A 56,850-nucleotide genomic window follows, 5' to 3' on the forward strand; every position below is an offset into this window, starting at 1 on the left:
CGCGAAAGGATCATCCGGCGCGCCGCATGCCGCCGCGCCGCGTGTCGCGTACGCTCTCTTCGGCAAACAGCGAGGCCAGTTGCTCGGTCATGGCGCCGGCCAGTTCCTCCGCATCGACGATGGTGACGGCGCGGCGGTAGTAGCGCGTGACATCATGGCCGATGCCGATGGCGAGCAATTCCACCGGCGAGCGCGTCTCGATCAGCTCGATGACCGCGCGCAAATGCCGCTCAAGGTAATTGCCCGGATTGACCGACAGGGTCGAATCGTCGACCGGCGCGCCGTCCGAGATCATCATCAGGATCTTGCGCTGTTCGGGCCGGGCGATCAGCCGGTTGTGCGCCCACAACAACGCCTCGCCGTCGATATTTTCCTTGAGCAGGCCTTCGCGCATCATCAGGCCGAGATTGCGCCGTGCCCGCCGCCACGGATGGTCGGCGGATTTGTAGATGATGTGGCGCAGATCGTTTAGGCGGCCGGGGTTCGGCGGCTTGCCGTCCTTCAGCCATTTTTCACGCGCTTGCCCGCCTTTCCAGGCCCGGGTGGTGAAGCCGAGGATCTCGACCGAGACACCGCAGCGTTCCAGCGTGCGCGCCAATATGTCGGCGCAGGTGGCGGCGACCGTGATCGGCCGGCCGCGCATCGAACCCGAATTGTCGAGCACCAGCGTCACCACCGTGTCGCGGAATTTGGTGTCGCGTTCCTGCTTGAAGGACAGCGGCTGCATCGGGTCGATGACGACGCGCACCAGCCGCGCCGGGTCGAGGTAACCCTCTTCGAGGTCGAAATCCCAGGACCGGTTCTGCTGCGCCATCAGGCGGCGCTGCAGACGGTTGGCCAACCGCCCGACCACGCCCGACAGATTGGCAAGCTGCTTGTCGAGAAAGGCGCGCAGCCGGTCGAGCTCTTCCTCTTCGCAAAGCTCCTCGGCGCCGACCGTCTCGTCGAAAGCCGATGTGAAGACCTTGTAGTCGATTTCCTTCGGCAGATTGGTGAAGGGATTGTCGTTGCGGCGCGCCTCGCCGGGCGTCTCGGCATCGGCATCGTCATCGTCGGACAGGTCGTCGGCGGTGGCGTCGGACGCCTCCGTCTCGGACGACTGCTCGTCATCGGCCGAAGCCTCGGCATCCTCGGACTGCGACTGCTCGGAGCCGGAATCCTCTTCACCGCCCTCCTCGCTCTGCTCCTCGCCTTGCGGCTGGTTGTCGTCATTGTCCTCGGAGTCTTCCGTCTCCTGGTCGTCGCCGAGTTCCTCGGCCATTTCCATGGAGGCGAGCATCTCGCGCACGACGCGGGCAAAGGCCTGCTGGTCGTCGAGCTTGGCCGACAGCCCGTCGAGGTCGGCCTTGGCCTTCTCCTCGACCCAGGGACGCCAGAGTTCGACCAGCCGCTCGCCGCTCTTCGGGACCGGCCGGCCGGTCAGTTTCTCGCGCACCATCAAGGCGAGGGCTTCCTCGATCGGCGCGTCGGCCTTGTCCTTGACGTCGACGAGGTTGGCCTTGGCGTATTTGTCCTCCAGCATCGAGCCGATATTGTCGGCAACGCCTTGCATGGCGCGGCTGCCGATCGCCTCGACGCGGGCCTGCTCGACCGCGTCATAAATGGCGCGGGCCGCCTTGCCTTCCGGCGCCAGCTTGGTGTGGATGCGCGCATCGTGGCAGGCACGCTTCAGCGCCATGGAATCGCCGAGGCCGCGGGTGATCGCGATGTCGGTCTTCGACGCCTTTTTCGGCAGTTCGGGCAAACGCGCGCGGCTGCCGGCAAGTGCCGGCCTGTCCTTGGCGAAGCCGACTTCCATGTCCTTGTCGCCGGCAATGGCACGCATGCAGACGGTGACGGCGCGCTTGAAGCTGTCGGCTTCAGACCCCGTCTTCGACTTGTTGCGCGTGTTGTCGCCCGGACCCGCCATTATCTATCTCTATTTCGCTACTGGCTGCTGGCCAAGCTGAGTGCGTAGGAGGCCGACAATCTCTTCCACCGAGATTGTAAAATAGCCCCCTTTCCCACTGTCATATGCCTGTCTCCACAGACTGTATCCATGATCAAATCCATCAGGAATTGGACCGATTCCCTCAAATTCAACCACACTTTCTCTCAGTACATCGGCGGCTACAGGGAGGTGGGGAACCGTTTGTAGCTGCTTTCCATCATTGGGTATCGGCGCATCAGTGATTGAAATCGAAACGATTGGTTGGCTTTCACCCTCCAACTTATCGACCGCGCCTATGATCACCCGCGACGAAAGTGGTGTCGCTCCGTGATACGTCCAAGTCTGCCCGGGCTTGAATGGTTCGTCTTGAGCCATGGCTGCCTGACCGAGACCAAAGCAGAGGATTGAAAAACTCCACAGGAACGTCCTACCGGTTGTTCCCATGGACTGAGGTTACCCCAGCACCACGTTGGCGGCGCTTTCAGGCAGATCCTCGCCGAAGGCGCGCTGGTAGAACTCGGCCACCACCGAGCGTTCCAGCTCATCGCACTTGTTGAGGAAGGTCAGCCGGAACGCCATGCCGATATTGCCGAAGATCTCGGCGTTCTCGGCCCAGGTGATGACCGTACGCGGGCTCATCACGGTCGACAGATCGCCATTGATGAAGGCCGAGCGCGTCATGTCGGCGACGCGCACCATCTTGTTGACGATGTCCTTGCCCTTGCCATCGCGATAGTGCTTGGCCTTGGCCAGCACGATGTTCACTTCATTGTCGTGCGGCAGGTAGTTCAGCGTGGTGACGATCGACCAGCGGTCCATCTGCGCCTGGTTGATCTGCTGCGTGCCGTGATAGAGGCCGGTGGTGTCGCCGAGGCCGACCGTGTTGGCGGTCGAGAACAAGCGGAACGCCGGATGCGGGCGGATGACCCGGCTCTGGTCGAGCAGCGTCAGCCGGCCCGAGGATTCCAGCACGCGCTGGATGACGAACATCACGTCCGGGCGGCCGGCGTCATATTCGTCGAAGCAGAGCGCGACATTGTGCTGGTAGGCCCAGGGCAGGATGCCGTCGCGGAATTCGGTGACCTGCAGCCCGTCCTTGACGACGATCGCGTCCTTGCCGACGAGATCGATACGGCTGACATGGCTGTCGAGGTTGACGCGCACGCAGGGCCAGTTGAGGCGGGCCGCGACCTGTTCGATATGGGTCGATTTGCCGGTGCCGTGATAGCCCGAGACCATGACGCGGCGGTTGTAGGCAAAGCCGGCGAGGATCGCCAGCGTCGTCGCCTTGTCGAACAGATAATCCGGATCGACATCAGGCACATGTTCTGATGTCACCGAGTAGGCCGGCACCACCATCTTGGAGTCGAAGCCGAATTTCTCCTTAACCGACACCGTCGTGTCGGGCAGGTTGGCGATGTCGCGATCGACCTTGTTCATATCTCTCAACGTCTCCACGGGCGAAACGTCCCGTTTCGCCGGCAATCGATTTTGTTCGGGGGCGGTCTTAAAGCCTTTTCCAACCTTATGAAAGTTGGAAAACGACACAAACCATAGGGTCGCTCAGCACAGGCCCGCCTGTTTGAGCACGCGATAGGCCTGCAGCACATCGCGGAACCGGTCTTCCGAACCTCTGTCGCCACCATTCGCATCCGGATGGTGACGCTTCACCAGTTCCTTATAGCGCGCCTTGATATCCTTGCCAGTCGCCTTTGTATCAAGGCCAAGCGTTTCCAGCGCCTTGGCCTCAAGCGGCTTCGCCTTGCGCTCGCGCGCCTCGCGCGGATCCTTCGGTCCCTTGAACAGGTCGAACGGGTCGCGCATGCGGTTGTAGTAGCCGGCGCGGCCGGAGCGCATCTGCGCCATATCAGGCGATGAACGCGTCGAGGCGCCGTTGACGCCCATCTTCCAGGTCGGCCGGTGGCCGGTCATCGCTTCCTTCTGGAAGCGCGCCACCTCGGTATCCGGCACGCCGGAGAAGTAGTTGAAGCCCTTGTTGTACTCGCGCACATGATCGAAGCAGAAGCGGAAATACTCGCCCTCCTTCATCCGCCCGACCGGCGCGCGATGGGTGCCCGCCTCCTTGCAGCCGTCCCACTGGCAAATCGGCGAATGCGACTTCAGCTCCGCGTCCTTGTCAGGGCGGACGCGAATCTTCTCGAAATATTTGGGATACGGCTTCATCTCACCCATTTATGGGGCGTTCGCAGATGCGAAACAAGAATTGACATTTTCGCGATCATCGCCCTAACCGCTGAATCGCGGCTTAAAGCAGGCGAATGGCGGATTTAGTTGCGAAACAGCGGCCCCCAGGGCTGGTACGCCAGCCATATGTGGTGAAGGGAGACGGCAATGTCCATACAGGCGACCATGGAAGACAAGCTCAACCGGGCATTTTCGCCGGACCGGCTGGTCATCATCAACGAAAGTCATCTCCACGCCGGCCATCACCACCACGGCTCCGACCATCACGGCGCCTATGACGGCACCGGCGAGACGCATTTTCGCGTCCGCGTCGTCTCAGCCGCCTTTGCCGGCATGAGCCGCATCGACCGCCACCGCGCCGTCAACGAACTGCTGGCCGATCAACTAAAGGCCGGCGTGCACGCACTGGCGATCGAACCGGCGGCGCCGGGTGAGAAGACGCGCTGGTAGCTCAAACTGTATCGATAGCAGCGCTTCAGATCACCGCTTCGATCAGGAACGGGCCGCGCCGCGACAGGGCGCTGTCCAACAGCGCGTCGAACCGCTCGCAGGTGTCGGCGCGCGCCGCTTCCACCCCCATGCCCTTGGCCAGCGACACCCAGTCCAGCGCGGGATGGTCGAGGTCGAGCATGCGCCTGGCGTTCTCGCCGATCGCATTGACGCCGACATTCTTCATCTCGCCATGCAGGATCGCGTAGGTGCGGTTGGAAAAGACGATCGTCACCACGTCGAGATTTTCCCGCGCCTGCGTCCACAGCCCCTGCACCGTGTACATGCCGCTGCCATCGGCCTCCAGGTTGATCACCTTGCGGTCGGGACAGGCGATGGCCGCTCCCGTCGCCATCGGAATGCCGCCGCCGATCGATCCGCCGGTGCCCATCATATAGTCATGCGGCGCGGCGAAAGCCGACAGCGCGAAGAAACGCCTGGCCGAAGTGACCGCCTCGTCGCAGACGATCGCATTGTCCGGCAGCTTGCGCGCCACCGACAGCGCGATGGCGTCTTCCGTGAGCTGGCCGCGCGGCGCTGCCTCGTCGGGAAAGGTGGTCGCAAACACCGCCTGCTGCGACGGCTTGACGCCGAGCTCATCACGAAGCGCTCCGAGCGCCGCCTGCAGATCATCGCCATGGGCGGCCAACGTGAGCACCTGGCAGTCGTCGCGCACAAGCCGCCCCGGTTTTCCCGGATAGGCGAAGAAGGCGACCGGCTCGCTGCCGCCGACCAGCACCAGGACATCGACATCCCCCAGCAACGCCGTCGCAGCATCGATCGGATAGGGAATGCGGGTCGGCGCCACGCGCCCGCGTCCGCGCTGCATGCGCGCGATCAGGACCTCACTGAACAGGCGGACATCGCAGGCTGTCGAGATCTGGCCGGCGATCTCGAGCGCATCGGCCCGCGCCGCCCGCCCGCGAACGATCATGCCGACGCGCCCTGGCGCGGCACGGATCGCGGCGGCAGCCTCGCGCACGGCATCCATGTCGACCGCCGGCGGCGGAGAAAGCACGACCTTGCCCGGCGAAGCAGGGTTGGCGTCGCCCCAGGCGGCATCAGCCGGCAGGATCAGCGTGGTGACGCCCGGCGGCGTCAGCGAGGCGCGGAAGGCGGTTTCCGTGGCCGGCTGGACATCGGCGGGTCCTTCGATCCGGCGCACCCAGTTGGACATCGGCGCCGCAAGGCCTTCAATGTCACTGGTGAGCGGCGCGTCGAGGGCCAGGTGATAGGAAGCATGGTCGCCGACGATGTTGATCATTGGCGTCCTGGCACGGCGCGCATTGTGCATGTTGGCCAGCCCATTGGCCAGGCCCGGACCTGTGTGCAGCAAGGTCGCGGCTGGACGGTCGGTCATGCGCGCATAGCCGTCGGCCGCCCCCGTCACGACGCCCTCGAACAGGCCAAGCACGCAACGCATCTCCGGCTTGCGGTCGAGCGCGGCAACGAAATGCATCTCGGAGGTGCCGGGATTGGCGAAGCATACCGTCACATCATTGGCCAGCAGCACGTCGCACAGCACATCGGCACCATTCATGCAATTTTCTCCCCATTCGCGGTCAGCAGCAAATCCGGGACAGGCGCGTAGCGCCTTCCCTTACGGATTTGCGTCAAGCAGATGGAGCAATTGCACCCGCGGATGTCCGCGCGGCAATATCCCGCCGCTGCTTTTGGCATGATCCAGTCGCAGGAATGGACGAGCGGAACGTCGCCGGCGATCAACCGACCGCGGATTTCAGGAATGCCAGGGCGGCAGCGGTCAGCGCGTCACCATCCCTGCCGAAATCGCGGTCGATCGACATATGCGTATAGGCACTGCCGTCGAACAGTGTCACCTCGGTACCCGTGGCGCGCAGGCGCTCGGCGAAGGCCTTGGACTCCTCGCCACGGCCCTCGGCGCGCGAATAGGCGATGAAGGTCGGCGGGTGCTTGCGGCCGTCCACATAGCTGGCCGGCGACAGTGCCGCCCACTGCGAGCGATCGGAAAAGACCCGCGCATAGGCCCGTACCATGCCGCCATTTTTCTCGAGCGCCGCAAGGTCATAGGCCCTGGTGTCGTCGAGGAGCAGCCCGGCGACGCCGGGCAGCCCGCCGCGCATGCCGGTCAAGGCAATCAGATGGCAACCTGCCGAATGGCCCATGCCGACAATGCGCTTGGGATCGCCGCCATGCCCGGCGATGTTGGCCCTGACATAGGCATAGGCCTTTTCCACATCGGCGGCCTGGGTGGCGACATCGGCCTCAGGCAGCATGCGGTAGTCGATCGAAACGAAGCAGAAGCCGTTGGCGAGCAGGAATGCCGGCTTGGCGCCCACCTGGCTGCGTTTGCCGAACTCCCACGCGCCGCCATGGACGAAAAAGACGACAGGCAGTCCGTTCGCGCCGTCGGGCGCGTAGATGTCGAGCTTGGCCGGCCCGTAATCGAAGGTTTTGGGAGAGGGCGAGGATTGCCGCGCGAAAGTCGTGGCCGGCAGAAAAGCCGCCATCGAAACCAAAAGCAGGGTTCGCCGATCGATCATCATCTTCTCCTGACTGCCCGGCGCAAAATGCACCGGGACGACGCGAAGTTCCAATGAAGGATCGGTAACGTGGCCTGCCGCCAAGCTACGCGACCGGCCTGATCCTGATCCTGGCGATCCGGTTCTTGTCGCGCTTCATGACGATGAAGCGCTTGCCGTGGAAGGTGAAGGCCTGCTTCTCCTCTGGTATCGACTGTGTCTCATGGATGACGAGGCCAGCGATGGTGGTCGCCTCCTCGTCCGGCAGGTTCCAGTCGAGCGCCCGGTTCAGGTCGCGGATCGGCACCGTGCCGTCGACGACAACGGAGCCGTCCGCCTCCTGCTTGACGCCCTGTATGTCGACATCGTGCTCGTCGGCGATTTCGCCGACAATCTCCTCGATGATGTCTTCCAGCGTCACCAGCCCCTCAACCTCGCCATATTCGTCGACGACGATGGCAAAATGCGCCTTGCGGCGCAGGAAGGCGTTGAGCTGTTCCTGCAGGGTCGTGGTGTCGGGCACGAACCAGGGTTTCGAGGCGATCTTCATCACGTCGATCCTGGAAAAATCATTGCCGACTTCGTTCAGCGCACGCAGCAGGTCCTTGGCGTGCAGCACGCCGACGATATTGTCGAGCGAGCCCTTCCACAACGGCATGCGCGTGTGCGGGCTCTGCAGGATCTCGCGCACCACCGCTTCCGGCGCATTGTCGGCGTTGACCGATCGCATGTTGGTGCGGTGCACCATGATATCGGAGACTTCGAGCTCTTCGAGATCGAACAGGCCGCCGACGCGGTCGCGGTCCTCGCGCACCACCTGGCCGTCACGGCGGAAATCGTCGACCGCGCCGCGCAATTCGTCCTGGCTCGACCGCTGCGGCTCGATTCGCGACAGCTCATAGCCGAACATGGCGAGAAGACGCGTGCGCACGGCAACGACCAGCAGGATGACGATGGCAAGGACGGCGACGACGATCCAGCCCGTCTCGTTGTCCATCTCAGCCGGCTTTCCGGCTGGTGGGATGGTTTTCCCTCAGGAAGGACAGCACTTCCGAAGCGGGCACGTCCTTGGCGATGAAGGCCTGGCCGACGCCGCGCGTCAGGATGAAGGTCAGCGCGCCGCGCGATACCTTCTTGTCCTGGCCGATGAAGGAAAGCAGCGCCTCGGCATCGGGCAAGTCACCTGGAATATCGGACATCCGCCACGGCAGGCCGACGGCGCGCAGATGCGCCTCGACGCGCGCCGCGTCGTCGGGGCTCGCCAGATTGAGCCGCGAGGAGAACCGATGCGCCAGCGCCATGCCGATGGCGACCCCCTCGCCGTGGACGAGGCGGGCTCCGTCATACTGCGTGGCGGCTTCGAGCGCGTGACCGAACGTGTGCCCGAGATTGAGCAGCGCGCGGTCGCCGGTCTCGAACTCGTCGCGCGCGACGACATCGGCCTTAGCCCGGCAAGCCTCGGCTATCGCTTGTGCCCTCTGCGGCCCGCCGGCGAAAACTTGTCTCCAGTTCGCTTCCAGCCAGGCGAAGAATTCCGGCCGGTCGATCAGCCCGTATTTGGCGAGCTCGGCATAGCCGGCGCGGAATTCGCGGATCGGCAGCGTGTCGAGCACTTCGGTGTCGGCCAGCACCAGCTTGGGCTGCAGGAAGACGCCGACAAGGTTCTTGCCGCGCGGGCTGTTGATGCCGGTCTTGCCGCCGACGGAGGAATCGACCTGCGCCAGCAGCGAGGTCGGGATCTGCACGAAATTCATGCCGCGCCGCACGATGCCGGCGGCAAAACCGGTGAGATCGCCGATCACGCCGCCGCCAAGCGCGATGACGACGTCGCCGCGCTCCAGCCGGGCTGCCAGGACGCCATCGACCACCTCTTCGAGATGGGCAAAGCTCTTGGTTTTCTCGCCGGGTGGCATTGTGATGACGGTGGGCTGGATGCCGCCCTTCTCAAGCCCGGCCTTCAGCGTATCGAGATGCGCGGCGGCGACATTCTCGTCGGTCACGACAGCGGCGCGCGTGCCCGGCAGCCGGCGGGAAATCTCCTCACCGGCGCGCGACAGAAGGCCGGAACCGATCAATATGTCGTAGGCCCGGTCGCCAAGCCCGACTTCGACGGTGACGGGCTGATCCGCGCTCACGATTCGACCTCGCCCGTCGCTGCGATTTCATCGATGCCGAAATGCCGGCACAGTGCGTCCAGCACCTCGGCGGCGATGATCTCCTTGCGGTCGTCGCGGGTCGGCACGGTGACATCAGCGGTCGCATAGACCGGATAGCGCTCCCCCATCAGCCGCTCCAGCACGGCGCGGGGATCGGCGCTCTTCAGCAGCGGCCGGTTCTGCTTCTTGGAGACCCGTTCCATCAGAAGGTCGAGTTCGGCCTTCAGCCACACCGACACGCCATGGGCCGCGATGGCCTCGCGCGTCTGCGCGTTCATGAAGGCGCCACCGCCGGTCGACAGAACCTGCGGGCCATTTTCCAGCACGCGCAGGATGACACGCTGCTCCAGCGCCCTGAACTCGGTCTCGCCATAGCGCTCGAACAGCTCCGGCACCGTCATGCGCGAAACGCTTTCAATTTCCTGGTCGCTATCGATGAAGGGCAGCGAAAGCATGGTCGACACCTTGCGGCCGATCGCCGTCTTGCCGGCGCCCATCAGGCCGACAAAGACAATGGACCTGCCACCCAGCCGGCCAAGCAGCGCGGCGTGGGTCTCGCCTGGAGGATTTGCCTGGTGCGCGTTCATCAGCTGTTTCTTGGGCCCTCTTTGCCGGCGTATCGACATGAAAAGCCGGTTTGCGTCAAGCGTGCCGAGCGCCCGGAGCCCGATATGGGCGGATGGGCGCCTGCATCAGAAGTTGCTAACAGGCCTCCGCTTCTTCCTTGAATTGGCCGGATTGGCGTCCCATAAGGGCACAGGGTTTGGAAACGCAGAACAAGAAGACGAGCGAAAATTGATGCCGACACTGTTTCGCTTTGTCGTGACCCTCGCGATTCTGGCCGGCATTGCCTATGGTACGATGTTCGCACTGGTGATGTTCGTCGAGCCGAAAAAAGCGGAGATGAGCGTGCGCATCCCCCCGGACAAGCTGAATCCCAAGAAAAATTGACCCGAAGAAACTGATCGCTAGGATGAACAGCGCCGCCCGCATCGAGGCATTCCTGGAAATGATGAGCGCCGAGCGGGGCGCTGCCGAGAACACGCTTTCCTCCTACCGGCGCGACCTCGAAGACGCTTCGGGCCAGATCGATGGCGGGCTTGCCGGTGCGGCCGCCGCCGATATCCGCGCCTATCTCGACGACATCGCCGCGCGCGGCTTCGCGCCGACCTCGCAAGCGCGCAAACTGTCGGCGATCCGCCAATTCTTCAAATTCCTCTATGCCGAGGGTCTGCGCGGCGACGACCCGACCGGCACGCTGGACAGCCCGAAAAAAGGCCGCCCGCTGCCCAAGACGATGAGCGAGGCCGAGACCGGCCGGCTGATCGACCGCGCCGCGACCGAAGCCGGCGATGCCGGGCTGGGTTATAGCGACAGGCTGGCGGCGCTTCGCCTGCATGCGCTGGTCGAGGTGCTCTACGCCACAGGCTTGCGCGTTTCCGAGCTGGTCGGCCTGCCGGTTACGGTGGCGCGGCGCGACGACCGTTTCTTCATGGTGCGCGGCAAGGGCGACAAGGAGCGCATGGTGCCGCTGTCGGCCAAGGCGCGCGCGGCGATGCACGCCTGGCTTGCCGCCCGGGCCGGGGTGGCCGCCTTCGCCGACAGCCCGTTCCTGTTTCCCGCCGCATCGGACAGCGGCTACCTCTCGCGCCAGGTCTTTGCCCGCGACCTGAAAGGACTGGCCGCGCGGGCCGGCATCGCTTCGGCCAAGATTTCGCCGCACGTGCTGCGCCATGCTTTCGCCAGTCATCTCCTGCAGAATGGCGCCGATCTCAGGGCGGTGCAGCAGCTGCTCGGTCATGCCGACATATCGACGACACAGATTTACACCCATGTGCTGGAGGAGCGGCTGGTGCGGCTGGTCAACGATCATCATCCGCTTGCCGACTAGGCCTCATATCGCTATGTGAGGACGACATTTCACCGCCCGGAACCTTGGTTTCAAGGGTTCCGCGGTCCTTGCCTTCCGACGTATCGGTCCGCTCAAGCATGTACAATTACCTCGATTTCGAAAAGCCGGTGCAGGATCTTGAACTCAAGATCCTCGAGCTCAAGAAGCTTGCCGAGAACGGCGAGGCGGTCGATGTCGCCGATGAGATCGCCAGGCTCGAGAAGCGTTCCCACGACGCGCTGCGCGAACTCTACAAGGCGCTGACGCCGTGGCAGAAGGTGCAGGTGGCGCGCCATTCCGACAGGCCGCACTGCGTCGACTACATCAAGGGCCTGTTCAGCGATTTCACGCCGCTCGCCGGCGACCGCAATTTCGGCGAGGACCAGGCGATCGTCGGCGGCTTTGCCCGCTTTCGCGGCGAGCCTGTCGCGATCATCGGCCAGGAAAAGGGTTCCGACACGACAAGCCGCCTGAAGCACAATTTCGGCTCGGTGCGTCCCGAGGGCTATCGCAAGGCCGTGCGTTTGATGGAGCTTGCCGACCGTTTCAAGATCCCGCTTCTGACCTTGGTCGACACCGCTGGCGCCTATCCTGGCGTCAGTGCGGAGGAACGTGGCCAGGCCGAAGCCATCGCGCGCTCGACCTCGGCCTGCCTTGGCCTGAAAGTGCCGTCGATCTCGGTGGTCATCGGCGAAGGCGGTTCGGGCGGCGCCATAGCGATCGCCACCGCCAACCGCGTCTACATGCTCGAACATGCCATCTATTCGGTGATTTCGCCGGAGGGGGCGGCCTCGATCCTGTGGCGAGACACCACCCGCTTGAAGGATGCGGCGACAAATATGAAGATCACCGCGCAGGACCTTCTGCAAATGAAGGTTATCGACGCCATCATCCCCGAGCCGATGGGCGGCGCCCAGCGCGCGCCCGAAACGGTGATTGCCGCGACGGGCGACCTCATCGCCAAGACGATGAAGGAATTCGCCGGCGCCAACACCGATTTTCGCGAGCAGCGCCGCGAGAAATACCTGGCGATGGGCAGAAGTCTCTAGGGACCGGGTAACGATCGATGGACACTCTGCTTTAACGGCTGCTAATTAAGCTTGTCGTTTTACGGGGGATCCGAGATGAAAAAATACGAGAGACCTACGCTGGTCAAAGCGGCCCGCCTGCAAGCACTGACGGCTCAACAGGCGAGTTCCCAGCCGCCAGTGGACAATGGCAATAACGAAGGCGGCACCATTATCTAGTCCCCGGCAAATCCGGATCTGTCAAAACGTGTGATCGCCTTGGGATAGTCCCGGCCACCACACGGCAAAGTGGCCGGAAGGCACGATTCCGCCACAAAAATGCCGTCGCATTCGGTTCAATGAAATTGCCGCGAGGCGTTGGCCGAGGCTTGCGGTAAGGAATTTTCAAGGTTAACGGGCTTACGGTCCGTGGGTGTTCAGCATGCGGGCCGGCATTTGAAGCCATTGGCCCGAGGGAAAAGACATAGCCGTATCCATGTTTGCCAAGCTCGCCCGCACCGGAGTCCTCATCACCTCGATAGCCGTCGCCGGCTGCAATGATTCGTCGATGAAGGACTTTGCCCCGGAAGCCAACAAGCCGCTGCCGGACAAGATCCTGGCCGACATGAGGGCCAAGGGCATGGTGCGCACCTCCTCGGTGATGGCGCGCATCTTCAAGGAAGAGGGCAAGCTGGAGATCTGGAAGGCCAAGACCGACGGCCGCTACGGTCTCGTCGCTTCCTATGACATCTGCAAATGGTCGGGCAAGCTCGGGCCCAAATACACCGAGGGCGACCGCCAGGCGCCGGAAGGCTTCTACACGGTGCGTCCGTCGCAGATGAATCCCAGGTCGAACTATCACCTGTCCTTCAACATAGGCTTTCCCAACGCCTATGACCGTGCCAACGGTCGCACGGGTCAGAACCTGATGGTGCACGGCGCCTGCTCGTCGTCGGGCTGCTACTCGATGACCGACGCGCAGATCGAGCAGATCTATGCCTTCGGCCGCGACGCCTTCCAGGGCGGCCAGACCGAATTCCAGATCCAGGCCTTCCCGTTCCGCATGACCGCCGCCAACATGGCGCGTTATCGCAACGACCCGAACTATGAATTCTGGAAGATGCTGAAGGTCGGCTACGACAATTTCGAGATCACCAAGGTGCCGCCGAAGGTCGACGTCTGCGAAAAGCGCTACGTCTTCAACCAGGTCGCCGCCGACGGCCAGACATTCGATCCGACCGGACAGTGCCCGGCCACCACCCAGCCAGATTCGCTGAAGAGCGCCTACAACGCCTACCAGAGCACCTACGACGCTGCCTTCAACGGCGCGCTCAAGGCGAGCGTGCCGCCGCCCAAGCCGACCATTGCCGGCATCAAGGAAGCCAGCATCGTTTCGGATTGGTCGAAGCGCCGGGCGCGCGGCGAGCGCGTGCCGATCGATCCGCCGTCGCTCAACAACGACGGCACGGTGACCGAGACGGCGCGCATGGGCCGCATCGATTCGCCCGCCGGCCGCAAGATGGCGGCACTCGACGCCGAAAAGGCAGCCAAGCAGAAGGCCGAGGAGCAGCGGCTGGCCGCCATAGAGGCCGCCAAGCAGGCCAAGGAAGCCGCAAAGGCGCAGGCGTTGGCCGAAAAGGAAGCGGCCAAGGCGCAAGCCGTTGCGGCAAAGGAAGCGGCCAAGGCCGCCAAGGAGGCTCCCGTCGCCACCGCCACCATCGCGGCACCCGCGGATGTCGCGCCGGTCGCCGAAACGCAGGCCGCAAGCGCTGATGAAAGCCGGGTGACAAAGCTGAAGAACAAGCTGCTCGGCATGTTCGGCGGCTGAGCTTGGCCGGGGATACCGCTATCTACGACCTGAAAGGGCTGAACTGCCCTTTGCCGGTACTGAAGGCAAAGAAGCGCTTGGCCGGGATGCAGCCGGGCAGCCGGCTCTGGCTCGAGACCACCGACCCGCTCGCCGTCATCGATATTCCCGCCTTTTGCTCGGACGCCGGCCACCAGCTGATTGAAACAGCGGCGATGTCAGGCGGCCATCGATTCCTGGTCGAGCGCGGCGAGACCGTCTGAATTTCGGCGTGGAACGCTATCTTCCGGCGATCGCCAGCGGATTGTTTTCCAGCGCCGCCCGGTCGGGCGTGTCGATCGACGGCCGGTTGGTGAAGGCGGCGAACAGCCGGCGCACATAGTCTTCCGGCATATCGAGCGTGATCAGCACCAGCCGTGTGCCGCGCTGGCCGTCGGGCCAGGCCGGCAGCCGCGCGGGCGGATGCAGGATCTTCTGCACGCCGTGGATGACCAGCGGGCGTGACGGATCTTCCCTGAGTTCGATCACGCCCTTCATGCGCAGCAGCTTTTCGCCATGCGTCGAACGCAACAGGTCGAGGAACATTTCTATCGCCGAAAACGGCACCGGACCGTCATGGACGAGCGAATAGGAGCGCACGCGGGAATCATGGCGATGGCCATGGCCATGGCCATGATCGTGATCGTCGTGAGCATGCTCATGCGCCGCTTCCTCGCCGAGCCAGCGCCGCACGTCGGCGGATTTGGTGGCGGGATTGTAGAGGCCGCAATCAAACAGCGCCGCCACACCTGTTGCTGAATTGCCGGCATCAAGCAGCTCGGCACCCGGATTGATTTGCCGCAGGCGCGTCCGCAGCGTGTCGAGATCGCCGGCATCGGTCGCCAGGTCGACCTTGCTGAGCACGATGCGGTCGGCGACGGCGACCTGCTTGACCGCCTCGACGTGGGCATCGAGCGTGGCATTGCCGTTGACCGCATCGACCAGCGTGATGACGCCGTCGAGCCGAAAAGCCTGGACGAGCGCCGGATGCGCCATGATCGACTGCAGCACCGGCGCCGGGTCGGCAAGCCCCGTGGTCTCGACGATGACGCGGGCAAGCCGGGCGATGCGGCCGGTCTGCAGCCGGTCGACGAGGTCGGCCAGCGTGTCGACCAGTTCGCCACGCACGGTGCAGCACAGGCAGCCGTCCGAAAGCTGGATGATGCCGTCGGAAGCCTGCTCGACCAGCAGATGGTCGATCGCCACCTCGCCATACTCGTTGATGATGACCGCCGTGTCGGCCAGCGCCGGGTCCTTCAGGAGCCGGTTGAGCAGCGTCGTCTTGCCCGCTCCAAGGAAGCCGGTTAGCACCGAGACAGGAATCGGGAATCCGCTCATCAGGTTAGTTCGCGACCTTGGCCGGCTGATCGCCTTGCGCGGCGGAACCGGCAACGGCCGGACCGGCGCCGGTCGGCGCCGGCCGATCCGGCCGCCAGCTCGGGATCGGCACGTCGGCATATTCCTGGCCGCCCTGGTCGAGCATCGCCTTCGGCGCCGGACCCGTGGCGCCGCCGAGGCCGACGGCGACCAGCGTCGGTACATGGTCGAGCTTTTCCTGGTAGGGCGATTTCGGCACGTCCTTGGCGGCGGCGGCCGGTGGCGCCTCGGATTGCTCCTCCGGCGTCTTCTTCTTGCAGACCTCGTCATGCATGTCGTTGGGCGAGACCGTGTCACCGTAGGGCGCCAGGGTGGCGACAGTGGCCGAACCGGCGGCTTGCGTGTCAAATCCCTGGTCGAGCAGTCTTGCCGCGGCCTCGGCACGGCTGACCGCCGATTTCTCGCCAAGCACAACCGCGACCAGCGTACGGCCATTGCGCGTCGCCGAACCGATCATGTTGAAGCCGGAAGGGCAGACAAAGCCCGTCTTCATGCCATCGGCGCCGGGATAGCGGCCGATCAGGAGGTTGTAGTTCGGGATCGCCTTCTTGCCGACCGCAAGCCCTTCGATGGAGAACCACGGCGCATATTGCGGAAACTCGCGGCGGATCGCCATCACCAGCACCGAAAGGTCGCGCGCCGTGGTGTACTGGTCGGGCGAGTAGAGGCCGTTCGGATTGACGAAATGGGTGCCGTTCATGCCGAGCCGGGTCGCCTCGGCATTCATCCTCTCGGCGAAGGCGGCCTGCGAGCCGCCGACATTCTCGCCGACCGCCATGGCGATGTCGTTGGCCGATTTGACCAGCATCATCTTCAGCGCGTTGTCGAGCCGCATCACCGAGCCCGGCTTGAAACCCATCTTGCTCGGCGGCTCGCCGGCGGAGTGCTTGGTCACCTTGATCGGCGAATCAAGCTGGACTTCGCCGGCCGCGATCGCCCGGAAGGTCACATAGGCGGTCATCAGCTTGCTGAGCGAGGCCGGATACCAGCGCTTGAACGCATCCTGATGCTGCAGGATCTGGCCGTTCTTCAGGTCGAAGACAACCACCGGATTGGCCAGCGCCGGCCCGGCCAGGACCGACAGCACGATTGCGCCGACCGAGAATAGTTTGAGGAAATGCCTGTGCCGCATGATCGAATCCGAAATCGCCTCTTGCCCTGATCGCCCCTGGCTCCGTAAGATTTCGTTACGTGACCGCCAGCATAATGGGTCCGCCCCTCAAAAACGGACCGCATCGTTGCGGTGCTATTTACCCTATGTGACGCCAACATGGCAAAGCACCTGACAATCACAATTGCAAAACACCCGGCACAATTGCAAAACGGGCACAATTGCAGAACACTGGGCCCAGTTGCGAAACACCAGGCTGAAGCCGGCTGCTCCAACCACGAAATGGAACCATCATGCCAATCCTGAACCGCGCCGCTGAAATGCAGGACGAAGTTGCCGGCTGGCGTCGGCATCTGCACCAGACGCCGGAGCTCAATTTCGACGTCTTCAAGACGGCCGCCTTCGTCACTGAAAAGCTGAAGGAGTTCGGTTGTGACGATGTGGTCACCGGCCTCGGCAAGACCGGCGTCGTCGGCATCATCCGCGGTCGCCAGGGTGAAGGCGCCACCATCGGCCTGCGCGCCGACATGGACGCGCTGCCGCTCAATGAGATCACCGGCAAGGCCTATGCGTCCACCGTTCCCGGCAAGATGCACGCCTGCGGCCATGACGGCCACACGGCGATGCTGCTGGGCGCCGCCAAATATCTCGCCGAGACCCGCAATTTCGCCGGCTCCGTGGCGGTGATCTTCCAGCCGGCGGAGGAAGGCGGCGGCGGCGGCAACGAGATGGTCAAGGACGGCATGATGGAGCGCTTCGGCATCGCAAAAGTGTTCGGCATGCACAACATGCCGGGCCTGCCTGTCGGCCAGTTCGCCATCCGGCCGGGCCCGATCATGGCGGCGACGGCCGAATTCACCATCACCGTGAAAGGCCGCGGCGGCCACGCCGCGATGCCGCACGGCACGATCGACCCGATCGTCATCGCCAGCCAGCTGGTCGGCGCGCTGCAGACGATCGCCTCGCGCAGCACCGATCCGGTCGAGGCCGTGGTGGTGTCGGTGACCAAGTTCCATGCCGGCGACGCCTACAACATCATTCCCGAATCGGCCGAGATCGCCGGCACCGTGCGCACCTTGCGCAAGGAGATCGCCAAGAAATCCGAAGAGCGCATCCGCGCGATCTGCGACGGACTGGCGACCGCGTTCGGCGCCAGGATCGAAGTGGACTATCAGGCAAATTACCCCGTCACCTTCAACCATGCCGAAGAGACGGTGTTTGCCAGCGACGTGGCGGCCGATGTCGCGGGCGACAGCCATGTCCACCGCGGCATCCAGCCGGTGATGGGCGGCGAGGATTTCTCCTACATGCTGGAAGCCCGCCCCGGCGCCTTCATCTTCATCGGCAATGGCGACACCGCCGGTCTCCACAACCCAGCCTACGATTTCAACGACGAAGCCATCCCGCACGGCATGAGCTACTGGGTGAAACTGGCGGAAACCGCGCTGGCCGCTTGAGGCCCGCCGCGCAAGGAGCCGGCCGAATTGCATGCGGCCGGCCCCTTGGCGAAACGATCCGAAGCGGCTATGTGTCTGGCCGCGTGGTCCCGTAGCTCAGTAGGATAGAGCGGCAGATTCCTAATCTGTAGGTCACAGGTTCGATTCCTGTCGGGATCACCAATTAAATCAAATAGTTGGAAGGTCGGCGTGGCACTCAAGAGGCCGCAGCCGGACCCCGGCTATGGCCGATTTCAGCCTCGATAGAAAAAATGGTTCCTCCCCCGGTTCGCTACGGAGCTCAAAAGGCCCGTTCATTTGCCGATTCATTTTTGGCAGCTTGTTAGACGGCTTGACCAAAATTGCTCGCTTGTTAACCGCCAAATGACGATACTGGTTCCCAGATTCAGTCAAAATCAGCCAATAATGATAGGAATTCGCCCATCAGGGTGACAAATCATTGGGCTAGCCCGAGGGATTCGTGATATTCGCGACACAGAGCGCGCTGTGAATCATGTGAGCGCGTCGCGACCATGCGGAGATACGAACGTGGCAAGGAATGTCCGAAAATCAACGGCCGAGGACATGGCGCCTGTCGTGTCCGCCGGGGCATGGGAAGACGATGGCGGGCGCGGGCGGGTCGATCTGATTCCGGCCAAGCGCCACGCCTTCATCCTCGAATGCCTTAAACGAGAAGGAGCCGTCGGCGTTCAGGAACTCATCGATCTCATCGGCGCGTCGCCTTCGACGATCCGGCGCGATCTCGAGACGCTCGAACGGCAAGGAGCATTGGAGCGGACGCATGGCGGCGCAATGCTTCAACGCACGGAACTGGCCACGTTCGAGCCGGATCTCGCCACTGCAGCGCAATTCGCCAGAGCCGAGAAAGAGGCCATAGGCGCCGCCATGATGTCGGAACTTCGAGCCGGGCAAAGCGTCATTTTCGACGCAAGCACGACCGTTCTGGAAGTCGCCCGCGCCATAGCCGCGGCGCCCATCCCGCTTACGGCCGTCACCAACAGCCTTGCGATCGCTCAGATACTTGCACCTGTGCCGGGAGTGCGTCTCGTGATGCCGGGAGGCACCTGCAAGCCTGGTTCGCTTACACTGATCGGCCAGCCTGGCGAGAATTTCCTGCGAACCATTCACGCCGATGTGGCCATTCTGGGCACCCATGCCATCACCGGAGACATGCTCACGGAGACCTCGCTGGAGGTTGCGGCAATGAAGCAGGCGATGATTGCCGCGGCGCGTCGTGTGGTCGTGCTTGCCGACCATTCGAAGTTCACCGTCCCCAATTTTTGCACGATCTGCCGCCTGACCGAGATCCACCAGATCATTACCGACGAGGGCATCAATCCGGCTCACCTCACCAATCTTCGGACGCTCGATGTAGACGTCAAGGTCGTGCGCGTCAGCCGTTCGGGTTGTTGAGTTGAGCACTCCTGAGGTTACGGATATCCGGGTCGTCGCAGACGACTTGACCGGCGCCCTGGATAGCGCGGTTTCCTTTGCATCGCCGGGGAATGGCATTGGGGTAAGCTGGCAGCTGGACCGTACGTTTGGGGGACGTATGGCCATCGACGCCGCCACCCGGGAGGGGCCTGTGACGACGGCGGTTGAGCGACACCGGGCGCTTGCGCCATGGCTCGCCGGCGGACAGTTGAGTTTCAAGAAGATCGACAGCCTTTTGCGCGGCCACGTCATCGCTGAAATTGAGGCATGCATCGTCAACGGAACGTATCAGCGTGTTGTTATCGCACCTGCGTTCCCATTTCAGCGACGCGCCACGCGCCTTGGGCGGCAATGGCGGCTTGATCAAACCGAAATGGTAGGTCCCGACCTGGTCGCCGGTCTAGGCCAGCGCTTTACGGCTGGGCGTTCTGCACCAGGGTCACAACCAGTTGATTTCATCACACTCTACGACGCCGAAATGGATGCCGACCTGGACAGGATCGTCGCGACCGTACCGAAACAAGCGACGTTGTGGGTCGGCACTGGCGGCTTGGCGGCCGCACTCGCACGGCACATGAATGTGCCGCACAAGCCTGTTCCTGCGTTTTCCGATCCATTTCTGGCCCTTGTCGGCACAAATCATGAGGTCACGGCGGGACAGGTAGCCCTCTTTGCAGCCAGGCATGCGGATGCGCATGTGGTCGTGGAGCACGACATCGACAAAGCGAGAAGGCGTTTGGCGGAAAGGATGATGCGCGGGGAGCCGTCGGTCGTCAGTGTCGCTGCATCGGGCGATCGCCACGCCGTGGCAGCCCATATCGGCAAGGTGTTTGCCTCGCTTCTCGCAGGCTTGCCAAAGCCCGGCACGTTACTCGTCACCGGCGGTGAAACATTGCGATCGGTGTGCGACAGCCTGGGCGTCATCGAACTCACGGTCGAATGCGAGATCGAACCGGGGCTTCCGGTTTCCAGGATCAAGGGTGGTGTTTTCGAGGGGCTGGCCACCATTTCGAAATCCGGCGCATTCGGCGACAGCGCCCTGCTCTGCAGGCTCGCGGCCCTCGCGCGTCGCTGATCAAGACGAACTCCGGCCAAAAGCACCGGCGGGTCCATCTCCGCCGGTCAAATGGCGTCAAACGATATTTCAACAGCCTGACACCTCGGATCGCACGCCACAGAGAGGCAGGCGAAGAGGCGATTCTCACGTTCGTATGATTACGGATGACCGAAAAAGAAAACTATTGCACGTCGATGGTTGAAAGGATTACAAGATGACCACAATTGACCAATTAGGGGCGTTTATGTCTGGTCCAAGACTCGGCATCACAATGGGTGATCCCGCGGGCATCGGCCCTGAGATCATTGCAAAAGCATGCGCAAGGCTGAAACCGCGGCTTGCCGACGGATCGTTGTCGCTTCTCATTATCGGCAGCGTCACCGCGATGCGCGCAATGGAGTCCATCTCAGGACGCATCGAGCTGGAAGAAGCGTCAGCTTCGGCGGAGGGGACCGTTCCGCCCGTGGCCATTCTTGAGGCTGGACCGGAGCGGACCCCCGTTGAGACAGGCGTCATGTCGGCTGAAGGCGGGCGCCTCGCCTATCTGGCGATCGAAAAAGCCGTGCGCCTGGCGCAGGCCGGTTCAATCGCGGGTATCGTCACGGCTCCTCTCAACAAGGAAGCGCTCAACCTGGCCGGCTATCATTATGCCGGTCACACCGACATGCTGGCGGAACTGACAGGCGCCCGCGATTCCGTGATGATGCTTGCCCATGGCGATTTTCGAGTCAGCCATGTCTCGACCCACGTAGCGCTGGCCCAGGTTCCGTCGAAACTGACCGAACCCCGGTTGCGGCGGGTCATCCAGTTGACGGTCGAGGCGTTGCGCGGCCTCGGCATCGCCCATCCCCGCATTGCGATTGCCGCGCTCAACCCGCACGCCGGTGAGGGCGGCATTTTCGGCCGTGAGGATATCGATATCACGACCCCGATCGTCGCCTCCTACACGTCCGCCGATTTTACGGTGGTTGGACCCGTTCCGGGCGATACGGTTTTCGTCAAGCTGCGCGCCCGCCAATATGACGCGGTGGTCGCGATGTATCACGATCAGGGCCATGTCCCGGTGAAGCTGCTCGGCTTCAACGTCGATCCCGTGACCGGTGAGTGGAAAGCGCTCTCCGGGGTCAATGTCACGCTCGGCCTTCCGATCATCCGCACCTCCGTCGACCACGGCACGGCCTTCGACATTGCCGGCAAGGGCATCGCCAATGAGGACAGTCTGATCGAGGCGATCGAGTTCGCGGTCCAGATGGCTGCGGCGAAATCCAACCCTTAGGCGTCGGCACGCCTGCAACGCACGCAAAAGCGGATCGAACCATGGCAGCAGAAGACAAGAAATCCTATCTCATGTTGATCGACGGGAAGTTTGTCACTGGCGAAGCCGGTATGCGCCCGGTGATCAATCCAGCCGATGGCTCCCTGGTCAGCCGCAAGGTGGCGCCCGCCATGATCGCCGGCGACACCATCGTCCTCAAACCGCATGAAGACACGCCACTTTCGGCGCTCGAAATGGCTCGCATCTTTGTCGAAGCGGGCGTGCCGGCCGGTGTGGTGAACATCATAACGGGACGAGGTGAAACCATAGGCGAAGTGCTCTGCACGGAACCCGGCGTCGACCTCATCACCATGACCGGGAGCGTACCGACAGGCAAGCGCATCATGGCGAATGCGTCGCGCAATCTCACTCCTGTTTCGCTGGAGCTTGGCGGCAAGGCGCCATTCATCGTCCTGGCCGATGCATCAAGGGGGCCATCATCATCATTGCCGTCTCGTTGAACCGGCGTTGATGGCAGCAGGACCATGATCCGACCATATGCCTCCATCTCGGGAATTCGGCCTCCGCGGCGGCAAGTGCGGCGGAGGAAAGCTCACATCAATTTGAAAACCGGCGGTGGTCGCCGGACAACGGGAGGAAAGTGAAATGAAAAGACGTATGACGCTTCTGATGATGGGCGCCCTTGCGGCATCTGCCGCAACGCTCCCAAGCGCCCGGGCGCAGGACACCTACAAGCCCGACTGCTACGCTTCTGCACCGGACAGTGCTTCGGTGATCTCCTATCCGAAGAAGGCCGGGCCTTATAAGATTGCCCTGGTCAACGGCTATGTCGGCAATGACTGGCGTGCCAACTCCATCCAGACCGCAAAGGCCTGGGGCGCGCGTCCCGAGAATAAGTCCAAGCTGTCCGACCTGAAGATCATATCGGTGGGCAATGATTCCACGGCGCAGATCTCCGCGATCGACAACTTCATCGCCGCCGGCTACGACGCCGTGATCATCAATGCCGTCAATCCCACCGCCTTCGACGCGGTCGTGAGGCGTGCCAAGCAAGCCGGCGTGGTGCTGGTTACCTATGACAACGTCCTCGACTCCAACCAGGTCGTGCAGATCAATGAAGATCAGGTCGCGCTGGGCCGGATCAAGGCGCAGGCCGTGGTCGATGGCATCAAGGCCAAGAAGGGCAATGTTTCGGGTCAGGTTCTGGAAATCGATGGCGTCCCCGGCAACAGCGTCGACCGCGACAACCAGGCGGGCTTCAGCGAGGTCTTCTCCAAGTACCCCGATCTAAAGACGGTCAAGGTCGAAGGCGACTGGGACGTGGGCAAGGCGTCGAAGGTAACGTCCGACGCCATCGCCACCAACGGCAATTTTGACGGCATCGTTGTCCAGGAGGGCTCCGTTGGCGCGCTTGAGGCGATGGCCGCGGCCAAGCACCCCGTGGTCCCGGTCGGCTTCGATGCCGGCAACGGCACGCGAATGCTGGTCAGCAAGGGCAAGTATCCGGGGATTACCGCCGCTCAGGCGCCGGCGCTGGCCGCCATGGCGCTGGAGGCCTCGGTCGTGCTGCTGGAGGGTAATGCGCTGCCGCAGAAGGTTTTCCTGCCAATCCCGCACAAGGACAACGCGGACCTGACAGAGGGCAAGGATTTCTTTCCTGACCTGCCGAAGACCTTCTACACGGCCACTGGTTTTCCGCAGTGCTTCCCCGTGTTCACGCCCGATGAACTGAACGGCCAGACGGCCGATAACTCCAACTAGGCAATGACACATGACCTGGCCGGCGTCTGCGCCGGCCAGGTCGACGGCAGGGAGCGCGCATGGCCGACCGCTATGTTGAACTGAAATCGGTGTCGAAATCCTATGGTGGCGTTCCAGCGTTGACCATGGTGGATTTCCGCTGCGAGCCAGGGCGCGTGCACGCCATTCTCGGCGAAAATGGCGCCGGCAAGTCAACGCTGATGAAATTGTTGGCCGGTGTCATCCAGCCGGATACGGGAACGATCTCCATTGGCGGGCAGACGGTGCACTTTTCCTCGCCGCGCGAGGCGGCAGAACAGGGCACGGTCTGCATGTTCCAGGAACTGTCGCTGATGCCGCACCTTTCGGTCGGCGACAATATCGTGCTCGCCGCGCCCCGCACCCGGATGGGATTGATGCAGCGCGGTGTTTATCGTGAGGCGCGCGCGGCGCTGGATCTGGTAGGGGCCAAGTCGATCCCGCTCGGCGCCCGGGTCTCTGGCCTGTCGCTGTCCGAACGCCAGCTTGTGGAAATCGCCAAGGCCGTGTTCCGCAAGCCCAAGCTTCTTATCCTTGACGAGGCGACCTCGGCGTTGACCAGCGAGCTCGTCGAGACGGTGTTCGGTGTCCTCAGAATGCTGAAGGAGCAGGGCGTCGCTATCCTTTTCATCTCGCATCGCATGCACGAGGTCGACGCCATCGCCGATCGCATATCCGTCTTCCGCAACGGCAAGCATATCGAGACATTCGACGTTGGCGCGCGCACGACCGATGAGATCGTGGGCCTGATGATTGGCCGCTCGCTGGAGGAGCTGTTTCCGCCGCGCCGCCCGCCCGTGCCCGACGCGGCGCCGACCGTTCTGGATGTGTCCAACGTCAGTTGGCAAAACCAGCTTGTCGACGTATCGATCGCCGCTCGCGCCGGCGAGATCGTCGGGCTCGGCGGTTTGGATGCCCAGGGCCAGCAGCAGATCATGCATGCGGTCTTCGGCGTGCTGCGCGGAGTGACGGGCCGCATCACGCTGAATGGCAAGCGACTGAACGGTTTGCAGCCGCCGAGGGTGAAACAATCCGATGTCGGTCTGGCGCTCGTGCCCGAGGATCGCAAGACCGAGGGGCTGATCCCCGGCATGTCGGTAGCGCAAAACCTGCGCTTGGCAGTTCTTGGGCGCGCGCCCTTCGGCCTGCTCGACCTGAACGGCGGCAACGAGGCCCGGCTTCAAGGCCTGATCGAACGGCTGGCATTGACCTACGGTTCGCTCGATGATCCCGTCTCGACGCTTTCAGGCGGCAACCAGCAGAAGGTGGTGCTGGCCAAATGGCTGGTTCTGTCGCCCAAATGTCTGCTGCTGATGGACCCGACGCGCGGCATCGACCTGCCGACCAAGGCGCAGATCTACAGGCTGCTCACTGACCTGGCGGCCGAGGGAATGGCCGTGATCCTGCAATCGACCGACTATGAGGAACTTATCCACTTGTGCGATCGGGTCTATGTCTTCTACCGGGGCAGTGTGGCCAGGGAACTAAAGGGCGATACCCTGTCCGCCGATGCGCTCATCGCCGCCTCGATGAACGTGCACCTTCACGCTGAGGCCCGAGCATGATGTCCTGGCTTCGCCAAAATGCCAAGGAAGCGATTGCCGCGCTCGCGCTGGTCGTGCTTTTCGCCGGCTACATGGCCGTCCATCCGCGCGGCTTTTCAACCTATGTTGTTACAATCTGGTCGAACCAGGGGGCACTGCTTGGGCTTGCCGCGATCGCTCAGTTCTTTGTGGTTCTGGTCAAGGGAATCGACCTGTCGGTAGGATCTATTATCGCACTGACCAACGTGGTGGCGTCGTTCCTTCTAAACGGATCTCCGACCTCGATCGCCCTTGGGATGGTTGCAGTGCTGGCCGTCGGGGTGGCCTGCGGGCTGGTGAACGGGATCGCGGTTGTCTATGGCCGGGTGCAGCCAATCGTCGCCACCCTTGCGACGGGTGGCATCTTCGGCGGCATCGCTCTGCTTTTGCGGCCTACGCCCGGAGGCAGCATCGATGAGACGATGTCGGACGCGCTCACCTATGCAGTGGCGGACGTTCCGGTCTCGGCGATGATTCTTGTCGTCGTTCTTGTCGCACTGATGGTCTTTCTGCGCCGGTCGGCCCTCGGCCTCGGCCTCTATGCTGTCGGATCGTCTGAACAGTCGGCTTACATGACCGGCCTTCGCGTAAACCGGCTCAAGCTCATCGCCTACGGCAGCAGCGGCTTCATCGCGGCCCTTGCCGGCATCTATGTCAGCATGGTCACGCTTACTGGCGATCCCAATATCGCGCCGTCCTACACGCTGAATTCGATCGGCGCCATCGTGTTGGGCGGAGTGGCGCTGAGCGGTGGCGTCGGCAATCCCATCGGCGCCGTTATCGGCGCTTTGATCCTCAAGACAATCTCGTCGCTGATGTTCTTCTCCGGGCTGCCACCATTGGCGCAGCCCTTCTTCGAGGGATTGATCCTCGCAACTGCAATTGCACTGGGCGCGCTCGGCGTCTTCCGGGTGCGCAGCCGGCTTGAGTTGTACCGCTGATGACTGATGCAACCGCACGACGCGCTGCGCCCCACAAATCCCGCCGCTGGTTAAGCCGGGACCATGTGTCCGTCCTGCTGATTGGGCTGGGCTGCGTCGCCCTGCTCTTGGGTGGTTCGCTATTGTATCCCGGCTTCCTGAAGCCCAGCTACATTCTGCAACAGCTTCAGATCGCCGCCTTTCTTGGTATCATCGCCACCGGTGCCATGCTTGTGATCCTGCTTGGCGAGATCGACCTTTCGGTGCCCTGGACGATCACAGGCACGGCGATTGTTGTCATCTCGGCCACTGGCAGTTCCAATCCCGTGATCGCCAGCCTGGCAATTCCGCTAGGCCTCTGCTTTGGCATGGTTATTGGGCTCTTGAACGCCATCGGTGTCGCGATCTTTCGCGTACCCGCGATGGTCTGGACGCTGGCGGTGAACGCCATGCTGCTTGGCGCCACGGTTTTCTATACCGGCAACAGCCGTCCCAACGGTGAGGTCCCCTGGCTGGCGACACAGGCGGCGATCGGACGGACCTTCGGCATCCCCAACGCCTTTCTCGTTTGGCTGGGAGTGGCCGTGATCACGGTCTGGGTGCTCCGGCGTACCGTCTATGGCAACTACCTCTATGCACTGGGCAATTCGCGACGTGCGGTGTTCCTTGCCGGGGCGCGGGTCCGCCTGGTGACAGTAGCAACCTTTGTTCTTGCCGGAGCGTTTTCCAGTTTCGGCGCTATCCTGCTGCTGGGCTACACCAACCAGGCCTATCAGGGCATGGGAGACCCCTATCTCATGCCGGTCATCTCGGCTGTGGTGGTCGGGGGAACCTCCATTCAAGGCGGTCGGGGGAACTATGTCGGCACCTTCGCCGGCGCGATCTTCATCACGCTTCTGTCGTCGATCCTTTCGGTGATGCAGATGCCCGCTGCCGCGCGCGAGATGATCTTCGGCGCGATCATCCTGGTCATGCTGCTGATTCACGGTCTCACTGGCAAGAACAAGGACATCTGAGCTGTTGGCGGACCTGTCAATGAGGCGTCATGCATCTCTCCAGCACCCCGAGGCGCTCAGCGCTGCGAGGGGATGCGCCGGTCGCGGCTATCAGGCTTTCATTGCCCATAATGCCGACGGGGCCGAGCGCGAGCTGCGCAGGCGTTTGCGCGACGTTGAAACGCTCTGTCGGGCCATGTGCAAGCCCGAAGGAACCGGCTGATCGGCAAGGCAACCCAGCAAGCAAGGCACCTGAAGATGACATACTACGAGGTTCTTGATCGTCGCTTCCACGATTTCATCATCCCGTTGTGCAAACTCGAAAAACTTCACGCCGGAACGCGCTGGGCCGAAGGGCCCGTGTATTTCGCCGATGGGCGCTTTCTGCTCTTCAGCGACATTCCCAACAACAGGATGCTGAAGTGGGATGAAGTAACGGGTGATGTTTCCACTTTCCGCTATCCGTCGAATTTTTCCAACGGCAATACGCGCGATCGGCAGGGACGCCTCGTCAGCTGCGAACATGGGGAACGGCGCGTCACGCGTACCGAATATGATGGCAGCATCACCGTCCTGGCCGATCGATTCGAGGGAAAGCGTCTCAATTCGCCCAACGATGTGGTGGTCAGATCTGACGATACTGTCTGGTTTACCGATCCGCCCTACGGCATCCTGAGCAATTATGAGGGCTACAAGGCACCCAGCGAGATCGGAGCCTGGAACGTCTACCGCCTTGACCCCAAGTCAGGTGCGCTATCGGTGGTTGCCGGCGACTTCGACAAGCCGAACGGCCTTGCCTTTTCCCCGGACGAGACACATCTCTACGTCGCCGACAGCGGCCGTTCCCATGGCTGGGACAAGCCGCACCATATCCGCCGCTTCGATGTGAACGAAAACGGCCGCCTTTCAGGTGGCAGCGTCTTTGCCGAGATCGATCCCGGCATCCCTGACGGGTTTCGTATCGATGTTGACGGCAATTTATGGGTGTCGGCTGGCGATGGCGTTCATTGCTTTGCGTCGGACGGTACGCTTCTTGGCAAGATTCTTGTCCCGGAGACTGTCGCCAACGTGTGCTTTGGCGGACCTCATCGAAATCGCCTGTTCATCACTGCCGACAGTTCGCTTTATGCCGTCTATCTCAACACGGCCGGGTTGCATTTCTGCTGAGCAAGGAAATTTCCATGCTGCCCGGATGCATCGCCGATGACGTGACCAAGATCGTAGTGTGAAAGTCCCATGATGTTTCTCCGTCGGCCACCACGGCCGGCAAGGAAACGGTGGATTGTGCAATTGGCTATCCGGTCCACCATCGCCTGCCGATAGATGACATCCTGCAGAACTTCTAGGCCTTCAAAGCAAGCTGAGATCGTGCTGACGCCGGGCTGGCAATCGTGGCGCCGAGCCCTTCCAGGAGCCATTTCGCTTTCTCGACCAACTCGGCATTGCTCTTCACCAGTTCAGTCCGCGACATCCGGATCGTGTCCTCCATGCCTATCCGCACATGCCCGCCGAGCAGGTGGGATTGCATGAGCATCGGGTAAGCTGCGCGGCCGATGCCGAAGCCTGTCCAGATAGCATCCCGTGGCAACATGTTGCGGGCGAACATCATTGTCTCCGGCGTCGTCGCGAAGCCGTATTTCACACCAAGCACAAGGCTTACGAGCGGCGGGCCGCGAAACACGCCGCTTGCGAGAAAGTCGTTGAGTAGATTGATATCTCCGCTGTCGAAAAGCTCGAACTCCGGCCGGACCCCACAGTCGTAGATGATCTCAGCCATCTTCTTGACGTTGGGCGGGGTGTTAATGACGACCTCGCTGCCGAACGTCATCGTGTTGAGATCCAGGGTGCAGATGTCGGGCCGCAGATCGCGGATGTGCTCGACGCGGCGCTCGGCTGTAACGAAATTCGTCCGGGGTCCGGCGATCTTGGGATCTTCCTCGCCGGGCTGGAACCGGCCGCCAGGTCCGGTGGTGATGTTCAGGATCACCTCCGTGTTCTTGGCGCGGATCAGGCGAACGAGTTCGCGATAATGATCGAGTTCCATCGACGGTCGACCGTCGGGATGGCGGACATGAAGATGCAGGATTGCCGCGCCCGCATCGACCGCATCGAGTGCCGAGTCCGCGATCTGTTCCGGCGTGACCGGCAAATTTTCATTGTCTTCCAGCCGCGTGAGGCTGCCGGTCACGGCGCAGGTAATGATGGTGTCCCTGGACATATGATTTCTTTCAGCTTGCAAGGATAGCCGTGGCGGCGATCTCGACGAGCAGGCCGTCGTCGATGAGCGCCCCCGCCTGAACCATGGTCGTTGCCGGTCGAATGTCGCCAAAGACGGCGCCGTGGGCCCTGCCGACGGCTTCCCAATCCTTCATGTCGCGCAGGAAGATACGCGTCTCGACGACATCCTCGATCGAGGCGTCGAGTTGGCGTAGCGCCGCGCCGATGCGGTCCAGGACCTCGATGGTTTGCCTTTCCGCATCACCGGGGTGAAGTGTGCCGTTGGGTCCAGAGGCAGAGGTGCCCGATACGACAATGGTGTTTCCGGCGCGGACGGCCCGGGAATAGCCGATAGCCGCTCCCCAGTTGTTGGTCACGTCGACCTTTTGCCTTTTCATACGCTGCTCCTTGGTGTCCGGAGGTTTGCTTGCCGCTGATCGTCATGCGAATGCCGGCAACGCTCGGTCGAAGGCCCGCACTATTTCGTCGATATCCGCGTCTTCCATGACGGTGGAGAACGCCATCAGCCCATTGCCTGCAATGATCACGCCCTGGTCGAACAATGCCTTGGCGAGAGCCGCAACCCGCGCGCCGCCATCGGCCGCGGCGAATGTGGAGCGATAGTCGCTCAACGGCGCGTCCGTCAGGTGGACACGGCGCAGCGAGCCCAGTCCTGTCACCTGTCCCTTGATCCCATGCCGGGCGAAACAGGCGCGAACACCCTGATCGAAGCGATCGCCGAGCGCCTCGAGCTTCTCGAACACAGGGGGCGTCAATTCTTCAAGAGCGGCTATCCCGGCCGACATCGACATTGGATTGGCGCTGAAGGTGCCGCCATGCGGCACCGCGGGCTGGCCCTTGCTCGGATCGAACACCGACATCACCTCCGCACGGCCGCCGATGGCGCCGATCGCAAAGCCGCCGCCGATAATCTTGCCGAGCGTGGTAAGGTCCGGGTCGATGTCGAAACGGCCTTGTGCGCCATTGTAGCCAAGGCGAAACGTGATGACCTCGTCGAGGATCAGCAAGGCTCCGAGTTCGCGCGTGACGCGGCGCAGCATCGCCAGGTATTCGGGCTTTGCCGGGACGAGACCGGCGCGGTTGGGCATGACATCGACGAGCACGGCGGCAAGGCTGTTGCCGCTGGCGCGCAGAATGGCCTCGGCGACCGGGGTGTTGTTGAAGGGAATGACGATGACATCGTCGAGCACCCCCTGGGGTGTCCCTTTGGCGGTCGGCACGGATCCCGGCCTGTCGATATCGCCCCAGGTAGCGGGACTGGCGTCCTGACTTGTCTCGGCCGGGTCATAGGTCCCGTGGTAGGCGCCCTCGCATTTTGCAATCTTCGGCCTGCCGGTATAGGCGCGCGCGGCCTTGATCGCATTCATCACCGCTTCCGTGCCGGAATTTGTGTAGCGAAGCCGCTCGACGGACGACAGACGGTCGCACAGTATTTCCGACAGCCGGATCTCGCTCTCGGTGGGCATGCCGAAACACGTGCCGGCTTCGAGTTGCCGTGTGGCCGCCTCGAGGATCTGGCGGTTACCATAGCCATGGATCAGAGAGGTGAAGTTTCCCAAGGCGTCGATCCGGACGTGGCAATCGACATCGGTGATCCGGCACCCATCGCCGCGCCAGGCATAGATCTGATGTGGTTTTCGATAGACAGTCGTACGGGTGTTTCCGCCAGGCATGACCTCGCGGGCGCGGGCATAGAGCTTTTCGGAATTCGGTGTCGCTGGTGCTGACATGAGAACACTCATCGCTTGGTTCTAAGTGGCAAGGTTGATCCGCTCGCGACGCAACGTCGGGTTGCCGCTCTCGAATTCTCGAGCAAAACGGTGGCCTGAGTATACGGCGGCATAAATGGCAGCGGGCGCTTCGCAATCCCCGATGCGCGAGACGCGGCGCAGGCGACCTGCATTGCCCTGATCAAGACGCGCGGTCAGTGCTTCAAACAGTTCGTTGCGCGGCAGCCGAGCCGTGACGAGGACAAGGGCGTCGGCCTCCTTGTGCGCCGTGGCCCCGGTTCGCGCATCGACGAAGAGGGCCAGGTTGTCTCGGGTGCCGGCCAGCGCCATATGCGTAACCATCCCGACGCCGCGCTCATGGAGCCGCTTGGCCGTGCGGATGTTTTCAAGCGTGTTGATGGTGAAGGAGGAGATGTCGGCCGCCGGCGTGAGCAATGTAACGTCGTTGCCGGCAAGCGCCAGCTTTTCGGCGATCACGGCGCCCATGTAGTAGTGGTCGTCGTCATAGACGATGACACGGCCCGACGGGAGATTGCCGCGCATGATGTCGTCGGGTGTGAATACGGGCAGGCTGGCCGACAGCGCAATCGGCTTGAAGGCCGCGCGTCCGACGCCATCGGCGCGCCATTGCGACCCCGTCGCCAGCACGACCTCGTCGGCGTCGAATTCGAGAATTTCGGCCAATCCGAGATCGCTTTCGAGATAGACCCCGACATTCGGGAGCTTGTCGATCTGCGTGATGCGCCAGTCTCGAACCCTCAGCCATTCACGCAGGCCCGGCAGTTCGCCTTCAAGAGTCACGCGGCCGCCGAGACGGCTCCGCCGCTCGGCCAGGGTTACCTGGTAGCCGCGCTGCCCGAGGGCCCGGGCGCATTCGAGGCCCGCCGGTCCACCGCCGACCACGAGCACGGTCGCATCGCTTGATTTGGCGGAAATTCGTTCGGGGTGCCAGCCGCGCCGCCATTCCTCGCCCATCGTCGGATTCTGCGTGCAGCGCAGGTTCGTCATGGCAAAGTGGCTCGACACGCAGATATTGCAGCCGATGCACTCGCGGATGTCCTCGTAGCGACCCTCCTCGATCTTCTTCGGCAGGAAGGGATCCGCGATCGACGGGCGCGCGGCGCCAATCATGTCAAGCACGCCGCGACGGATCAGGCTCGCCATCGTGTCAGGTGAAGTGAAGCGCCCTACACCCACGACCGGCCTGGTGGTGACGCCCTTGATCCCGGTCATGAACGGCTCATGGTCGTTCTCCGATGCGAAGCGCGAGGTCGGTGAATCGTCCGCCCAGGTTCCCACCACGAGATCCCACAGGTCCGGCAGTTCGGCGAGCAGGCTGATCGCCTCGATCCCTTCCTCCGCGACACGAAGTCCCTCGGGGCCAAACAGCTCATCAATGATCAGGCGCACGCTGACAGCGCAGGCATCGCCGCCGCCCTCTCGCGTCGCCTCGATCAACTCCTTCAGCAGGCGGACCCGGTTCTTCAGCGAGCCGCCATATTCGTCGGTTCGTTGATTGCGGGGCGAGATGAATTGGAAGGCGATGGTGGAAAAATTGCCGTCGACATTGAGGATGTCGAAGCCGGCCTTGCGCGCACGCTGCGCCGCGGCCTTCCACCAACCCAGCAGCGCCTTGATGTCGGACTTGTCCATGGCGCGAACCTGGACCGGATGGTGTCCGCTGACGGGTCGGTCCATCGGACCGAGCGGCACCTCGCGGGTCATGCGATTGGCGTTGTAGTAGGCGGGATAGGCGAGTTGGACGCCGGCGAGCGAGCCGTGCTCGTGGACCGCTTCGACCATCAAGGCGAGCGGTGGAATGTCGCCATCATCCCACAGCATCTGCAGAACCTCCGGCATGAGGTCGCCAGAGGGATGAACCGAGCAATGCTCGGTGTTGACCACCGCCCATCCGCCTTCGGCCTTGATACCGCGCATCGCGGCATGGGCTTGCGGTCGCAAATTGCCCATGCCGTTGCAGTGAGGCGTCTGGTAGAATCGGTTGCGGGCGACAACAGGTCCGATCTGTACCGGCTCGAACAGGATATCGAAGCGTGGATCCCGCATGCGTGGCTCTTTCTGTACCTCGCATCATAGGGCGAGGAGACGTGCTTGGTCAGGGGAATGATCCGGCTCTAGGCGCGGATCTTGATCCAGGTTGCCTTAAGCTCGGTGTATTTGTCGATCGCATGCAGCGATTTGTCCCGTCCGAAGCCCGACTGCTTGTAGCCGCCGAAGGGCATCGTAATGTTGCTCTCGTCGAAATTGTTGACCCAGACCGAACCCGCTCTTAGCCGGCGGGCGGTGGACAGCGCGACGTCGATGTTGTCGGTCCACACCGCGGCGGCAAGGCCATAGATCGTGTCGTTGGCGAGCGCGACTGCTTCCTCAGCTCCGGAGAAGGAGATTGTGGCAAGGACGGGACCGAAGATCTCCTCCTGCGCAATCCTCATCTTGTTGCTGACATTGTCGAAGACGGTCGGTTCGATGTAATAGCCGCCGGTCTCGCCGAGGACACGCTTGCCGCCGGACTTGAGCTCGGCGCCTTCCCTGGCACCGATGTCGATGTAGTCGAGCACACGGTCCATCTGGTCCTGGCTGACCATGGCGCCAAGCTTCGTGGCGGCATCAAGCGGATCGCCAACGGTAAGCGTTTTCCCGACGGCGATAACCTTCTCCAGGAACACATCCTTGATCTTGGCGTCGACCAGCAGGCGCGAGCCGGCGTTGCAGACTTCACCCTGGTTGAAAAAGATGCCATAGGCCGCCGCCGTCGCGGCTTCATCGAGGTTGCCACAATCGGCCATGACGATATGCGGGGTCTTGCCGCCGCATTCGAGCGCGATGCGCTTCATGTTCGACTGGGCAGAATAGCTCATGAAGAGCTTGCCGACTTCAGTCGAGCCGGTGAACGTCACCGCATCGACATCCATGTGCAAGCCAAGCGCCTTGCCCGCGGTCTCGCCAAGGCCGGTAATCACGTTGAAAACGCCATCCGGAATGCCGGCTTCCGCCGCGAGCTCCGCGAGCCGAATGGCGGAAAGCGGCGACTGCTCGGCTGGCTTGAGGATGACTGAATTGCCCGCCGCAAGTGCCGGTCCAAGTTTCCAGCATGCCATCAGCAATGGAAAATTCCATGGAACGACCGCTGCCACAACGCCTACGGGCTCGCGCGTGATCATGCCCAGTGCGCCGCTGCCGGTCGGCGCGATCTCGTCGTAGATCTTGTCGATCGCCTCGGCGTACCAGGCGATCGTATTGGCCGATCCCGGGACGTCGATGGACCGCGCATCGGAGATCGGCTTGCCCATGCTCAGGGTCTCAAGCAAGGCCAGTTCATCACCGTGTTGATGCATCAGCTCGGCGAACCGCTGCAGCACTTTCTTGCGCTCGCTCGGCGAACGCCGCGACCAGGAACCAGAGTCGAAAGCCCTCCGCGCGGAACGTACCGCCAAGTCGACATCCGTCGCGTCGCAGGACGCGACCTGGGTCAGCGTTGTCCCGTTGGCGGGATTGATCGCGCCGAACACGCCACCGGACACAGCGTCGACGAACCTGCCGTCTATGAATGATTGTCCGCGCAGGGTGAGGTTGGAGGCGGCCAGCCGCCAGTCGATCGCAGTCATTGAATTGCCTTTCTCGATAATCGATACAATAAATCAATTTACGAGAAAATAGGCTGAGGGCGCGTTTCGTGTCAATATAAAATCGACATAGACGTCGATTTCGCGCTTGAAAAGAATACGCTAGAAGAGTCCTGTTTAGAAAAAAACCAGGACGGGACCGAAAGCCTCGAATCAACGAGCGTCTATCGGTAATATAAATACTGAATCGAGCGCCATGGGTATTTCCATGCGCTTTCGAAATGGAGCTATTACTTTCCGTTCAAGTGCTGGATTTCACGGTAAGCTGGAATTGCTTTTCAAGTATCTTGGAAAGTTTCTCCGCGAGTCGCTTGATGAGCGAGACGTTAAGGTCTCGATTGGCTTCCAGGATTCCATGGATCGTTCCCGTCACGCAGAGGCTGTGCAGCGTACGCTGGCCCTCGATCCTGATCGGGGCGGCGATCCCGGCAAATCCATCCACATCCTCCCCGATGCAATATGCCACGCCGGTTTTGCGAACGGTTTCCAACTCGTCCAGAAGCTGGGCGAAGTCGATTTTTGTGGCTGCGGTGAACCGCTTCAATGGCCTGTCAAGCACGGAAGCGATAAAGTCAGAGTCCTGAAAGGCGAGGATCGCTTTGGCGGAGGCGCCGGCATGGGCAGGGATTTCAAGCCCTGGAACGATGTAGGCCCTGACCAGATTGCCAGGCGAGACCATGTCCACGCTGCGGACGCTGTTGCCGGAAAGTCGCGCGATGAAGCAGGCTTGCCCCGTCTGCTCGGATAGGTCCTGGAGGGTGGGCCGCGCGACGACCTTGAGCCATTCGTCGCTGACGCCAGAAAAGAGCAGCCTTTCCAGCCGTCGTCCGAGCTTGAAGGTGGCCGTCTTTGGGCCGCTTTGCTCGATCAACTCAACATCGGCCAGACTCTTCATCAGCCTGTAGGCCGAGGCTTTCGGCAAATCGAGCATCTCGCCGACGGTCGTTCCCGAAATGCCGTCTGGAAAGCCGGCTACGATCTCGAGAATACGGACATAGCGTTCCAACGGCTTTTCCGTCGCCGTCTTACTCGATGTGCTCTTGTCCATGATGTCCGCGCTCTAGCCCTTTGCGATTCGATCATCATGCCAGTCGAAATAGCGCATAGCCAAGGGCACGAACCACGGAGAGCCGCCATAGAACGGGGCCGTGGGGAATTTTTCGACGTCGAAGACGGACGACGGGTCTCCTCGTTCAAGAATTCTGGCTGCAAGTTTCTCCCCGAAATGTGTTCCCAGGGGGATGCCGGCGAAGTTGTAACCGAGCGCGAAATGGACACCGTTGTTCAAGCCGATATGGGGCATGAAATCGAAAGTTCCAGCGCAGTGCCCGGTCCAGGCACGACTGAGCCGGACACCCTTGAGATCAGGCAGAATTCTCACCAGGCGATCGCGGAGCGCTCCGGCGAGAGGCGTCGCCGTCGGGCTCGCCGTACCGGTCATGCCGCCGAAGAGAAGGCGGCTCGAATCGGGTGCCGGGCGCAGGAAATCGATGTTCATCTTGGTATCGAGATAGGTGCGGCGGTGCGGTATGACCCTGTCGATCGTTTCCGGCGGCAGCAGCTCGGTTGCAATCAGAAAGCCGCGGAATGGAATGACCCGCCTTGCAAGCCATTTCAGGTCGCGGCTGGTATAGCCATTGGTGGCGATAATGACATGGCGGGCGGCAATGTCGCCTCTCGACGTTCGAACAGTCTTCCCGCGCGCATCATGATCGACGCCCACGACATTCGTGAGGGGGTATAGCCTGACGCCGGCATCGAGCGCCTTGCGGACAAGGCCGGCGTGATAAAGCCCGGGATGAATCGAACCGAGATCTGGAATGACCGCGCCGCCATGGTAGCCGTCAGAGGCGATCTCCGATCGAACTTCGTGCTTCTCGACCACGGAATAGTCAAAGCCGACGGCCTGTCGGGTCTGTTCGAGATCTGCGACCAACGCTCGAAAATGGGCGTTCGAATTGGCGGCAATGAAGCGGCCGCAGGTTTGGTAGTGGCATTCGATCCGTTCGCGGTCGACGAAGGCCTGGACGCCACGGAGAGCTGCATCAAGCTCGCGATAGACCCGCACCGCGTGGTCGCGCCCGGACTTTGCCGTCAGCCATTCAACGGACCGCTTCAGCGTGCGGCCAACGAAACCGGCATTGCGACGTGCGGCGCCCTCGCCGATCCTCTGCGCATCGAGAACGGCAACGTCACGACCCTCGCGCGCCAGATGCAGCGCGGCGACCAGGCCCGTAATGCCGCCGCCAACAACGACGACGTCTGCCCTGCCGTCAAGCCTGGCCGGTTCCATGTTCTCGCTGACGGAGGGCAGCGGCGCCGCCGACCACCAATAAGGCTCCTCAAGATAATCGTCGGCGAACAATCCGGCTTGCGCCCCGATCGTCCCGGTCTCTTGCGACATGATGTGCAGCATCACGTTACCTATTCTTGTTGGCGTTGTAGGTTACGGCCATCAGGCAACTCGTCAGTATGATCATCACCGCGGCCGCGGCGAGGATCGTGGGATCGAGTTGCTCACGCAGTCCCGTGAACATCTGTTTTGGAAGCGTGCGCTGCTGAGGTCCGGCAATGAACAGGACCATCACCACTTCGTCGAATGACGAGGCAAAGGCGAAGACCGCCCCCGCGGCCACGCCTGGCGCGATGATTGGAAGCATCACCGTTCGAAATGCCGTCACACGGCCGGCGCCCAGACCCGCCGCGGCCCGCATCAGGTTGAAGTCGAAGCGCGTCAGTGTCGCCGTGACCGTGATGACAACGAAGGGCGATGCAAGAATGGTGTGGGCAATGACGACGCCAGCATAGGAATAGTTGAGGCCGAGCGGCGAAAAGAAAATGAACAGGCCGAGACCCAGCACGACGACGGGAACGATCATGGGCGAGATGGCAAGCGCCATCACGGCCGTCCGGAAAGGAAACCGTGGATTGACGAGGCCGATTGCCGCGAGCGTGCCCAGCGTCGTGGCAACGACGGTGGTCGAAATCGCAATCACCAGGCTGTTGATCATTGCCCCGGTCCACAGGGGCGAGGAAAACAGCTGTTCGAACCAGCGAAGAGACACCGCACGGAATGGGTAGGTGAACCAAGGATCGGCATTGAACGAAATCGGGAGGGCGACTGCCAGCGGCAGCACCAGCAGGAGAATAGCGATCCCAACAAATCCGTAAAGCGGTATGCGAATGTAGGCGGGAAACTCGGTGTAGACGCGGCGGCCCATGGTCAGATCCGATCCGATGAGTGACGTGCGATCTGGCGCGCGAGGGGGAGCGCCACAATGCCCGCTCCAAGGATGAGTACGACACTAAGTGCCGAAGCGAGCCCCCAATTCAGATCCTCATTGGTAAACCTTGCAATGAAGAAGCTCACCATCTGATCTGACGGTCCCCCCACCAATGCCGGTGTCAGATAGAAGCCAAGGCACAGCACGAAGGTGAGAAGTCCGCCAGCGGCAATACCCGGAACCGCCTGCGGCAGAAAAATCGTCGCATGTGCCAGAAGAGGACCTGCACCGAGGCTGCGGGCGGCCTTTACATGGTTCGCTGGAATCGCACGCATCACGCTGATCATGGGCAGCACCGTAAACGGCAACTGGATCTGGATCATCGCGATGATTGTCGCCATGCGCGTATAAAGAAGGGGCAGCGGCTCGGATGTCAGTCCCGTTCCGGCCAGCGCATTGTTGAGAACGCCATTGGTCTGGAGGAAGACTATCCACGACATTGTCCGCACGAGGAGCGAGGTCCAGAACGGGAGGAGAATGAAGAACAGGAGGATCGCCGCGGTTCGCCCGCTGGCATTGGCGATGACATACGCAACCGGGTATCCGATCACGATCGTGAGGCTCGTGACGACAAGGCTGATCAGGATCGTCCTCAGATAGATCGACCGGAAGTCATAGCTCGTTTCCTGAGACAGGCTGCCATCGGCTTCGATCTTCACGGCAAAGCCGGTCGCCCAGCACAAATAGAAGGCGCTGTAGTGACTGTCATGTTGCTTGATGATGCTCCAGACGCCACTTTGTCCCCACGCCGCGTCTGCCCTGATCAATTGGGCTTTCCAGGCCTTCGGATCGGTGCGATCGAAATCCTCGGAAAGCGCCCGCTGAGCACTGAGGATGGCACTCGCCCCACCAGTCAATTCGTACCCCAGCCGACGGGCGAGCGGGCGCACGGATCCGACATGTCCCGCGGCTTCCAGTTCCTGTCCGAGCGTCATGAAGATGGCAGCGGCTGGAAGCTCATCTCCTTCCCAGGACTGAAGTGTCTGCGTTGTCAGTGGCAGTGCCTTGGCGATTTCTCCGTCCGATATCGCCGTATGAACAACAGACCCTATGGGGATCACCAGGAACAGAAGCAGGAAGATCAGGAGCGGCGCCGCCGGAAGGGCAGCCCGAGCCGCCCTCCTGTTGTTGTCGCTCCTGATCGAGGACCGAACGACGACACCAGCCGTCGATGACGCGATGTCTCCCGTCGGGGCATCATGCTGCGTCATTACCAAGCCCACGTCGCCGTATGGCAGTGTCATCCAACAACTCCCGCCCGGCCTACTGGGAAATCCAACTGGAGAAGCGCGCGTTCAGCGCGTCCCCGTTCTTGGCCCAGAATGCTCCGTCCTGGGCCAGCGCGCCCTCGCTGTTCTGAGGGGCGGACGGCAGGTTCGGCAGCACGTCCTTTGCTATGAGATCGCTGGCTGCCTTTACCGTTGGTCCGTAGGCGATGTAGTTGCTCAGTGCGGCGTTGACGTCCGGCTTGACGCTGAAGGCCACGAACTCCTTGGCGGCTGCGAGATTCTTTGAACCGGAGGGGATGACCCACATGTCGAAGCCGCGGATCTGATTGGTCCAGGCGACCCCGAGATCGGCGTTTTCCTTGGCGTTGGCATCGGCAATGCGGCCGTTCCAGGCCAGCGCCATCTTCACTTCGCCGGATTTGAGAAGTTGCGGCGGCTGCGCGCCGGCCTCCCACCAGACGATGTCCTTCTTGATTGTGTCGAGCTTCTTGAAGGCTCGATCAACGCCGGCGGGCGTCGCCAGGGTCGCATAGATGTCAGACGCCGCCACACCATCCGCGAGCAAGGCGAGTTCGAGCGTGTCCACCGGGCTCTTGCGGAAGCCGCGTTTGCCCGGGAAAGTCGTCGTGTCGAAAATGTCGGTCAATTTGGTGGGCGCGTTCGGGAATGCCTGTTTCTGGAACGCCAGGATCGTGGCGTAGACGCTCGTTCCCACCGCGCAGTCGGTGAGGGCGCCCTCCACGAGGCCCGCGGACTTGAAGGCCGCGTCGTCACCAATCTTCTCAAGCAGTCCCTGGTCGCAAGCGGTCGCCCCCGTTTGCGGATCGACGTCGATAACGTCCCAGGCGACATTGCCGCTATCGACCATGGCACGCAGCTTGGCCAGTTCGCCGCTCCAGGTATCCTGGGTCACGGTGATGTTCTTGGCCTTCGCGTAGGGATCGAGGAAAGCCTTTGTCTGTGCCTCCTGCAGGGCCCCACCCCAGGAAACGACGGTCAGGCCGTCTGCCAGGGCTGGAAAACTCGCCGCGGTCAGGACAAGCCCGACAAGGCATGACTGTTTGAACGAACGCACTCCCAACATGTGATGTCCTCTCTGGATTTTCAGTTGTGTTATCTGCCGTCAAGCGCCCAGGCATCGTGGGGCTCCCAGTCGAGACGGACAGGGCTGCCCATCTCCATCTGGATTCCGACCGATGATGAACTCTTCGCAATCAACCGTTCCCCGCTCGGCAGTTCGACGTGGATCCGGAACTGGTCGCCGCAATAGATGATGTCGCTGACCTGCCCGCTGAGCGTTCCGCCGCGGTCCTGCCCGGAGATGCGGACGCTCTCGGGCCTGATGGCGATCGTTGCCCCTTGATCAACCTTTGCGTGCGCGCTGCTGCGTGCCCAGATTTCTTGACCGCCGGCCAGCCTTGCGCGTGCCAAATCGCCTTCGATCGAGACGATTTTCGCATCGAGGCAGTTATTGTCGCCAACGAACTCGGCTACGAAGCGGTTGGCGGGACGGCCATAGATATCCTGTGCTGAACCGATTTGCTGGATGCGGCCGTCGTTGAAAATGGCGATCCTGTCGGACATCGTCAGCGCTTCGTGCTGATCGTGCGTCACATAGACGACTGTCAGGTCAAGCCGGTCGGCGATCCGACGGATTTCGAGCTGCAGGTCCTCGCGCAGCTTCTTGTCCAGGGCGCCGAGCGGTTCATCCATCAGCACCAGGCTGGGTTCGAAGACAAGCGCTCGAGCAAGCGCGACCCGTTGTTGCTGGCCACCCGACAAGGCCGTGGGCTTGCGTTGTGCAAGGTTCGAAAGTTGGACCATCGCCAGCGCTCCGCCGACGCGCGTGGCGATCTGCTCCTTGGAAAAGCCTCGCACCCTCAATGAATAACCAACGTTCTCAGCGACCGTCATATGCGGGAAGAGGGCGTAGTTCTGAAACACCATGCCGATGTTCCGCCTTTCCGGCGGCATGTCCTGGATCGGCCGCCCGTCGAGCGTGATTTGCCCGCCTGACGGGTATTCGAAACCGGCGAGCATCATGAGTGTCGTCGTCTTCCCCGAACCCGAAGGTCCAAGAAGCGTCAGAAACTCACCTTTCGCGATGTCGAGGTCGAGATCGCGCACGACGAAATTGTGGCCGTCGTAGGTCTTGGATATGCCGGTCATGCCGACATGCATCGGAGGCTGAACCATCGTAAAAGCGCTTATCCCATTTTTCTCGTTTATCGAGACTTATTATTGAATATCGAGAATAAGAGCATTCAGACTGACCCGCGTCAATCCCCAGGGCGCAGATTTTGAATCGGGAGTGTTGCCCTATGGAAGAAGCCCATAACCGAGCACGCCGAGCAGAAAGCCAGTGACAGGAACGAGGGCGGGCGCATTCATGCTCCGCTTCCAATAGTCGGCAAAAAGGGTTTGGGGCGAGCGCCGCGATTGGGAAGTCGGCTAAACTGATCCCGCCGACTTCACCGGCCGGCACGGCTAGAAAGCACTGTCGCCGGCCACAGCCGCCATTTCAGCGAGATGGGAATGCGAGACGGGCGCGTACGCGGAGGCGATGCCCAGCCCGGGATCAAACATCTAGAGCAATTCCAGGAAAAGTGTGAAACGGTTTTCCCGGGACAAGCGCGTAGCGCTTGCCCTTGGGAATTGCGTAAAAACAAATAGTTAGAGCGGTTCTGCGATTCCGTGAAACGCTGAACCGCTCTAACGCCCGAACTCTCCGCCTGCTGAGCTATCCTCGGTGGCAAAGGTGCCGCCTGCTGGGTCCTGGTAGGGCGCCAGCGGGATCAGGACGGGTAGACGAGATCGATCATGTCGCGCACGGTGATGCGGTCGCCGACGCCAAGCGCCTGAACCGCCGCCGTGTACATGACCGTGTCCTTCGGGCAGGCCACGACAAACTGTCTGGCATCGCCCAGAGCCAGCGCCTCCTTGATGCGGCTCTCGCTCGGCCGTTCAACCGATTTGCTGTCGTCCATCCAGATACGCCCGCCGCCGGCGCCACAGCAGAAACTGTTCTCCCGGCAGCGGCCCATTTCATGCAGGTCGTAGCCCGCTTTGCGGATGATTTCGCGCGGAGCGTCGAAGCCGCCATTGTAGCGGCCGAGGTAGCAGGGATCGTGATAGGTGACGACCCCTCCCTCGTTGGCCAAAGGCTTTAGCCGGCCCGCCTCCAGAAGCTCCAGCAGCAACTGCGTATAGTGGATCACCTCGTAGTTGCGGTCGAAGAAGCGGTATTCCTGCCGAAGCGCGTTCAGGCTGTGCGGATCGGTCGTCATGATCCGGTTGAATTGGCAAGCGTCGAGCACTTCGATGTTCTGGCGGGCCAGCACTTCGAAGACGCCTTCCTCACCGGCGCGGCGGACATCGTTGCCGCTGTTCTGTTCTGCGTCATAGAGGATACCGAAGTCCACTCCGGCCTCGTGCAGCACGCGCGCCACCTTCAGCGTGATGCGCTGGACCCGGGCATCGAAGGACGCGTAATCGCCAACGAACCAGAGGATGTCGACAGGCTCCTCGCGCGCGTCCTTGATCTTGAAGTCCAGGTCCCGGGTCCATTTGGCGCGCTGGCGCGCCGGCTTGCCCAGGGAGTTGCCGTTGCGCTGCAGGCTCGCCAGCGAATCCTGCAGCATCGGCTCGACATCGCCTTCCTCAATCAGGCTGCGACGCATTTCGATGATCTTGGTCATCGGCTCGATATGGACGGGACAAACGTCCATGCAGGCGCGACAGGTGGTGCACGCCCAAAGCGTCTCTTCCTTGATCACCCCGCCGATCAGCGGCACGTCGCGGCAATTGCCGCGTTCGCGGTCCATCATATGATCACGCAGATCCATGATCAGCTTCTTCGGGCTGAGCGGAAGGCCAGCGGCGTTGGCCGGGCACGCCTCCTGGCACCGGCCGCATTCGGTGCACGAAACCAGGTCGAGCTTGTGCTTCCAGTGGAACTGATCGATGTCGGTAATACCCGCAGCCTCGGAGCCGGCGGGCGTGAGCAGGCCCTTTGGCCCGATGTTGCGGAAATAGATGTTGGGAATGGCCAGGAACATATGGCGATGCTTGGAACCTGGAATGTAGATCAGGAAGGCAAGCACGGCGCATATATGCGCCCAATAGAAGAGCTCGGCCCCTCCAACCGCAACGGTCGGGCTTGTGCCCAGGACGACAAGAAACGAAGCTATGGCGCCGGAGACCGGGCGCCAGGATGTCGCCGTTGCGGCGGCCACGATATGGAACGCGTTCTCCAGCAGCATCGTGCCGACCACGCAGCCGACCAGCCCGTAGATCACCCAAGCATCGATGGCATTCGAGCCCTTGAAGCGAGCCGGCCGCAGAAAGCCGCGCTGGAACGCCGCCAGCGCCAGCGCCGCGATGATCAGAACGGCAAAGATGTCCTGCGCCAGCGCGATCCAGGTGTTGCCGCCGATCGCTGCCAGCGAGAAACCGGGGAAAAATCCGGAACCGAAGCTCTGGATGATCGCGGTGAAGAGCACGATGAAGCCGGAAAACAGCATCGCATGGAGCAGCCCGGAATAGCGTTTCCGGAACAGCCGTCTGTGCAGGCCAACATCGGCCGCGGCTCCAGCGGCACGCTGCTCGGGATGGTCGAGCCTGTATACGGGCGCCCCCCGGAACACGGGCGCCAGGATCCTGTAGAACCGATATCCGGATATGGCGACGGTGGCGGCGACCAGGGCGGTCAGAACTAGCTGCGTCTGAAGCACGTCAGCCGGCCTTCCTGGCCAGAGCCTCCTTGAAGGCAGGCAGGAAATCGGCGACGTCGACAGCCGCACCGAAATGCGCATGATCGAAGATCGGCGCGCTGGCGTCGGTGTTGATCGCCACGATCGTGCCCGCACCCCCCATGCCTTCGATATGTTCAGGCGCCCCCGAAACGCCCAGTGCGAGGTACAGCTGCGGCTTGACTTTGCGGCCCGATTTGCCGACCTGGCGCTCCTTCGGCAGCCAGCCGGCGTCGATGATCGGCCTGCTGCCGACGATTTCGCCCCCCATCAAATCGGCGACTTCGCGCGCCTCCTCGATGGCGTCCTGCTCGCCAATCCCGCGGCCCACGCAGAGCAGCCGGCTGGCCTTGGTGATATCGACCGCATTCGGATCCGGCCGATTGGCGGACACCAGCCGCACCGAGGACTGAGGCCTGTCGGGAAGCTGAATGATCTCGGCATTTCCGGCCTGGTTGCCATTATCCTCGCTGAAGGCGCCGGCATTCACGAGGAGCACGGCAGGCATGGAAGCCTCGGCGGTGGAGACAAGCTTGCCCCCATAGATCTGGCTGTCCGCCTCCACCGTGCCGCCGGAAATCCGCACCGCCGTGCAGTAGCTGAGAAGCGGCAGGTCGTTGAGGAACGCAAGGACAGGCGCAAGGTCGAGACCCGAGGTGGTGCAACCGAAGACAATGAGGTCGAACCCGTTGTCGGCCACGATGCCCTGGAGATAGGCGCCATGCGCCACGGGATCATAGGGCGAAGGGGTCGATGTGAAGACGCGGGAGGCACCCAGCTTCCTGGCCGCGTCGGCGTCGCCGCCAATCAGCGCCAACTCGATGCTGCCGCCCTGCCCGGCGAGCCGGCGCGCGCCGGCCACAAGTTCACGCGACAGCGCGGTGGGAACGCCGTCCTGAAGATCGATATAGACGAGTATCTTCATCGTTCAGGCTCCCACCAGTCCGCGTTCGGCGAGCATATCCACGAGCTTGGCGGCAATCTGCTCGGCGCTTCCGGTGATCATGTCGGCCTTGGTGCCGGATTGAGACGCGCCAAGGCGCGTCGAGACCTGAGCTCGGAAACCGTCCGGGACTGTCGACACCACCGAGGCGATCGTGGCTGTGCTTGCCTGGCGCAGCTTGCTGCCCGAGACGTAACGCGGCGGCTTCGACGCCGCCTGGATTCCAAGGACTGCCGGCAGTTTCACGGCGAAGCGGGAGGAATAGCCGCCGCTGTATTCCTGCGTCACCTCAAGCCCGCCCTCCGCAGCGGACACGCCGTTGATCGCGTTCAGCACCGGCCATTGCAGGTCCGCCGCCAGGAACGGCGCCAACTGCCCGAAGACATCCTCGGGCGTCTGCACGCCGGTCAGCACCAGGTCGGCACCAAGATTTTTCAGGACCGAACCCAGCAGATGCGCGGCGGCGCGTGCGCCTACCGCGCTTTCCTGGTCATGATTGACCACCACGGCGTCATCTGCGCCACGCGCGATCGCGGTCTGCAACTGACGTTCCGCGCCGTCACCGGCAAGCGCAACCGCCGTCACGCGCGCGCCGGTCGACTCCTTGAGGAGCACCGCTTCTTCCAGCGCATGATCGTCGAACTCGTTGAGCTTGAGCCCGATCCATTCGCGATCGATCTCGATGCCGTTGCCGGCAATCTCGATCTCTTCCGTCACGTCTGGCACGATGCGCAGAACAACCGCAATATGCATTGATCCTCCCCTTAAAGCCGCGCCGTCAGCGCGCCTCCGATGGTGCCGTGAGCCCCGGATTGATGCCGCCTCCCGCAGCCGTCTGGCGACCATACAGCGCGCGCCACCAAAAATGTCAACTATAATGTCGACAATGTTGTCAGAACGTTTTTGGTGTGCAAAGGTGACGATATGGCAGTCCTCTCTGGGCCGCCCGTCATGATGTTTGGGAGGAGGAACCGCATGGCACCCCAGGGTAGACCACCCCAGGTCGCGGATGTTTTGATCATTGGCGCCGGCGCATCCGGTTCGGTTGCGGCGAAGCACCTCGCCGCCAACGGCTTCAGCGTCGTCTGCCTCGAGCAGGGCGGGCGTGTCGACAATGCCGAATTCTGGGGCAACAAGCCGGAATGGGAGTTGATGTCGCAGAAGCGCTGGCATCCCAACCCCAACGTTCGCGATCTCGAGCAGGACTATCCCGTGGACACGTCTGAATCAGACGTGAACCCGTTGATGTACAGCGCCGTCGGCGGCAGCACGATTCTCTATGCGGCGCATTGGCAGCGCTTCATGCCGTCGGATTTCCGCGTCAAGACGCTGGATGGCGTCGCCGACGACTGGCCTTTCACCTACGAGGATCTCGAGCCGTTCTACGATCAGATGGACATTGAGATGGGCGTGTCGGCGCTGAACGGCGATCCAGCCTATCCGCCGGGGAAAGCATCGCCGTTGCCGCCACTGCCGATCGGCAAGATCGGCATGAAGGCCGCCGAGGGCATGAACAGGCTCGGTTGGCATTGGTGGCCGGCACCCAATTCCATTCCCTCCAAGCCTTATGGCGGACGCAACCAATGTGTCCGCTGGGGCACATGCCTGACCGGCTGCCCCGAACGCGCGAAAGCCTCCTTCGATCATACCCATTGGCCCGACGCGCTTCGCGACGGGGCCGTTCTCATCACCGGCGCGCGTGTTCGCGAAATCACGCTCGATGCCCAGAACCGTGCCAGTGGTGCCACCTATATCGATCGCCAGGGCCGTGAGCGGCACCAAAAGGCGCAGACCGTTATTGTCTGCGCCAACGGTGTCGGCACACCGCGCCTGCTGCAATTGTCGACCTCCGGCCGTTTCCCCAGCGGGCTCGCCAACTCCTCCGGACTGGTCGGCAAGAACCTGATGATGCACCCCTATGCTGCCGTAACGGGCTATTTCGACGAATCGCTGGAGAGCTGGCTCGGGCCGGCCGGCCAGACGATCCAGTCGATGCAGTTCTACGAAACCGACAAGTCGCGCGGCTTCGTGCGTGGCGCCAAATGGCAGGTCATGCCCTCGGGTGGCCCGCTCGGCATGCGCGCCGCCTATGGCGGCAAGCCTCTGGACGAGGCCTGGGGCGCCAATCTGCACCGCAACACCCGCAAGGTCTTTGGCCGCGCCTTCGAATGGGGCATCATCGCCGAGGATCTGCCTGACGAGACGAACGCGGTTGTGCTCGATCCGGTGTTGAAGGACAGCGACGGCATTGCCGCGCCGAAAATCATCTACAAGAACTCCGACAACACCAAGAAGATGATCGACTTCCATCTCGAACGGGCCAAGGAAGCCATGCTCGCCGCTGGCGCGGTGGACATTTCCACCACGCCCCTGATGCGCGACTGCGGCTGGCACCTCATGGGTACCTGCCGCATGGGCAACGATCCCGAGCGCTCGGTCGTCGACCAGCACGGCCGCTCGCACGACGTGCCGAATCTGTTCGTCTATGACGGCAGCGTCTTTGTCACCTCCTCCGGCTTCAATCCGACAGGCACGATCGCGGCCGTGGCGCTGCGTTCGGTCAAGCACCTCATCGCCAACCGTCGTGATCAGCAGGTGGCGGCATGAGCCGGTTGGACGACACCATTCGCGAGACATTCGCGGCCATTGCCGATGTACTCATTCCCAATGCCGAAGGCATGCCCGCGGCCAGCGAGATGAACGTGCAAGGCGATATGCTTGACCGCATTCTGGAGCTGCGGCCCGACCTGCGCGAGAATTTCCTGCGCGGCCTTTCGAAGGCTGGCGGACGCGACGCGTCGGAACTCGCCAACGAGCTGAACCGCACCGATGCCGATGCGCTCTCCGCGATCGGCCTGGTGGCTTCCGCCGGCTACTATATGACCCCGCATGTGCGGGACCTGATCGGCTATCCCGGACAGCAGAGTCGCCCCGAAGCAAACCCGGATGCCGTTCCGGAATATGTCGCCAACGGCATGCTGCAGCAGGTGATCGACCGGGGTCCGATCTTCCGGTCGACACCGAAATAATAGTGCTTGTCTCAAGGAGGAGATCATGGCTGCGATCGCAGCGTCCGGCTCTCGCGCCGGGCGGGAGGATATTGCCGACGTTTTGATCATTGGCGCGGGGCCGTCCGGTTCCGTTGCGGCAAAACATCTGGCGCAGGCCGGCTTCAAGGTGGTCGCGCTGGAGCAAGGCCACATGCCGGATGCCGGTCGCTATCCCGGCCGGCGCCCCGAATGGGAGTTGGTCACCCAGAAGCAGTGGCATCCCAATCCCAATTTTCGCGACATGCCTCGCGACTATCCCATCAACACTACGGAATCGGACGTCAATCCACTGATGTTCTGTGGTGTCGGCGGCAGCGCCACGCTCTATGCCGGCCACTGGACGCCGTTCATGCCGTCGGACTTCAAGGTGCGTACGCTTGACGGTATCGCCGACGATTGGCCTTTCACCTACGAGGATCTGGCGCCGCACCTTGAGGTCATCGAACGCGAAGTCGGCGTTTCCGGATTGGGCGGCAATCCCGCCTATCCGCCCAAAATGGCCTACCCGACGCCTGCCCTGCCGATTGGCAAGGTCGGCCATAAGGCTGCGGAATGCCTGGACAGAATGGGCTGGCATTGGTGGCCGGGGACCAACGCGATACCGTCTGTGCCCTATAATGGCCTGAATGCCTGCGTGCGGCGCGGCACCTGCATGAGCGGCTGTCCCGAAGGTGCCAAATCGACCACCGATCTCACCCATTGGCCACACGCGATCAAGGCTGGCGCCCGCCTCGTCACCGGTGCCCGGGTGCGGGAAATCACCGTCGACGAACGCGGCCTCGCCACCGGTGCCATCTACATGGACGAAAATGGCCGCGAGCGGCGTCAGCGGGCGGCCACGGTGATCCTGTGCGCAAACGGTATCGGCACGCCGAGACTGCTCCTGCTGTCGAAATCGGCACGCTTTCGCGACGGTCTCGCCAATTCGAGCGGACTGGTCGGCAAGCGCCTGATGATGCATCCCTTCTCGGCCGTGCAGGCCACGTTCGAGGAGGATCTCGAATCGTGGCGCGGGCCATTTGGCCAGAATGTCTCCTCTTACGAGTTCTACGAGACAGACGAGAAGCGTGGTTTCTTGCGCGGCGCCAAATGGGGCGCCATGCCGGGTGGCGGACCGCTTGGCGCGACAAGCTTCGTCGGTTCCAAGGTCTTTGCCGACCCCAACGCCAGGGTCGAGGACATGTGGGGAACGAACCTCCATGACCTCGTTTCCCGCCGCTTCGGCCGCACCATGGTCTGGGGAATCATTGGCGAGGATCTCCCGGAGGAATCCAATCAGGTCCTTCTTGATCCCGAACTGACCGATACCGATGGCATCCCCGCTCCCAAGTTGATCTACAAGGTCTCCGAGAACTCCGAACGCATGCTCAAATTCCACGAAGAGCGCTGCACGGAGGCCTGTCAGGCCGGTGGCGCCGTGGAGATCTCGGTCGTTCATCAGATGCCGGATACAGGATGGCATCTGCTGGGCACCTGCGTCATGGGAACCGACCGCGAAACCTCGGTCGTCAACGAATGGGGCCAGACCCACGACGTCCCCAATCTCTTCATCTTCGACGGCAGCACATTCCCGACCTCGGCCGGCCTCAACCCCACGGCCACCATCATGTCTGTCGCCTTGCGGCAGACCCGTCGCATGATTTCCGAACGCCGCAACCTGGAGGCCGCGTGATGTCCAGCGTCAACCAGATCACTGCCGATATGCGCAAGCTTTTCGGCCGGATCGCCGACATGCTGATCCCCGCCTACAAACAATTCCCCTCGGCCACCGCGGTCGGCGTGCATGAAAAGTTGCTTGACGATGTGCTGGCGTTCAGGCCCGACATCGTGGAGAGCTTTCGGCGCGGCCTGGCGGGTATCGACGCGGATGCCTTGTCAAAGAGCATCAACGATCTTTCTCGCGACGATCCGGAGGCCTTCAATGCGCTGACACTGGCTGCTTCCGGCGGCTACTACATGGCGCCCGAAGTGCACACGGTGCTTGGCTATCCCGGGCAGGAGTCCGTATCCTACAACCCCCATGACGTGGCCGATTATCTGACGAACCATATGCTTGAACGCACCATGCGCCGCGGCCCGATCTATCGCCCGACACCACAGTCCTGACCGGCCACTCAGGTGCCGCACTTGGACATCCCAATCTGCGAGCCAGCAGACCTTGCGCCGCGAGCGCCTCGGAGCGGTCTCCCGGCCAATGCCATCGATACGCATTTCCATGTCTTCGGCCCCCGGCCGGACTATCCCTTCGCATCCGGCCGAAGCTACACCGCCCCTGACGCCAGCCTTGCTGACTACGAGCATCTGGCGCGCAAGATCGGTTTTTCCCGGGCCGTGGTGGTGCAACCCAGCGTCTACGGTACCGACAACAGGCGTACACTCGACGTGTTGCGCGAGGCGCGCATTCCCATGCGGGCCGTCATCGTTGCCGATGAGACCCTGCCGGAGCGCGAATGGCTCGCCTTGCATGAACTCGGCGTGCGCGGCGTCAGGATCAATCTCGTCTTCAAGGCCGGCAACGGCCTTGCGACGGCCCGCGCCTTGGCCAGTCGCATCCGCGAGCTCGGCTGGCACCTGCAGTTCCTCGTCGACGTGTCGACGATAGCCGATCTGGCGGATTGGATACGGGCGTTGCGCGTGCCGGCGGTTTTCGATCATTTCGGCCACGTGCCGACGGCAAGGGGCCTGGCAGACCCCGGCTTCCAGGCGCTTTTGGATCTGGTTCGCGAAGGCAGTGCCTGGGTCAAGCTCTCCGGCGCCTATCGCATCACCGGCATACCGCGTCCGCCCTATGACGACGTCAGGCCTTTCGCGGAGGCACTGCTGGCGGCCAACCCAGAAAGGGTCTTGTGGGCGACGGACTGGCCACACCCGGCCATATCGGTGCCAATGCCGAATGACGGCGACCTGGTCGATATGGCACTGGACTGGACCACGGATCCCGGCCTTCGCCGCAAACTGTTCGTAACCAACGCGGAGCAGCTCTACGGCTTTGACACGGCAATATCCCGCGCTGAGGAGCATGCATGCTGAAGGCTGTTCTGATCGCCCTGGTTGCCGGCTCCGTCCTGCCGATCCAGGCGCTCGTCAACGGACGGCTGGCGGCAGGTCTTGGCAGTCCATTGACAGCAGCCGGCATCTCCTTCCTTGTCGCGACGCTTGCGCTCATGGCCGCGCAGCTGCTTCTGAGAACACCACTCCCCCCGATAGAACAGGCCGCATCCATACCGGGCTGGGTCTGGCTTGGTGGATTGCTCGGCGCAATCTATGTCACCGGGGCGATCGTCAGTGTCGGTGCGCTCGGCACGACGACCGCGATCTGCCTTGTCATCGCCGGACAGATAGGGGCCGCGCTGCTCGTGGATCGCTTCGGAGTCCTCGGCGCCTCAGGCCATCCGCTTGGCCTGTCGAGGTTGTTCGGCGCCGGCCTTGTTCTGGCGGGCGCCATCATCGCCGTGAGGGGCTAACTTCCTGTCTGGCCAACGACAACGTCCCCCACCTCATTGCTGAAGTGAGGGACGCGGTAAGCCGCATCGTGTCTTTGGGTAGCTCAGCCTGCCATCGCGGCGGCAGCGGCGGAAGCGATCGCCTCGTCATCCGGCGGCATGCCACCGGCCACGCCGACGGCGCCGATGACCTGATCACCGCGTGAAACCGGAACGCCGCCGGCAAACACCACCAGCGGCAAGCGGTGTGAATTCTCCATTCCGTAGAGCGGCCCACCGGGCTGCACCAACGGCATCACGTCGCCAGTCTTCATGTTGAGCGAGCGCGAGGTGTAGGCCTTGGCTTGCGAGATCTCGACACTGGCGAGCAGTGCGCCTTCCATGCGCACGAAACCCAGCAGGTTTCGCCCGTCGTCCACGATGGCGATGCTGGACGGCGAGTTCAATTCGCGCGCCTTCTTCAGACCCGCCTGCAGTCCGGCCTGTATCTTTTCGGCAGTGATCGTCACGTCCTCTTCTCCTTGATGTTACGCTGCGATTTCTGTTGTGCTGCCGCCCATGGAAAGAGCGAGAAGCTGGTCGTAGTTGCAGTCCGTCTTCCTGGCCTCGTGGACGATCGCGCCCTTGCGGACCACCACCACCGTCTCAGCCAGCGAAAGGATCTCCTTGATCGACGAGGAGATGATGATCACCGCCGCACCGCTTTCGGCCAGCCGCAGAATGATGTCGTAGATCTCCTTGATCGCGCCGACGTCGACGCCGGAGGTCGGCTCGACGAATACGTAGACACGTGCCTCGGCCTTCAGCCATTTGCCGATCACGGCCTTCTGCTGGTTGCCGCCGGAGAAGAACTTGACGATGGTGTCTGGCTGCCGTGGCATGACATTGAGTTGGCCCATTACCGCCTGCGCATAGCCATCCTTGAGGCGTCCGTTGACCAGGCCCAATCGGGACAGTTTCGACAGCACGGGCAGGCAGATATTTTCGGCCATCGTCAGATTGGGGAACAGCGCCTGCTTGCGCCGGTCCTCGGGGATGACTGCGATGCCCGCCCGCCGGGAGGCGGGCGGATCCGGAATCTGCCGCGCCGTCCCATCGACGCGCACCGTGCCCGAGGCTGCGGCTATCCCGCCGAGTGCAAGCTCCAGCTGCTCCATGCCGCCGCCGACCGGACCGGTGATGCCGAGAACTTCGCCGGCATGAACCTTCAGCGACAGCGGTTCGAGCTTGGCCGTTCCGACGGCTTCCAGCTCGAGCACCACCTGCGCCGTCGAATGGCCGGTGTTGTAGGTTTCCAGATCGCTGCGGCTGCGATCGACCATCAGCTCCGTCACCCGATCCTCGGTGATCTCGTCACGGTCGAGCGTTGCCGAAACCGTGCCGCCGCGCAGGACAGTCACGCGGTCGCAGATGCGTTTGATCTCTTCCAGCCGGTGCGAGATGTAGATGATGGTGATGCCTTGCGACAGGAAGTTCTGGATGATCCGGAACAACAGCTCCACCTCGCTCGCCGACAGTCGCGCCGTCGGCTCGTCGAGAACGATCACCTTGTAATTGCGGTGAAACAGCGTGCCCAAGGTGACGAGCTGCATTTCGGCTGCGGAAAGCGTCCTGGCCAGGCGCGTGACGTCGATCTCGATGCCGATGCGGTCGAGGATTGCCTGCGCCTGAGCATGGATATTCCTGTTGCTGATCAGCGCTTTTCCCGGCTCGTTGCCAAGCAGCAGATTCTGCCCGACGGTGAATCCCCCGATCAGTTCGGCATCCTGATAGACGGCGCCAAGCCCGAGCCTGTGGGCGTCGAGCGGGCTGCCGATCCGCACCGGTCTGTCCTCCAGCAAGATTTCACCGCCGCTCGCGCCATAGACCCCGGTCAGGATCTTGATCAACGTGCTTTTGCCGGCTCCATTTTCACCGAGCAGCCCGTGGACCTCGCCGCGCCGGAAGCCGAGGTCGATGCCTTTCAGCACCTTGGTCCCGCTAAAATCCTTGGTGAGGTTGCGAACCTCGAGAAGCCATTGCGACATGATGGTGTCCTCCGGCTCAGATGAATTTGAGGTGGATTTCCTCGCGGTTCAGCATCGCATTGGCGCCGACGGCGAGGATCAGGATAAGGCCCGAGAACAGCTGACGCGCGGCGAAGGGGAAGCCGACCATGCTCATTCCGGAATTGACCATGTAAATGAAGAAGACGCCGAGCAGCGTGCCGAACACGTGCGGCTTGCCCTTGCCGAGCACGGTCGCGCCCAGGAACACCGCGGCGAACGCCTCCAGCAGATATCCTTCGCCACCCACCGGCTGCGCCGAGGAGGAGACGGAGGTCAGGATGATCCCGCCGATCGACGACATGACGCCAGCCAGTATGAAGGCCAGGATCAACCAGTGATAAACTTTCACGCCCGAATAGTAGGCAGCCATGGGATTGTCGCCGACGGCGGCGATGTAGTGCCCGGGCTTGGTGCGTGTCGAGATGACATGCATCAGCGCCACCACTGCCAGCAGGATCAGGACCGGAAAGGCGACGAAGCCGATCTTGCCCTGGCCGATGAAGGCGAACGCCGTTTCCTTGTAGTCGACGGCGATCTGGTAGCCATCGGTAAGGAAGATGTTGATGCCGCCGAGCACGAACATCATGCCGAGCGTGACGACGATGCCGGACAGCCGCCCGTAGGTGACCAGGAAGCCGTTGAGCAGGCCGATGAAGGCGCCGACGAACAAGGCGCCGACGATTGCCAGCCACGGCCCGACGATCGGGATAAGAAAGGCGGTTACGATCGACGTCGTGGTTACCGTCAGACCGACGGAGAGGTCGAAACTGCCACCGACCACCACGAAGGTGAGCCCGACGGAAACCAGGCAGCTGACGATCATCGAGAACAGGATGTTGTTGAAGTTCGACAGCGTCAGGAACCAGGGCGAGGCAAGCGCGAAGCCGATGCCGGTAGCGACGATGACGACGATCGTACCCCAGCGGCGCAGAAAATTGACCAGAGGCGATCCTCGATCCTGCTTCGGTTTGCCTTGCATCGCGACTGTCCCCGAACCGATTTCAGCTGTTGACTGTGCCATCTCATTCTCCTCCCAGGCCGATCCGAGCTTCTCAGCGAGAGGACTCAGGAATTGTAGACGCCGCCATCGATCGTGATCGCCTGTGCGGTCATGTAAGAGGACTCGTCCGAGGCGAGATAGACGAACATCGGCGCGATCTCGCTGCTCAGGGCCTGCCGGCCCATGGGCACCACCGAGGACACGGCTTTCGCCTGGGCGTCGAGGCCACCCATGAAATTGATCGCCGGCTGGTTGAAGGCGGTATCGACCCAACCCGGACAAATCGCGTTGACGCGGATATTGTCGGCCGCCAACTCCATCGCGAGCGCTGTGGTGAAGGCTATCACCGCGCCTTTCGAGGCCGAATAGGCGGTCATCCCCGGCCCGCCGCGCTTGCCGGCCAGCGAGGAGGTGTTGATGATCGACCCCTTCCCGTTCTTGCGCAGCATCGGAACCGCGTACTTCGCGCCAAAGAAATGGGCTCGCGCATTGACGGCGAAGAGCGCATCCCATTTCGCGGCATCGAAGTCGGTCACGGCGCCTGAATGCTGGAGACCAGCGTTCTGGCAGAGGACATCGAGCCCTCCGAGCCATGCGGCACCCTCTTCGATCAGCGACCGCACGCTGCCTTCCTCAGTGACATCGACCTTTATGAAATGCACCGCGCCGCCAAACTCATGCGCCGTGGCCGCACCTCTTTCATCCCTGTCGCCGATGACGACTCTTGCACCCTCGGCCACGAAGCCACGCACGGCTTCCTTGCCGATATTATCGACGGCGCCCGTGATGATGATGCGCTTTCCGCTCAGACGTCCACTCATTTTCGTTCCTTTTCCCGAACGGCTATTGCGGCGATGTCGGACAGCAGTTGCCCCCCGCGACCCCAGCTCTCTTCCGCAACTTCGTTGATGATGACGTGGACACGGTCCCTGGCCGCGCCGCAGACGTCGACCAGCGCATCCGTGATGCGCGAAACCAGTTCGCGCTTCTGGTCGAGCGTCCGCCCATCCTTGATATTCACCTGAACGACAGGCATCGCCTACTCCACAAAGACCTGGTCAACACGATCATGAGGGGCCGGGTCCAGCCCGGCCCCATTTCGGCTTGGCTCAGCCGCCGTAGTCCTTCAGGAAGGCGATCGCTTCCTCGTCCATCTTCTGCACCTCGGCCAGCGCCTGACCCGCCTGGTCCTTGGTGATCGCCGTCACCGGAACCCGGCTCTGGTAGGGTGGCACCGTCTCGCCCCGTCCGAGCTTGATGGCGATCTCGGCGACCTGCTCACCCATCAGATGCCAGGGCACATCGGTCGAGAATTCGACCGGCGAGTTCGGCTTGACCATCTCTTCCAGCAACTGGTTCGAGAAGTAGTGGTTGAAGATGCGAACATCGGTGCGGCCCATCTGCTGCATCGCTTGCGCGGCGCCGATCGTCAGCGGCCACCACCAGGAGATGATACCGGTCAACGAACCAGGTTCCGGATTGGCCTGGAGCAGCGCCAGAGCGTTCTCGCGACCCTTGGATATCTGGTCCTGGGTCGAGACCGAACCGGAGACGAATGGCAGCACCTTCATGCGTGGCTCGTAGCTGGCCATGAGGCTGAACTGGTCCGCCTCCTGATCGAACGGCGTATAGAACCCTTTGCTTTCAGCGGTCTGGACGAATGTACCCTGCCGGCCGGTGACGTTCAGCACGTGATAGGACAGCGTGGCGCCTGTGCCGTAGGTATCTTCCGTGACAAATGGCGAATCCTTGACCGGCACCGCGAAGCCAACTGTCTTGATGTTGCGCTTCTTCGCCTCGTCGACGAGGTAGGCGGTTTCCGATTCCAGCGAATAGATGCCAAGCACCAGGACATCGATGTCGCGATCCAACAGCGAACGCGCCGAATCCTGTTCACTCTGCTTGCTGGGTGTGCCGCGCACGGTTACGGCCTCGCCGCCCAGCTCCACGACCTTCTTCAGCAGCGTGTAGCAGCCGCGCCGCCAAGGCTGATTGAAGGGCCCGTAATTCAACCCCAGGCCTACCCTTACCTTCTTGGCCTGGGCAATGGCCGGCGTGGCCAGTCCAGCGCTCAAAAGGCCCGCGGCGGCCATCGTGCCGCCGGCTGCTGTCAGGAATGTGCGGCGGCTCAGGCCGGGCACGGCAGGTGATTTGATCTCCTCGGTCATTTGTTCTCCTCCGGTTTGTCACCCCAAGCGGGTCTGTGTGGCGGACGCATCCGATCCGCCTGTCTGCGGGTCGAGTTCGGCCGTAACTTCGGCAAGGAACTCGGCAATGACGCGGGTCACGCGATCGGGCTGCTCGATCGTGAACAGGTGGGCCGCGTCCTCCAGAACGATGAAACGCGCGCCTTCGATACGTTCGTGAAGCCGCGCCATCGTCTCAGGCGGCGCCGAAGGATCGTCGGCCGCGGCGACCAAAAGCGTCGGCAGCGAGATATGCTGGGCGGCACCGGAAATATCCATGTCGCGGATTG

General features: G+C 62.4%; 56 protein-coding genes and 1 tRNA gene (2 of these 57 cut by a window edge). 24 read left to right on the forward strand and 33 right to left on the reverse strand.

Annotation, left to right across the window (positions count from 1 at the left end; translation table 11 throughout):
• From FJ977_RS14610 to FJ977_RS14630, 5 genes are all read right to left on the reverse strand, one after another.
• On the reverse strand, positions 1-14 hold the beginning of the coding sequence (locus FJ977_RS14610; protein ID WP_140772399.1) for an esterase-like activity of phytase family protein. The gene continues 1,015 nt to the left of window position 1, outside the view; 14 of the gene's 1,029 nt are visible here — the first part of the coding sequence; its start codon is at positions 12-14; its stop codon lies off the left edge, out of view.
• A complete protein-coding gene (gene cobT, locus FJ977_RS14615; RefSeq protein ID WP_140772401.1) occupies positions 11-1,909 on the reverse strand; it encodes a cobaltochelatase subunit CobT in 1,899 nt (632 codons plus the stop codon). The genes FJ977_RS14610 and cobT overlap by 4 nt, the downstream gene beginning before the upstream one ends.
• A 9-nt stretch (positions 1,910-1,918) precedes the next feature.
• Positions 1,919-2,374, reverse strand: coding sequence for a hypothetical protein (locus FJ977_RS14620; protein WP_140772403.1), 456 nt, complete (start codon positions 2,372-2,374; stop codon positions 1,919-1,921).
• Between the two features lie 9 nt (positions 2,375-2,383).
• A complete protein-coding gene (gene cobS / locus FJ977_RS14625) occupies positions 2,384-3,370 on the reverse strand; it encodes a cobaltochelatase subunit CobS (protein WP_056576002.1) in 987 nt (328 codons plus the stop codon).
• Positions 3,371-3,493: 123 nt separating this feature from the next.
• A complete protein-coding gene (locus FJ977_RS14630) occupies positions 3,494-4,123 on the reverse strand; it encodes a J domain-containing protein (protein WP_115140634.1) in 630 nt (209 codons plus the stop codon).
• 159 nt (positions 4,124-4,282) lie between these two features.
• Between FJ977_RS14630 and FJ977_RS14635 the strand changes: the two genes are divergently transcribed.
• Positions 4,283-4,585 (forward strand): BolA family transcriptional regulator, encoded by a 303-nt coding sequence (locus FJ977_RS14635; protein WP_140772405.1) that lies wholly within the window; start codon positions 4,283-4,285, stop codon positions 4,583-4,585.
• 25 nt (positions 4,586-4,610) lie between these two features.
• Here FJ977_RS14635 and FJ977_RS14640 read toward each other — a convergent pair whose 3' ends face one another.
• From FJ977_RS14640 to FJ977_RS14660, 5 genes are all read right to left on the reverse strand, one after another.
• A complete protein-coding gene (locus tag FJ977_RS14640) occupies positions 4,611-6,164 on the reverse strand; it encodes an acetolactate synthase large subunit (protein WP_140772407.1) in 1,554 nt (517 codons plus the stop codon).
• Between the two features lie 181 nt (positions 6,165-6,345).
• Entirely contained in the window at positions 6,346-7,146 is an 801-nt protein-coding gene (locus FJ977_RS14645; protein WP_140772409.1) for an alpha/beta hydrolase, read from the reverse strand.
• Positions 7,147-7,231: 85 nt separating this feature from the next.
• Positions 7,232-8,122, reverse strand: a complete 891-nt coding sequence (locus FJ977_RS14650) for an HlyC/CorC family transporter (protein ID WP_140772411.1) — start codon at positions 8,120-8,122, stop codon at positions 7,232-7,234.
• Position 8,123: 1 nt separating this feature from the next.
• Positions 8,124-9,260, reverse strand: coding sequence for a 3-dehydroquinate synthase (gene aroB, locus FJ977_RS14655; protein WP_140772413.1), 1,137 nt, complete (start codon positions 9,258-9,260; stop codon positions 8,124-8,126).
• Positions 9,257-9,868 (reverse strand): shikimate kinase, encoded by a 612-nt coding sequence (locus FJ977_RS14660; RefSeq protein ID WP_140772415.1) that lies wholly within the window; start codon positions 9,866-9,868, stop codon positions 9,257-9,259. Before FJ977_RS14660 ends, aroB begins: the two co-directional genes overlap by 4 nt.
• 211 nt (positions 9,869-10,079) lie before the next feature.
• Between FJ977_RS14660 and FJ977_RS14665 the strand changes: the two genes are divergently transcribed.
• The 6 genes from FJ977_RS14665 (at position 10,080) to FJ977_RS14685 (ending at position 14,249) form a co-directional block, all read left to right on the forward strand.
• On the forward strand, positions 10,080-10,232 hold the full coding sequence (locus tag FJ977_RS14665) for a hypothetical protein (protein ID WP_056575994.1): 153 nt from the start codon (positions 10,080-10,082) through the stop codon (positions 10,230-10,232).
• A gap of 22 nt (positions 10,233-10,254) precedes the next feature.
• On the forward strand, positions 10,255-11,172 hold the full coding sequence (locus FJ977_RS14670) for a site-specific tyrosine recombinase XerD (protein ID WP_140772417.1): 918 nt from the start codon (positions 10,255-10,257) through the stop codon (positions 11,170-11,172).
• Positions 11,173-11,270: 98 nt separating this feature from the next.
• Positions 11,271-12,221, forward strand: a complete 951-nt coding sequence (locus FJ977_RS14675) for an acetyl-CoA carboxylase carboxyltransferase subunit alpha (RefSeq protein ID WP_140772418.1) — start codon at positions 11,271-11,273, stop codon at positions 12,219-12,221.
• 75 nt (positions 12,222-12,296) lie between these two features.
• Entirely contained in the window at positions 12,297-12,419 is a 123-nt protein-coding gene (locus FJ977_RS36670; RefSeq protein WP_281406820.1) for a hypothetical protein, read from the forward strand.
• A gap of 256 nt (positions 12,420-12,675) precedes the next feature.
• Complete coding sequence (locus FJ977_RS14680) at positions 12,676-14,007, forward strand: murein L,D-transpeptidase family protein (RefSeq protein WP_140772420.1); 1,332 nt, start codon at positions 12,676-12,678, stop codon at positions 14,005-14,007.
• Between the two features lie 2 nt (positions 14,008-14,009).
• Positions 14,010-14,249 (forward strand): sulfurtransferase TusA family protein, encoded by a 240-nt coding sequence (locus FJ977_RS14685; RefSeq protein WP_181179827.1) that lies wholly within the window; start codon positions 14,010-14,012, stop codon positions 14,247-14,249.
• Positions 14,250-14,265: 16 nt separating this feature from the next.
• On the opposite strand, the gene FJ977_RS14690 is transcribed toward FJ977_RS14685, so the two are convergent.
• A complete protein-coding gene (locus tag FJ977_RS14690) occupies positions 14,266-15,363 on the reverse strand; it encodes a GTP-binding protein (protein ID WP_181179829.1) in 1,098 nt (365 codons plus the stop codon).
• Positions 15,364-15,367: 4 nt separating this feature from the next.
• On the reverse strand, positions 15,368-16,534 hold the full coding sequence (locus FJ977_RS14695) for a D-alanyl-D-alanine carboxypeptidase family protein (RefSeq protein WP_140772424.1): 1,167 nt from the start codon (positions 16,532-16,534) through the stop codon (positions 15,368-15,370).
• 272 nt (positions 16,535-16,806) lie between these two features.
• On the opposite strand from FJ977_RS14695, the gene FJ977_RS14700 reads away from it, so the two are divergent.
• The 11 genes from FJ977_RS14700 (at position 16,807) to FJ977_RS14750 (ending at position 28,181) form a co-directional block, all read left to right on the forward strand.
• Positions 16,807-17,970: a M20 aminoacylase family protein gene (locus tag FJ977_RS14700; protein ID WP_140772426.1), complete on the forward strand. Its 1,164-nt coding sequence runs from the start codon at positions 16,807-16,809 to the stop codon at positions 17,968-17,970.
• An 85-nt stretch (positions 17,971-18,055) separates the two neighbouring features.
• A tRNA-Arg gene (locus FJ977_RS14705) sits at positions 18,056-18,132 on the forward strand.
• Between the two features lie 366 nt (positions 18,133-18,498).
• Complete coding sequence (locus FJ977_RS14710) at positions 18,499-19,383, forward strand: DeoR/GlpR family DNA-binding transcription regulator (protein WP_246683088.1); 885 nt, start codon at positions 18,499-18,501, stop codon at positions 19,381-19,383.
• A gap of 1 nt (position 19,384) precedes the next feature.
• Positions 19,385-20,479 carry a four-carbon acid sugar kinase family protein gene (locus tag FJ977_RS14715; protein ID WP_140772428.1) on the forward strand — a complete coding sequence of 365 codons (1,095 nt, stop codon included), beginning with the start codon at positions 19,385-19,387 and terminating at the stop codon, positions 20,477-20,479.
• A 226-nt stretch (positions 20,480-20,705) separates the two neighbouring features.
• Entirely contained in the window at positions 20,706-21,737 is a 1,032-nt protein-coding gene (gene pdxA, locus FJ977_RS14720) for a 4-hydroxythreonine-4-phosphate dehydrogenase PdxA (RefSeq protein ID WP_210243838.1), read from the forward strand.
• 41 nt (positions 21,738-21,778) lie between these two features.
• A complete protein-coding gene (locus FJ977_RS14725; RefSeq protein ID WP_246683095.1) occupies positions 21,779-22,237 on the forward strand; it encodes an aldehyde dehydrogenase family protein in 459 nt (152 codons plus the stop codon).
• Between the two features lie 145 nt (positions 22,238-22,382).
• Positions 22,383-23,498, forward strand: a complete 1,116-nt coding sequence (locus FJ977_RS14730) for a sugar ABC transporter substrate-binding protein (protein WP_140772430.1) — start codon at positions 22,383-22,385, stop codon at positions 23,496-23,498.
• Positions 23,499-23,557: 59 nt separating this feature from the next.
• Complete coding sequence (locus tag FJ977_RS14735; protein WP_140772432.1) at positions 23,558-25,081, forward strand: sugar ABC transporter ATP-binding protein; 1,524 nt, start codon at positions 23,558-23,560, stop codon at positions 25,079-25,081.
• A gap of 53 nt (positions 25,082-25,134) precedes the next feature.
• Complete coding sequence (locus tag FJ977_RS14740) at positions 25,135-26,040, forward strand: ABC transporter permease (RefSeq protein WP_181179833.1); 906 nt, start codon at positions 25,135-25,137, stop codon at positions 26,038-26,040.
• 65 nt (positions 26,041-26,105) lie between these two features.
• Positions 26,106-27,035, forward strand: coding sequence for an ABC transporter permease (locus tag FJ977_RS14745; RefSeq protein WP_244735329.1), 930 nt, complete (start codon positions 26,106-26,108; stop codon positions 27,033-27,035).
• Positions 27,036-27,272: 237 nt separating this feature from the next.
• Entirely contained in the window at positions 27,273-28,181 is a 909-nt protein-coding gene (locus tag FJ977_RS14750) for an SMP-30/gluconolactonase/LRE family protein (protein WP_140772437.1), read from the forward strand.
• Positions 28,182-28,356: 175 nt separating this feature from the next.
• Here FJ977_RS14750 and FJ977_RS14755 read toward each other — a convergent pair whose 3' ends face one another.
• The 14 genes from FJ977_RS14755 to FJ977_RS14820 form a co-directional block, all read right to left on the reverse strand.
• Positions 28,357-29,232 (reverse strand): 3-keto-5-aminohexanoate cleavage protein, encoded by an 876-nt coding sequence (locus FJ977_RS14755; RefSeq protein WP_140772439.1) that lies wholly within the window; start codon positions 29,230-29,232, stop codon positions 28,357-28,359.
• A 10-nt stretch (positions 29,233-29,242) separates the two neighbouring features.
• Entirely contained in the window at positions 29,243-29,629 is a 387-nt protein-coding gene (locus FJ977_RS14760; RefSeq protein WP_140772441.1) for a RidA family protein, read from the reverse strand.
• Positions 29,630-29,671: 42 nt separating this feature from the next.
• The gene (locus FJ977_RS14765) at positions 29,672-30,982 is read right to left on the reverse strand and encodes an aspartate aminotransferase family protein (protein WP_140772443.1); all 1,311 of its coding nucleotides are present in this window, start codon (positions 30,980-30,982) and stop codon (positions 29,672-29,674) included.
• Between the two features lie 21 nt (positions 30,983-31,003).
• Complete coding sequence (locus FJ977_RS14770) at positions 31,004-33,049, reverse strand: FAD-dependent oxidoreductase (protein ID WP_140772444.1); 2,046 nt, start codon at positions 33,047-33,049, stop codon at positions 31,004-31,006.
• 68 nt (positions 33,050-33,117) lie between these two features.
• Positions 33,118-34,608 carry an aldehyde dehydrogenase gene (locus tag FJ977_RS14775; RefSeq protein WP_140772446.1) on the reverse strand — a complete coding sequence of 497 codons (1,491 nt, stop codon included), beginning with the start codon at positions 34,606-34,608 and terminating at the stop codon, positions 33,118-33,120.
• Positions 34,609-34,867: 259 nt separating this feature from the next.
• The gene (locus tag FJ977_RS14780) at positions 34,868-35,674 is read right to left on the reverse strand and encodes an IclR family transcriptional regulator (protein ID WP_140772448.1); all 807 of its coding nucleotides are present in this window, start codon (positions 35,672-35,674) and stop codon (positions 34,868-34,870) included.
• 12 nt (positions 35,675-35,686) lie between these two features.
• Positions 35,687-37,042: an FAD-binding oxidoreductase gene (locus tag FJ977_RS14785; RefSeq protein ID WP_140772817.1), complete on the reverse strand. Its 1,356-nt coding sequence runs from the start codon at positions 37,040-37,042 to the stop codon at positions 35,687-35,689.
• A 4-nt stretch (positions 37,043-37,046) separates the two neighbouring features.
• On the reverse strand, positions 37,047-37,847 hold the full coding sequence (locus FJ977_RS14790) for an ABC transporter permease (RefSeq protein ID WP_140772450.1): 801 nt from the start codon (positions 37,845-37,847) through the stop codon (positions 37,047-37,049).
• 2 nt (positions 37,848-37,849) lie between these two features.
• Positions 37,850-39,154, reverse strand: a complete 1,305-nt coding sequence (locus FJ977_RS14795) for an ABC transporter permease (RefSeq protein WP_140772452.1) — start codon at positions 39,152-39,154, stop codon at positions 37,850-37,852.
• 19 nt (positions 39,155-39,173) lie between these two features.
• Positions 39,174-40,223, reverse strand: coding sequence for an ABC transporter substrate-binding protein (locus tag FJ977_RS14800; RefSeq protein WP_140772454.1), 1,050 nt, complete (start codon positions 40,221-40,223; stop codon positions 39,174-39,176).
• A 29-nt stretch (positions 40,224-40,252) separates the two neighbouring features.
• A complete protein-coding gene (locus FJ977_RS14805) occupies positions 40,253-41,308 on the reverse strand; it encodes an ABC transporter ATP-binding protein (RefSeq protein ID WP_246683103.1) in 1,056 nt (351 codons plus the stop codon).
• Positions 41,309-41,934: 626 nt separating this feature from the next.
• Positions 41,935-43,872: a (Fe-S)-binding protein gene (locus tag FJ977_RS14810; protein WP_181179836.1), complete on the reverse strand. Its 1,938-nt coding sequence runs from the start codon at positions 43,870-43,872 to the stop codon at positions 41,935-41,937.
• A gap of 1 nt (position 43,873) precedes the next feature.
• The gene (locus tag FJ977_RS14815; protein ID WP_140772460.1) at positions 43,874-44,815 is read right to left on the reverse strand and encodes an electron transfer flavoprotein subunit alpha/FixB family protein; all 942 of its coding nucleotides are present in this window, start codon (positions 44,813-44,815) and stop codon (positions 43,874-43,876) included.
• 3 nt (positions 44,816-44,818) lie between these two features.
• Entirely contained in the window at positions 44,819-45,586 is a 768-nt protein-coding gene (locus FJ977_RS14820) for an electron transfer flavoprotein subunit beta/FixA family protein (protein ID WP_181179837.1), read from the reverse strand.
• A gap of 222 nt (positions 45,587-45,808) precedes the next feature.
• On the opposite strand from FJ977_RS14820, the gene FJ977_RS14825 reads away from it, so the two are divergent.
• From FJ977_RS14825 to FJ977_RS14850, 6 genes are read left to right on the forward strand one after another with little or no spacing between them, the layout of a single operon-like run.
• Positions 45,809-47,440 carry a GMC family oxidoreductase gene (locus FJ977_RS14825; RefSeq protein ID WP_140772464.1) on the forward strand — a complete coding sequence of 544 codons (1,632 nt, stop codon included), beginning with the start codon at positions 45,809-45,811 and terminating at the stop codon, positions 47,438-47,440.
• On the forward strand, positions 47,437-47,862 hold the full coding sequence (locus tag FJ977_RS14830; RefSeq protein WP_140772466.1) for a gluconate 2-dehydrogenase subunit 3 family protein: 426 nt from the start codon (positions 47,437-47,439) through the stop codon (positions 47,860-47,862). The genes FJ977_RS14825 and FJ977_RS14830 overlap by 4 nt, the downstream gene beginning before the upstream one ends.
• Before the next feature lie 25 nt (positions 47,863-47,887).
• The gene (locus tag FJ977_RS14835; protein ID WP_140772468.1) at positions 47,888-49,555 is read left to right on the forward strand and encodes a GMC family oxidoreductase; all 1,668 of its coding nucleotides are present in this window, start codon (positions 47,888-47,890) and stop codon (positions 49,553-49,555) included.
• On the forward strand, positions 49,555-49,989 hold the full coding sequence (locus tag FJ977_RS14840) for a gluconate 2-dehydrogenase subunit 3 family protein (RefSeq protein ID WP_140772470.1): 435 nt from the start codon (positions 49,555-49,557) through the stop codon (positions 49,987-49,989). The genes FJ977_RS14835 and FJ977_RS14840 overlap by 1 nt, the downstream gene beginning before the upstream one ends.
• A 21-nt stretch (positions 49,990-50,010) precedes the next feature.
• Positions 50,011-50,913, forward strand: a complete 903-nt coding sequence (locus FJ977_RS14845; protein WP_210243839.1) for an amidohydrolase family protein — start codon at positions 50,011-50,013, stop codon at positions 50,911-50,913.
• Positions 50,907-51,347: a DMT family transporter gene (locus FJ977_RS14850; protein ID WP_140772474.1), complete on the forward strand. Its 441-nt coding sequence runs from the start codon at positions 50,907-50,909 to the stop codon at positions 51,345-51,347. The genes FJ977_RS14845 and FJ977_RS14850 overlap by 7 nt, the downstream gene beginning before the upstream one ends.
• Positions 51,348-51,430: 83 nt before the next feature.
• Here the strand turns inward: FJ977_RS14850 and FJ977_RS14855 are convergent, their stop codons facing one another.
• From FJ977_RS14855 to pcaD, 7 genes are all read right to left on the reverse strand, one after another.
• On the reverse strand, positions 51,431-51,835 hold the full coding sequence (locus FJ977_RS14855) for a heme-binding protein (protein WP_202325741.1): 405 nt from the start codon (positions 51,833-51,835) through the stop codon (positions 51,431-51,433).
• Positions 51,836-51,853: 18 nt separating this feature from the next.
• The gene (locus tag FJ977_RS14860; protein ID WP_181179838.1) at positions 51,854-53,353 is read right to left on the reverse strand and encodes a sugar ABC transporter ATP-binding protein; all 1,500 of its coding nucleotides are present in this window, start codon (positions 53,351-53,353) and stop codon (positions 51,854-51,856) included.
• A 16-nt stretch (positions 53,354-53,369) separates the two neighbouring features.
• Positions 53,370-54,395 carry an ABC transporter permease gene (locus tag FJ977_RS14865; RefSeq protein ID WP_246683105.1) on the reverse strand — a complete coding sequence of 342 codons (1,026 nt, stop codon included), beginning with the start codon at positions 54,393-54,395 and terminating at the stop codon, positions 53,370-53,372.
• Between the two features lie 44 nt (positions 54,396-54,439).
• Entirely contained in the window at positions 54,440-55,195 is a 756-nt protein-coding gene (locus tag FJ977_RS14870) for an SDR family NAD(P)-dependent oxidoreductase (RefSeq protein WP_140772478.1), read from the reverse strand.
• Positions 55,192-55,410 carry a 2-hydroxymuconate tautomerase gene (locus FJ977_RS14875; RefSeq protein WP_140772480.1) on the reverse strand — a complete coding sequence of 73 codons (219 nt, stop codon included), beginning with the start codon at positions 55,408-55,410 and terminating at the stop codon, positions 55,192-55,194. Before FJ977_RS14875 ends, FJ977_RS14870 begins: the two co-directional genes overlap by 4 nt.
• Before the next feature lie 73 nt (positions 55,411-55,483).
• Positions 55,484-56,542 (reverse strand): sugar ABC transporter substrate-binding protein, encoded by a 1,059-nt coding sequence (locus tag FJ977_RS14880; protein WP_140772482.1) that lies wholly within the window; start codon positions 56,540-56,542, stop codon positions 55,484-55,486.
• 18 nt (positions 56,543-56,560) lie between these two features.
• Positions 56,561-56,850, reverse strand: partial view of a 3-oxoadipate enol-lactonase gene (gene pcaD, locus FJ977_RS14885; protein ID WP_140772484.1) — the 3' end only. Its footprint extends 586 nt past the window's final position; 290 of the gene's 876 nt are visible here — the last part of the coding sequence; its start codon lies off the right edge, out of view; its stop codon occupies positions 56,561-56,563.

The organism is Mesorhizobium sp. B2-1-3A, assembly GCF_006442655.1.
In the GTDB taxonomy this organism is placed as follows: Bacteria; Pseudomonadota; Alphaproteobacteria; order Rhizobiales; family Rhizobiaceae; genus Mesorhizobium.

Bases quoted from the DNA above. Each gene is read 5' to 3' on its own strand.
- cobT (WP_140772401.1), bottom strand. From the start codon at position 1,909: ATGGCGGGTCCGGGCGACAACACGCGCAACAAGTCGAAGACGGGGTCT.
- FJ977_RS14620 (WP_140772403.1), bottom strand. From the start codon at position 2,374: ATGGGAACAACCGGTAGGACGTTCCTGTGGAGTTTTTCAATCCTCTGC.
- cobS (WP_056576002.1), bottom strand. From the start codon at position 3,370: ATGAACAAGGTCGATCGCGACATCGCCAACCTGCCCGACACGACGGTG.
- FJ977_RS14630 (WP_115140634.1), bottom strand. From the start codon at position 4,123: ATGGGTGAGATGAAGCCGTATCCCAAATATTTCGAGAAGATTCGCGTC.
- FJ977_RS14635 (WP_140772405.1), top strand. From the start codon at position 4,283: ATGTCCATACAGGCGACCATGGAAGACAAGCTCAACCGGGCATTTTCG.
- FJ977_RS14640 (WP_140772407.1), bottom strand. From the start codon at position 6,164: ATGAATGGTGCCGATGTGCTGTGCGACGTGCTGCTGGCCAATGATGTG.
- FJ977_RS14645 (WP_140772409.1), bottom strand. From the start codon at position 7,146: ATGATCGATCGGCGAACCCTGCTTTTGGTTTCGATGGCGGCTTTTCTG.
- FJ977_RS14650 (WP_140772411.1), bottom strand. From the start codon at position 8,122: ATGGACAACGAGACGGGCTGGATCGTCGTCGCCGTCCTTGCCATCGTC.
- FJ977_RS14660 (WP_140772415.1), bottom strand. From the start codon at position 9,868: ATGAACGCGCACCAGGCAAATCCTCCAGGCGAGACCCACGCCGCGCTG.
- FJ977_RS14665 (WP_056575994.1), top strand. From the start codon at position 10,080: ATGCCGACACTGTTTCGCTTTGTCGTGACCCTCGCGATTCTGGCCGGC.
- FJ977_RS14670 (WP_140772417.1), top strand. From the start codon at position 10,255: ATGAACAGCGCCGCCCGCATCGAGGCATTCCTGGAAATGATGAGCGCC.
- FJ977_RS14675 (WP_140772418.1), top strand. From the start codon at position 11,271: ATGTACAATTACCTCGATTTCGAAAAGCCGGTGCAGGATCTTGAACTC.
- FJ977_RS36670 (WP_281406820.1), top strand. From the start codon at position 12,297: ATGAAAAAATACGAGAGACCTACGCTGGTCAAAGCGGCCCGCCTGCAA.
- FJ977_RS14680 (WP_140772420.1), top strand. From the start codon at position 12,676: ATGTTTGCCAAGCTCGCCCGCACCGGAGTCCTCATCACCTCGATAGCC.
- FJ977_RS14690 (WP_181179829.1), bottom strand. From the start codon at position 15,363: ATGAGCGGATTCCCGATTCCTGTCTCGGTGCTAACCGGCTTCCTTGGA.
- FJ977_RS14695 (WP_140772424.1), bottom strand. From the start codon at position 16,534: ATGCGGCACAGGCATTTCCTCAAACTATTCTCGGTCGGCGCAATCGTG.
- FJ977_RS14700 (WP_140772426.1), top strand. From the start codon at position 16,807: ATGCCAATCCTGAACCGCGCCGCTGAAATGCAGGACGAAGTTGCCGGC.
- pdxA (WP_210243838.1), top strand. From the start codon at position 20,706: ATGTCTGGTCCAAGACTCGGCATCACAATGGGTGATCCCGCGGGCATC.
- FJ977_RS14725 (WP_246683095.1), top strand. From the start codon at position 21,779: ATGGCAGCAGAAGACAAGAAATCCTATCTCATGTTGATCGACGGGAAG.
- FJ977_RS14730 (WP_140772430.1), top strand. From the start codon at position 22,383: ATGAAAAGACGTATGACGCTTCTGATGATGGGCGCCCTTGCGGCATCT.
- FJ977_RS14735 (WP_140772432.1), top strand. From the start codon at position 23,558: ATGGCCGACCGCTATGTTGAACTGAAATCGGTGTCGAAATCCTATGGT.
- FJ977_RS14750 (WP_140772437.1), top strand. From the start codon at position 27,273: ATGACATACTACGAGGTTCTTGATCGTCGCTTCCACGATTTCATCATC.
- FJ977_RS14755 (WP_140772439.1), bottom strand. From the start codon at position 29,232: ATGTCCAGGGACACCATCATTACCTGCGCCGTGACCGGCAGCCTCACG.
- FJ977_RS14760 (WP_140772441.1), bottom strand. From the start codon at position 29,629: ATGAAAAGGCAAAAGGTCGACGTGACCAACAACTGGGGAGCGGCTATC.
- FJ977_RS14765 (WP_140772443.1), bottom strand. From the start codon at position 30,982: ATGTCAGCACCAGCGACACCGAATTCCGAAAAGCTCTATGCCCGCGCC.
- FJ977_RS14770 (WP_140772444.1), bottom strand. From the start codon at position 33,049: ATGCGGGATCCACGCTTCGATATCCTGTTCGAGCCGGTACAGATCGGA.
- FJ977_RS14775 (WP_140772446.1), bottom strand. From the start codon at position 34,608: ATGACTGCGATCGACTGGCGGCTGGCCGCCTCCAACCTCACCCTGCGC.
- FJ977_RS14780 (WP_140772448.1), bottom strand. From the start codon at position 35,674: ATGGACAAGAGCACATCGAGTAAGACGGCGACGGAAAAGCCGTTGGAA.
- FJ977_RS14785 (WP_140772817.1), bottom strand. From the start codon at position 37,042: ATGCTGCACATCATGTCGCAAGAGACCGGGACGATCGGGGCGCAAGCC.
- FJ977_RS14790 (WP_140772450.1), bottom strand. From the start codon at position 37,847: ATGGGCCGCCGCGTCTACACCGAGTTTCCCGCCTACATTCGCATACCG.
- FJ977_RS14795 (WP_140772452.1), bottom strand. From the start codon at position 39,154: ATGACACTGCCATACGGCGACGTGGGCTTGGTAATGACGCAGCATGAT.
- FJ977_RS14800 (WP_140772454.1), bottom strand. From the start codon at position 40,223: ATGTTGGGAGTGCGTTCGTTCAAACAGTCATGCCTTGTCGGGCTTGTC.
- FJ977_RS14805 (WP_246683103.1), bottom strand. From the start codon at position 41,308: ATGACCGGCATATCCAAGACCTACGACGGCCACAATTTCGTCGTGCGC.
- FJ977_RS14815 (WP_140772460.1), bottom strand. From the start codon at position 44,815: ATGAAGATACTCGTCTATATCGATCTTCAGGACGGCGTTCCCACCGCG.
- FJ977_RS14820 (WP_181179837.1), bottom strand. From the start codon at position 45,586: ATGCATATTGCGGTTGTTCTGCGCATCGTGCCAGACGTGACGGAAGAG.
- FJ977_RS14825 (WP_140772464.1), top strand. From the start codon at position 45,809: ATGGCACCCCAGGGTAGACCACCCCAGGTCGCGGATGTTTTGATCATT.
- FJ977_RS14830 (WP_140772466.1), top strand. From the start codon at position 47,437: ATGAGCCGGTTGGACGACACCATTCGCGAGACATTCGCGGCCATTGCC.
- FJ977_RS14835 (WP_140772468.1), top strand. From the start codon at position 47,888: ATGGCTGCGATCGCAGCGTCCGGCTCTCGCGCCGGGCGGGAGGATATT.
- FJ977_RS14840 (WP_140772470.1), top strand. From the start codon at position 49,555: ATGTCCAGCGTCAACCAGATCACTGCCGATATGCGCAAGCTTTTCGGC.
- FJ977_RS14850 (WP_140772474.1), top strand. From the start codon at position 50,907: ATGCTGAAGGCTGTTCTGATCGCCCTGGTTGCCGGCTCCGTCCTGCCG.
- FJ977_RS14860 (WP_181179838.1), bottom strand. From the start codon at position 53,353: ATGTCGCAATGGCTTCTCGAGGTTCGCAACCTCACCAAGGATTTTAGC.
- FJ977_RS14865 (WP_246683105.1), bottom strand. From the start codon at position 54,395: ATGGCACAGTCAACAGCTGAAATCGGTTCGGGGACAGTCGCGATGCAA.
- FJ977_RS14870 (WP_140772478.1), bottom strand. From the start codon at position 55,195: ATGAGTGGACGTCTGAGCGGAAAGCGCATCATCATCACGGGCGCCGTC.
- FJ977_RS14875 (WP_140772480.1), bottom strand. From the start codon at position 55,410: ATGCCTGTCGTTCAGGTGAATATCAAGGATGGGCGGACGCTCGACCAG.
- FJ977_RS14880 (WP_140772482.1), bottom strand. From the start codon at position 56,542: ATGACCGAGGAGATCAAATCACCTGCCGTGCCCGGCCTGAGCCGCCGC.